This is a genomic window from Bacillus sp. AG4(2022) (assembly GCF_031844465.1).
GTDB classification, from domain to species: Bacteria; Bacillota; Bacilli; order Bacillales; family Cytobacillaceae; genus Bacillus_AB; species Bacillus_AB infantis.
This window is the reverse complement of sequence record NZ_JAUZVH010000003.1, coordinates 461,374-517,584: the sequence shown is the minus strand read 5'-3', so window position 1 is coordinate 517,584 and position 56,211 is coordinate 461,374. Positions and strand designations below refer to the sequence as shown.

Genomic DNA, 56,211 nt, shown 5'->3' with positions numbered 1-56,211 from the left:
ATTCAAAAGCGGCAGGCACCTTTATACAGGTGTCCGCCGCTTTCTTTTTTCTCATTTAAGCGTGTTATTCTGCATCAGGGTCTTTTCAAGCATGGCCAGATCCTGATCGTTCAGGTCCTGTTTGCTCCCGCCAGCCTGGTGTTCATGATGCTTCTGTTCAGAATGATCTTTCCGGCTGCCGCTTTCATTCATCATATCCTGTCCGCGGTCAAGCATGGCTGTCACCGGACAATAGCGGACAATCCCTTCTGCCACCTTCATGGCCCCAAGCATAGCCATTACCAAATAAGAATCACGCCAAGGCATTTTTACCAGCTTCGCGGTGCTCCAGGAAAGGACGGTAAGACCGATGGTGATGCGGATAAGAGCATTCAAGATGCCGATGTTCTGCTTGATCTTCATGACTTCTGCACTCCTTCACAAAATTTTCAATTTCTTTACAATTCTTTAATGCGTTAAACAGTGAAATATGTTAGTATAGATAGAACAGCTCTGAAAGGGCTTTCTTTTTTAGAATCTGATCTTTTAAGATCTTTTTAAAATATAACTAAGCCGTCTCAGCGGCATCGTAAACGGAGGGGACATTGTTGCTCGAACAGCGGTATCGGTGGAAAAACAAACAAATTAGGGAACAGGTCTCCGTTCTGGATGGAAAGCTTGCCCCGACTATGCTTTTGAAAAATGCCACATACTTAAACCAAGTACTGAATAAATGGATTACCGCCAATATCTGGATCTATGACGACCGGATTGTCTATGTCGGAGAGAAGCTTCCCGCACGGACAGACGGCTGTGAAATCAGGGACTGTCATGGCGAATGGCTTGTTCCAGGCTATATTGAGCCCCATGCCCATCCATTTCAACTTTATAATCCCCATTCTCTGGCGGCCTATGCATCACAACTCGGCACAACGACACTCATCAATGATAATATGTCGCTTGTTTTGCAGATGGATAAAAAGAAAGCGTTTTCTTTTTTGAGGGAGATGCGCAATATTCCTTCTACGATGTATTGGTGGTGCCGGTTTGATGCTCAGACAGAGATTCAAAATGAAGAACAGGCCTTCTCCCATGGAAACATCAAATCCTGGCTTGAACATGACGCCGTCCTGCAGGGCGGGGAACTCACAGGGTGGCCGCGGCTTTTGGACGGCGATGATATGATGCTTCACTGGATACAGGAAGCTAAACGGATGCGCAAGCAGATTGAAGGGCATTTCCCGGGTGCATCGGAAAAAACACTGGCGAAGATGATGCTCTTTGGCGCAGACTGCGACCATGAAGCGATGACAGGAAAAGAGGCTTATGACCGGCTCATGCATGGATATACGGTATCCCTTCGCCATTCCTCCATCAGGCCGGACCTGCCTAAGCTGCTGGAAGAAATTCATGAGCTGGGAATTAATATGTATGACCGGTTTATTTTTACGACGGATGGTTCGTCCGCTTCCTTTTACGAGCAAGGCATGATTGATCATATGATCAGGATTGCCATCGAAAAAGGGGTGCCTGTAATAGACGCTTATAATATGGGGACGATCAATCCCGCCCGCCATTATAACATCGACTATCTTCATGGCAATATCACGACAGGCAGAATTGCCAACATCAACTTCCTTGAAGATGAAAGAAACCCCACACCGGTTTCTGTCCTGGCGAAAGGCAAATGGGTCAAAAAGGACGGCAAAGAAGTGGAAGGTGCTTACGGCTGGAATACCTGGGAGGAACATGGCTTTGAAAAGCTGGACATTGACTGGAGCCTGACGGGTGATGATATGCAATTCTCCATGCCGTTTGGGATCAAAATGGAAAACGCAGTGATTACAAAACCGTATTCCATCTCCATTGATGTTTCCTATGAAGAGCTGTCAGAAGATCATGATGAATGCTTCTTCATGCTTGTTGACAGGAAGGGCAAATGGCGGATCAACACCATGCTGAAGGGCTTTGCCAGCAGGATTGGGGGCATGGCGAGCTCGTTCTCCAATACCGGGGATATCATCCTGATCGGGAAGAACAAACAGGATATGCTGACAGCCTTTGAACGGATCAAAATGCTCGGCGGAGGGATTGCGATTGCCGGAAATGGAACGATTGAATGCGAGGTCGAGCTTCCGCTGAATGGAGGGATGTCCGCAAAGGCCGTTCCAGACTTGATAGAGGATGAAAAGAAGCTGCTGAGGCTGCTCGAAGAAAAAGGGTACAGATTCGAGGACCCGATCTATTCGCTCCTCTTTTTCTCATCAACCCATCTTCCGTACATCCGGATCACTCAGCATGGAATGTATGATGTCATGAATAAAACGGTACTCTTTCCAACGATAATGCGTTAAAATATAAAAGAATAGACTATAAAGATAGATAGGGATCAACAGGGGTGAAAAAGATAAAGAAGTGGATGATGCTTTCAGCAGCAGTGCTGATGCTTATTTCAGGGTGCAGCAAGTCAAATGATGAGGCAGAGCCTGGAAAAGGGAATAATCATGCTCCGGTTGAACAACCTTCCAAGGAAGACGAAGGACAGGAAACAGTGGCAGAATCGCCGTATGCCTTTCCGCTGACAGGGGTTGGCACAGAGAAGGAAGCCGCTGGCCGTGCCGTCGCAGTGATGATCAATAACCATCCGGCTGCAAGACCGCAATCCGGACTTCCGGAAGCTGATATTGTTTATGAGCTTTTAGCGGAAGGGGATGTGACCAGGTTCCTGGCCATATACCAAAGTGAACAGCCGGAGAAGATCGGTCCGGTCAGGAGTGCCCGTGATTATTACATCGAGCTTGCCAAAGCATATGATGGGCTTTATGTCTGCCACGGAAACAGCCCGGACGCGAAGGAGCTTATGGACAACGGCTATATCGACCATCTGAATGGTCTTTATTATGACGGGACCCTTTTTCAAAGGGCCGGTTTCCGCAAGGCGCCGCATAACTCGTATACCTCTTATGAAAATATTCTGAAGGGGGCAGCGGAAAAGGACTATGAAATGGAAGAAGCCCCCGGTCCCCTCAGCTTCATGACAGCTGAAGAAGCAGGGCAGCTCACAGGCGAAGAAGCAGAGAGTGCAAAAGTTTCGTACCTTTCAAACGAAACATTCTCGAGCACCTATGAATACGACAGGAATCTAGATAAATACAAAAGATATTCCAATGGCGAACTGACCGCTGATTATGACAGCGGCGCCCCCGTCCTGATTGACAATATATTCATCATAGAAGCCTCCCACAAAATTGTTGACAGTGCAGGCAGGCGTGAGATTAACTTAACATCTGGGGGAAGAGGCTATCTTCTTCAGAAAGGCCTCCTCAGGGAAGTTGAGTGGAAAAATGAAAAAGGAAGGCTGCTTCCTTATATTGATGGAAAGGAAGCACCGCTGGTCCGCGGAAAGACATGGATCAATGTTGTTCCATCAGACCCTGGCCTCGGCCAGGCAGTCAGCTTGAATGAATCTAATTAAATCTTAAAAAATATGGTTTAAATAAAGGAGACCCCATATGCAAATTGAAAAACTTAGAGGCAAAGAACTGGATCAATTGTTCAAATCGGTCCTGTCCCTAAAAGACCTGGAAGAATGCTATCGATTCTTCGACGATCTTTGCACGGTAAATGAAATCCAATCTCTTGCCCAGCGCCTTGAGGTTGCCCGGATGCTGCGCGAAGGAAAGACCTATCATAAGATCGAAACAGAAACAGGAGCAAGCACGGCAACGATTTCCCGTGTAAAACGCTGCCTGAATTATGGCAATGACGCCTATGAAATGGCCCTTGAGCGCATCAAGGACGAAGAAGCACAGGCCGCAGCAGAATAATTGATGTAAAGCCGCAGGATGAAGATCCCGCGGCTTTTTCTTTAGGAAAAGCCAGCATTCCGGTCTGCGCTTTTTGTTTTCGCTGCCGCCCCGCATCCTGCAGGCATGACTTGCCTTCTTCCATCAATATGCAGGAAAAGTCCTCCCTGCTTTCCTTTTTGATTCCAGTGTCTAATGCTATAATGTTGTAATGGAATGATAGAATGGAGGCAAGTATGCATGTATGATGTTCGCGAGTGGCGCCACGCCTTTAAACTCGATCCCAATAAAGAAATTTCTGACCGGGACCTGGAGCGGATCTGCGAATCAGGGACGGATGCTGTAATAGTCGGAGGAACAGACGGCATTACACTTGAAAAGGTGCTGGACCTCATGGCAAGAATACGCCGCTATACGGTGCCCTGCGTGCTCGAAGTTTCGACGATTGAGTCAGTTACTCCGGGCTTTGATTTGTATTTTATCCCGTCTGTCCTGAACAGCGGGGACAGCAAATGGATCACCGGGCTTCATCATCAGGCGGTCAAGGAATACGGCGAGATCATGAGCTGGGAGGAAATCCTTGTCCAGGGCTATTGCATCCTGAACAGCGAATGCAAGGCGGCAAAGCTGACAGAGGCGAAGACGGATCTGGATGCAGAGGATGTTGTTGCATACGCCATGATGGCAGAGAAGATGTTCCATCTCCCAATCTTCTATCTCGAATACAGCGGGACATATGGCGATCCCGGGCTTGCGGCTGAAGTCAAGCGCACACTGGAGGAAACAACCTTTTTCTACGGCGGAGGAATCTCGTCTGAAGCACAGGCAAGGGAAATGGCTGAAGCAGCGGACGTCATTGTTGTCGGCAATATAATATATGAAAATCTAGATGAAGCTCTAAAGACAGTTTTGCCTAAATAAAGTTGCTTGCAGAGGGACTTAAGGATACACTAACTATAAAGAACATATGTTTGTTTGGCGGTGAATAAAAAGATGCAATATTTAACGGATAAACTATTAAACGGATTGAATGCCCAGCAGCAGAATGCTGTAAAGGCAACGGACGGGCCGCTGCTTATCATGGCCGGTGCGGGAAGCGGAAAGACGAGGGTGCTGACCCACAGGATTGGATACCTGATGGTTGAAAAAGGGGTAAACCCGTATAACATCCTTGCCATCACCTTCACTAACAAGGCGGCAAGGGAAATGCGCGAGAGGATCCAGAACATGATGGGGGGAGCAGCCGATGATATTTGGATTTCAACGTTCCACTCAATGTGTGTGCGGATTCTCAGGAGAGATATAGACAGAATCGGCTTTAACCGTAATTTCACGATCCTTGATACAACAGACCAGCAGTCTGTCATCAAGGCGATCCTCAAGGAAAAGAATCTGGATCCCAAAAAATACGACCCGCGTGCGATTCTGGGCAGCATCAGCTCGGCGAAGAACGAACTGATCGACCCGGAGGCATATGCAAAGGCGGCCGGCGGCTACTTCGAGCAGATCGCAAGCGATGTATACACAGAATATCAAAGACGCCTCCGCAAAAATCAGGCGCTGGACTTTGATGACCTGATCATGACAACGATCCAGCTATTCCAGCGGGTGCCTGAGGTGCTGGAATATTATCAGCGCAAATTCCAATATATCCATGTTGATGAGTATCAGGATACAAACAGAGCACAATATATGCTTGTAAAGCTGATGGCAGACAGATTCAAGAATCTTTGCGTGGTCGGGGACTCCGACCAGTCAATCTATCGCTGGCGCGGAGCTGACATTGCCAATATCCTGTCATTTGAAAAAGATTACCAAAATGCCCGCACGATCCTCCTGGAGCAGAATTACCGTTCAACAAAGCGGATCCTGCTGGCTGCCAATGAGGTGATTGCCAAGAACCTCAACAGGAAGGCCAAGAATCTCTGGACAGAAAATGCAGAAGGCAATAAACTGTTCCATTACCGCGCCGACAGCGAGCAGGGTGAAGGCCAGTTTGTCGCTGGGAAAATCAAAGAAATGGTCGACAGCGGCAAACGGAAGTATTCCGAGATCGCCATCCTTTACCGGACCAATGCCCAGTCACGTGTAATGGAGGAAGTGCTGCTTAAATCAAACATCGAGTACTCCATTGTCGGCGGCATCAAGTTCTATGACAGAAAAGAAATCAAGGATATCCTTGCCTATCTGAGGCTGATTGCCAATCCTGATGATGACATCAGCCTGCAGCGCGTGATCAATGTGCCAAAACGCGGCATAGGCTCAGGGTCCGTGGACAAAATCGCCAATTTTGCGCAGATGCATGATATGACGATGTACCAGGCACTCGATGCCCTTGACCTGATTGGCCTGAGCCCGAAAATCACGAAGGCGGCAACCGAGTTCCGCGATCTGATCAGAAGCTACGAACAGATGCAGGAATATTTGTCTGTAACTGAGCTTGTAGAGGAAGTGCTGGAGAAGTCCGGCTACAGGGACATGCTGAAGGCAGAGAAGTCAATTGAAGCCCAAAGCCGCCTGGAGAACATCGACGAGTTCCTGTCTGTAACGAAAAACTTCGAGGACGGCAGCGAAGATAAAACACTCGTCGCTTTCCTGACAGACCTGGCCCTTGTTGCAGACATTGACAAGCTTGAAGACGATGGCACAAAGACCGATAGTGTCGTCCTTATGACGCTTCACTCCGCAAAGGGGCTGGAATTCCCCGTTGTATTCCTGATCGGGCTTGAGGAAGGCGTCTTCCCTCACAGCCGCTCCCTCATGGAAGAGGCGGAAATGGAAGAAGAACGCCGCCTCGCCTATGTGGGAATCACCCGTGCAGAGGAAGAATTATTTATAACCAATGCCCAGATGAGGACATTATTCGGACGGACGAATATGAATCCTCCATCACGCTTCATCCAGGAAATCCCGGCAGACCTTATCGAAGGGATCGAGCCGAAGAAGGCATCACCTTCTCCATTTGGCAGCCCGGCAGCAGGAGGACGGCAACTATCATCCTCAGCACCGCGGCAGGCTATGCGCAAGGCCGTGGTCAAGCCGGCTGTTGCCTCGACCGGCGGGGATGCCCTTGGCTGGCAGGTCGGAGACAAAGCCGTCCATGGAAAATGGGGCACCGGAACAGTTGTCAGCGTAAAAGGCCAGGGAGAAGGAACAGAGCTCGATATCGCCTTCCCGAGCCCGACCGGCATCAAACGCCTGCTTGCAAAATTCGCTCCGATTACAAAAGGATGATACAGTACAGAAATATAGGAAAAAAAGCATAATTGCTGCGGAGCTGCCAGGCCTAATTGGAGGCGGGCAGCGGCCGAGTTTTTCTAAAGGTAAGAAAGTTTATTTTTTATCTTCGATTACTGTCTAGCTCCAGCGCCTACCCCCTCGAGGTCACAAGCCAATCCTCCCAAAAAGGCAAAGAACGCCTTTTAGGGAGGATCGTCTTGAGGCCCCCAGGATGGGGGTCATGCAGACGTTGCCACAGGACGTGGCGTTCTTAGTCTGCGTTCCTTTAGGGAGCAAGGCGCTTGCGCTTTTCTAATGAAAGGGCTGGAAAATATGGACCTTCAAAATGCCGAAGCAAGAGTAAAAGAACTGCATAATCTGCTGAATCAATATGGCTATGAATATTATGTCCTTGATAAGCCGTCAGTGCCGGATTCTGAGTATGACCGGCTTCTGAAAGAGCTGATGGAGCTTGAAAATGAACATCCTCAGCTGAAAACCGCTGATTCCCCTACCCAGCGGGTCGGCGGCGAAATACTCGATATGTTCGAAAAGGTCGAGCACCAAACACCTATGCTGAGCCTTGGCAATGCCTTCAACGAAGAAGATCTGCGCAGCTTTGACCGCCGGGTGCGGCAGACTGCAGGAGAAAATCTTTCTTATGTGTGCGAGCTGAAAATTGATGGCCTGGCCGTCGCCCTGAAATATGAGGATGGGCTGTTCATCCAGGGTACGACAAGGGGGGACGGGACGATCGGAGAGGATATCACCGTAAACCTGCGGACAATCCGCTCCATTCCCCTCCGCCTTTCAGAGCCTGTATCCATTGAGGTGCGCGGGGAAGCATTCATGCCTGGCCGTTCCTTTGAAGCATTGAATAAAGGGAAAGAAGAGCGGGGCGAGGAGCCGTTTGCAAATCCGCGCAATGCGGCTGCAGGCTCCCTTCGCCAGCTCGATCCCCGCATCGCCGCTTCCCGAAATCTTGATATCTTTTTATACGGGATATCAAACACTGGCGATACAGGTGTAGAATCACACAGTGCCGGACTGGATTATCTGGAAACACTCGGATTCAAGACGAACAAAGAGCGCAGAAAATGCGCCAGCATAGAAGAAGTTATTGAATATGTCAGCAGCTGGACCGAGAAGCGGCCTAACCTGGATTACGATATAGACGGAATCGTCATCAAGGTTGACTCGCTTGCACTTCAGGAAGAGCTGGGTGCAACAGCGAAAAGCCCGCGCTGGGCGATTGCTTATAAATTCCCTGCTGAAGAAGTGGTCACCACTTTAAGGGATATTGAGCTGAGCGTCGGACGTACCGGCGTTGTCACTCCTACAGCCCTGCTTGAACCGGTCCGTGTCGCCGGGACAACTGTCCAGCGTGCATCACTTCATAATGAAGACCTGATCCGTGAAAAAGACATCAAGATCGGTGACAAGGTCGTCGTCAAGAAAGCCGGAGATATCATCCCGGAGGTTGTCAATGTGCTGGCTGAGCAGAGGACAGGAGAAGAGCGAGAATTTATAATGCCGACACATTGTCCTGAGTGCGGAAGCGAGCTGGTCCGCCTTGAGGGTGAAGTGGCCCTGCGCTGCATCAATCCGAAATGCCCGGCCCAGATCCGTGAGGGGCTGATCCATTTTGTCTCCCGGAATGCGATGAATATTGACGGACTTGGCGAAAAAGTGGTCAGCCAGCTGTTTGCAAAAGAGCTGATCAAGGATGTCGCTGACCTTTATAAGCTCACTCATGAAGCTTTGATCGGAATGGAGCGCATGGGCGAAAAATCAGTCAATAATCTGGTGCAGGCCATTGAGGCATCAAAGCAGAACTCCCTTGAAAAGCTGCTGTTTGGATTAGGAATCAGGCATGTAGGCGCCAAGGCAGCCAAAACGCTTGCCCAGCATTTCAGCAGCATGGATAACCTGATGGCCGCCTCTGAAGATGATCTGACGGCGATCAATGAAATCGGCGGTAAAATGGCTGGCGCAATTGTCGCATTCTTTGAGCAGGAAGAAGCGAAGGAGCTTATCCGCGAATTAAAAGAATCAGGCGTCAACATGGAATACAAAGGGCCGAAGCCGGTTGCGGCAGAGGACTCCGACTCGTTTTTTGCAGGAAAGACGATCGTGCTGACAGGCAAGCTTTCCATATTGAGCCGAAATGAAGCAAAAGAAAAGATCGAAGCACTGGGCGGAAATGTTTCCGGAAGCGTCAGCAAGAAAACGGACCTCCTGATTGCAGGCGAGGATGCCGGCTCCAAGCTGGCGAAAGCCCAGGACCTGGGAATTGATATTTGGAATGAGGAGCAGCTGGTTGAAGAATTAAATAATTAAGAGGTGTAAAAGCAGTGAGAAGAACATCAATAATCGCCTTGTCCCTTGTCCTTTTGCTGACAGGCTGCGCCCCAAACTTCCAGAAGCAGGAGGAAGTGGTGCAGGAGCAGGATGACTCAAAGGAAAATGCGATTATTCCAAACTATAAGATCTCGGATCAGTACTATCGTACGATCCTGCCTTTTAAGCCCGGGGAAGCACGCGGATTGGTCGTCAATAATATCAATACGAGATATGACCTGAATGAATTTGAGACAGGCCTCATGAGAGTGGCCCAAAACTCATTCGATCCTGATAAGTTCTTTTTCCAGGAAGGCCAGTATCTGAAAAGAGATATGGTCAGCAAATGGCTGAGCCGCAAATATACGGCCGCGCAGCTGAAGGAAAAGAACCTCGAGGAAGAAGACAATCTTGGCCTGAATCCGGTTGATGATGAGAAAGGCGACATCAAATCGAGGGAAGAAAGAAACCCGATTTACCTTGCCCATATCCTTGAGCATAACTACCTCCTGAAAAATGAAGATGGCAAAGCCTATCTCGGGGGAGTCGTCATCGGTCTCGCCATGAACTCTGTACACTATTACAGAACAGTGGAGTATGGAGACGTTTTTGAGAAAAAAATCGATCACGCCACCCTTGAAAAAGAAGGAAAGCAGATTGCCGATCAGGTATTAAGCAGACTCCGCAGCATGGACGAGCTTAAAAATGTACCGATCACCATCGCCCTTTTCGAGCAGGAAAGCAATAAATCAGTCGTGCCTGGCACTTTCTTTGCCTATGCCCAGGCGGACAAAGGAAGCAGCAAGCTAGGCGGCTGGGAAAACGTAGATGAAGAATATGTGCTATTCCCATCCCCTGGAGCCACCGAAGATCACAGGGAAGACGTCACCTCATTCCTTAACTTCAAGCAGGACGTCGAAAAATACTTCCCGAACTTCAACGGGGTCATCGGGAAAGCCTTCTATGCTCAGGATCAGCTCCAGGAGCTGAACATTGAAATCCCGATTCAATTCTACGGGAAAGCAGAAGGCATAGGCTTTACCCAATATGTGACCGGACTCGTCATGAAGCATTTCCCTGACTATATATCCGTCCAGGTCAGCGTCACCTCCGTCAACGGCCCGGAAGCACTCATCGTCCGGAAAGCCGGAGACCAGGAACCATTTGTGCATATTTATCAGCAGTAGAAGAGACAAGCAGCCGGTTGGGGGGCTGCTTGTTTTTTTTGTGGGGCGGGAGCGGTAAAAACTCCTGTTCGATAATATATTTGTTAAATCGATAATAAATCCTCAATTTCGATAATATAAATGGAGTTTCGATAATATATCCACAAATTTGATAGGATACCACTCTTATTAGAATTAGCTTCCATTTTTACAGTCTAAAATAAAGGAATTTTTTACTTGCGTGGAGTATTCTTACGATACTAAGACAGAAGGGAGCTATTATGATTATAAAAAATAAAGAAATGCCAATTTCTTTGGAAAAACTGCAGGCACTTTATAAGAGAACTCCATTTACCCATCATAAATACAAGCTAATAAAAGAAAACCTTGCAAAGCAGTCTGCTGGCTATAAAGGTGAGCTTTCTCTGGCTTATCCGCTTAGCTTACTTTCTGATAAGAAATATTATATATTTCATGACATCCGATTATTGGCAGGTATTCATAATTTTCAGCTGGATGCCCTGCTGCTATCGCGTAAATTCATAGTTTTATTGGAAGTTAAGAATATAACAGGAACCCTATACTTTGATCAATATTTTCACCAGTTGATACGCACTCAGGAAGATAAAGAAGAAGCATTTCCGGATCCGCTTACCCAAATAAGCAGACACACATTTTTAATGAAAAAATGGTTGAAGTCTCAAGGGTTTCCGGATATACCAATAGAATCATTCGTTGTTATCAGCAGCCCCTATACCCTCATTAAAACTTCTCCCGAAAACCAGTTAATCTCCCGCAATATACTTCGAAGCGATTATATACCGATTAAGTTTATCCAAATGGATTTACATTATAAGACAGATGCTTTAAGCCAAAAGGAGCTTGAAAAATTATCCGGAATAATATTAAAGAATGATAATCCCGGAACTATCGACATCCTGAAACAATATGGAGTGGCAAGAGGAGAATTGATCAAAGGGGTAGAATGTCCATTATGCAAAAGGATGCCTATGGACAGGACACATGGCAATTGGCAGTGTCCAGCATGCGGGATAAAAAAACCCGACCTTCATCTATCTGCATTAAAGGATTATAGTCTCCTTATTTCATCGTCTATCACAAGCCGTGAAGCCAGGGATTTCCTGCTTTTCAGTTCAAAACCGCTTGCTACAAGACTATTGCGCCCTTTTTCCAGTTCTGGCAGCAACAAAGGAAAGATATATCATCTTGACATTAAAACACACTGAAAGAAAGAACTTTTGGAAAAATAAACATTTCTCAGAATGTTGGAGATAAATAGAAAGTCATGTTAAAATGGAACCTGGATGTAAACGTTTTAGTACATAGGAGGCGTTATAAATGGTACAACCTTACAAGCATGAACCTTTTACTAATTTTTCTGTTGAAGAAGAGCGCGAGGGCTACCTGCAGGGATTAAAGACTGTTGAGGGCTATCTTGGCCAGGATTATGATCTGCTGATTGGCGGAGAGCGCGTGTCGACTGAAGATAAAATAGTTTCCTATAATCCTTCTAATAAAGAAGAAGTGATCGGCCGTGTATCAAAGGCGACGCAGGAGCATGCCGAGCAGGCAATGCAGGCCGCTGTTGAAGCTTTTAAGACTTGGAGAAAAGTGAAGCCTGAGACGCGTGCTGATGTGCTTTTTAAGGCAGCAGCGATTATCCGCCGCCGCAAGCATGAGTTCTCTGCTTTGCTGACAAAGGAAGCGGGCAAGCCTTGGAATGAGGCTGATGCAGATACAGCGGAAGCAATTGACTTCCTTGAGTACTATGCACGTCAAGCTCTGAAAGTGAAAGACGGCATGCCAGTGAACAGCCGTCCGAATGAATATAACCGCTATGATTATATTCCATTGGGCGTGGGCATCGTTATTTCACCTTGGAACTTCCCGCTTGCCATCATGGCTGGTACGACTGTGGCTGCGATTGTTGCCGGAAACACTGTACTGCTGAAGCCGGCTTCAACTACTCCTGTGGTTGCAGCGAAATTCGTTGAAGTCATGGAACAGGCAGGCCTTCCGAAGGGCGTCCTGAACTTTGTACCTGGAAGCGGTGCAGAAGTGGGCGACTATCTGGTTGACCATAAGGACACTCGCTTTATTTCATTCACAGGATCACGTGATGTTGGTCTGCGCATCAATGAACGTGCTTCTAAGTTGAATGATGGCCAGATCTGGCTGAAGCGCGTGATTGCGGAAATGGGCGGAAAAGATACAATTGTTGTTGACAAAGAGGCAGATCTTGAGCTTGCTGCACAGTCAATCGTTGCTTCCGCATTCGGTTTCTCCGGTCAGAAATGCTCAGCCTGCTCACGCGCAGTGGTGGTAGAGGATGTGTACGATCAAGTGCTTAACCGCGTGGTTGAGCTGACAAATGATCTGACACAGGGCAACCCGGAAGACAAGAGCAATTTCATGGGTCCTGTTATCGACCAGAATGCATTTGACAAGATTATGAGCTATGTTGAAATCGGCAAAGAAGAAGGCAAGCTGATGACAGGCGGAGAAGGGGACAGCTCTAAAGGCTACTTCATCAAACCGACTGTGTTCGCTGACCTTGCTCCTGATGCACGTTTGATGCAGGAAGAAATCTTTGGCCCGGTTGTAGGCTTTACAAAGGCTAAAGACTTTGACCATGCATTGGAAATTGCCAATAATACAGAGTACGGCTTAACAGGTGCGGTCATCACTACGAACCGTGAAAACATCCAGAAAGCGCGCGAAGATTTCCATGTCGGGAATCTGTATTTCAACCGCGGCTGTACAGGAGCAATCGTTGGATACCAGCCATTCGGCGGTTTCAACATGTCTGGTACAGATTCAAAAGCTGGAGGACCTGATTATATCCTTCTGCATATGCAGGCGAAGACAACTTCTGAAATGTACTAATCCGGACTGCCGGACATGCCCGCATCCCAATATGGGATGCGGGCTTTTTGCTTGTTAAGGAATTTATAAATTGTGGATGATTAGTATTTCTTGATCAACGTCCAGCTCCAGCGCCTACCCCCTCGAGGTCACAAGACGAACCTCCCAAGAAGGCAACAAACACCTTTCCGGGAGGTTCGTCTTGAGGCCCCAGGATGCGGGTCATGCAGACGTTGCAGCAGGACGTGGCGTTCTTAGTCTGCGTTCCTTAGGGTGATCAAGGCGCTTGCGCTCTTCTAGTAGGATAGTCATGTTTTTATCTTAATATTTATACTATTAAATTAATTGTGTATAATTTTATTAGTTTTACCCTCTTAAAGCCGCTTGGTAGGAGGGTGGAACAGGAATTAATCAATCGTTTGATGAAGAGGCTTTTACTAAAAAAATGGAGGTGACGGGAGATGGGCTTGAGCGGGATGACGATTTTCTGGCTGTTTGTGCCGATGCCGGCATTGATTTTGCTTTCTATCGTTACGTATTTTACGGAGAGGAGAATGGAAAGATGATGTCTACGGCTACATTGGTTACTTTTATTGTCTATTTGGCCGGGATGCTGGCAATTGGCCTGTTTTTTTACCGGATGACCAGCAATCTGTCTGATTACGTTTTAGGCGGGAGGAGCCTGGGGCCGGGTGTAGCAGCGCTAAGCGCCGGGGCCTCTGACATGAGCGGCTGGCTTCTCCTGGGATTGCCGGGCGCGGCCTATGTTTCAGGATTTTCTGCTGTCTGGATCTGCATCGGCCTATCTGCAGGCGCTTATTTGAACTGGCAGTTTGTCGCAAGAAGGCTGAGGGCCTATACAGAGGTTTCACGAAATTCCATTACGATTCCTGATTATCTTGAGAATCGCTTCAGGGACCATTCAAAAGTGCTGAGGGTGATTTCTGCATTTGTTATTTTATTATTTTTTACCTTTTATGCTTCATCAGGAATGGTGGCAGGAGGCAAGCTGTTTGAAAATTCCTTTGGGCTCCAGTATGAAGCGGCCTTGTGGATCGGAGCCATTGTCATCATTTCCTATACTTTCCTTGGCGGCTTTCTCGCAGTAAGCTGGACTGACTTTGTGCAGGGAATCCTGATGTTCATTGCTCTTCTCATTGTCCCGATAGCGGCCATCAGCGAAGTCGGCGGATGGAGTGAGGCTGTTGATAAGGTGGGAAGCATTAAGCCGGACGGCCTTGATGTTTTTGCCGGCACTACTGCAATCGGGATCATATCTTCTATGGCCTGGGGCCTCGGTTACTTTGGGCAGCCGCATATCATCACCCGTTTTATGGCATTGAGATCAACCAGGGATGTTCCGATGGCAAGGCTGATCGGGATGGTATGGATGATTGCAGGGCTGTTTGGTGCTATATTTACTGGTTTTGCAGGCATTGCTTATTTTGCGGATACGCCGTTAAAGGATTCGGAAACCGTCTTTATGGATTTTAGCTCTCTGCTTTTCAATCCTTGGATCTCTGGCATTCTTCTTGCTGCGATCCTTTCAGCGATTATGAGTACAATTGATTCCCAGCTGCTTGTGTCCTCAAGTGCTGTGGCCGAAGATTTCTATAAGGCAGTCTTCAGGAAGGGAGCCGGAGAAAAGGAGCTTGTATGGGTCGGCAGGATCTCGGTCATTGTGATTGCCCTGATTGCCATCATTCTTGCCATGAACCCGGAAAGCTCTGTCCTTGATCTTGTGAGCTATGCGTGGGGCGGATTTGGCGCAGCATTCGGTCCAGTGATTATCCTGTCGCTTTTCTGGAAGCGAATGACAAGGAATGGGGCACTCGCAGGGCTTATTTCCGGAGCTGCCACTGTTGTCATTTGGGAAAAATTGAAGGGCGGCATCTTTGATTTATATGAAATTGTTCCTGGCTTTCTGGTATGTACTGCAGCCATTATTATTTTCAGTCTGGCATCTTCTTCACCGTATAAGGAAATTGAAGAGGAGTTTGAAAAGGCAAAGGCATCCTCTTTTGATTGAAAAAATTCATCTATTGAATGGCAGGCTATTATGGCCTGCTTTTTTATATTCCAGAGAAAATGATGACTTAATTTTATAAATTTAGATGAATAGATACTCGTGTATAACCGTTTTCTTAATTATATATGCAGATTTAGTGAATAAATATAAAAGGTATTACGGAAAACTGAATTTTCTCCCTGTTCTGATTATGTATCTGTGTTACGCTTATTAACGGCTGTTAAACGGCGGGAGTGAGGATTGTTTTCTTTCAGTATTTTTTCAAATGATGATCCCTGCATAAGGTTGCAGAAATACTGCATAGAAAATGATGCTCGTATTTAAATATCTTAGTTATGGAAAGGAGAATGCTTTAAAACAATGGAAACGGCTACGTTAATTACTTTTATTGTGTATTTAATTGGAATGCTTGCAATTGGACTTATTTCTTATAAACTGACAAGCAATCTGTCTGACTATGTTCTCGGAGGTAGAAGCCTTGGGCCTGGAGTGACAGCCCTTAGTGCTGGTGCTTCTGATATGAGCTCCTGGCTGCTGCTTGGACTCCCGGGCCTTGCTTATGCAACAGGACTTGATTCTATTTGGATGTGTGTAGGCTTAATTATTGGTGCTTATCTCAACTGGAAATTTGTTGCTTCCAGGCTGCGTGCCTATACGGAGGTTGCGAATGACTCCATCACAGTCCCCGACTTTTTCGAAAACCGCTTTAAGGATGGATCACGGCTTCTCCGTGTTATATCCGCTCTCGTCATATTAATCTTTTTCACCTTTTATGCTTCATCGGGTCTGGTAGGAGGAGCCCTGCTTTTCCAGGAGACCTTTGGGATGACGTATAATACAGCTCTGCTGATTGGGGCGATTGTCATCATTTCCTATACTTTCCTTGGCGGCTTCCTGGCTGTCAGCTGGACTGACTTTTTCCAGGGCCTTCTGATGTTCCTGGCACTTGTGATTGTACCGATTGTGGCTTTCGCAAAGCTTGGCGGGTGGGGAGAAACGATTGATACAGTCCGGTCCATCGATCCGTCTTATCTGGATCCAATTGATACGATGTCAGGCCTGGGAATCGTTTCTCTGATGGCTTGGGGGCTTGGCTATTTCGGTCAGCCGCATATCATTACCCGATTTATGGCCATCAGATCTACAAAGGAAATTCCTAAAGCACGTTTTTATGGGATGTCCTGGATGACCATTTCCATTATCGGCGCCATTTTGGTCGGTCTTGTAGGAATTCCGTCATTTGCGGAAAACCCCCTGATCCAGGGAGACGTGGATAATAGCGAAAAGGTATTCATTTTCTTCGCCGATATCCTGTTTAATCCATGGGTATCAGGCATCCTGCTGGCTGCAATCCTGTCAGCCATCATGAGTACGATTGATTCCCAGCTGCTTGTATCATCGAGTGCTTTGGCGGAGGACTTTTATAAAGGCATCATCCGCAAAAATGCGAGTGATAAAGAGCTTGTCTGGGTCGGGCGCATCGGTGTCATCGTCATTGCATTGATTGCGATTCTTCTGGCTTATACCGGCAATCCGAAAAACGGAGGGGCTTCGATCCTCGATCTGGTCAGCTATGCATGGGGCGGATTCGGCGCTGCATTCGGTCCGGTTGTTCTTTTGTCCCTGTATTGGAAACGGATGACACGCAACGGCGCGCTTGCAGGTATGCTTACCGGTGCCATCACGGTGGTCGTCTGGAAACAGCTGACTGATAAAGAAATCATCCCGTTTGAGCTGTATGAAATTGTCCCTGGCTTCTTCCTCGCTCTTCTGGCCATTATAATCTTCAGCCTTATCGGCAATCAGCCGGACAAGGTGATCAGGGAAGAATTTGAAGAAGCAGTAGAGAGCGATCGGGATTAAACGGGAAAAAAGCTGATGAGATCTCTCATCAGCTTTTTTTTTTGCGGAAAGTTTCAGAAAATTTAACAAAAACTCTTTTCAATCTCTCGACAGCTGTTATATAATACAAAATGTAAATAATTATCTGTATTATAACATAAAGGAGGAGTTGGAGTGGTTACTAACACAGCTGCAGCAATTCAGGAGAAGTGGGAAATGGAGGATCGGTGGAAGGGAATTGAGCGTCCTTATTCTGCGGAGGATGTATTAAGGCTCCGAGGGACGGTTCAAATTGAACACACATTGGCAAGAAGGGGCGCCGATAAGCTGTGGAATCTGGTTCATGAGGAAGATTTTGTGAATGCACTGGGAGCACTGACAGGCAATCAGGCGGTCCAGCAGGTAAAAGCGGGTCTGAAGGCGATTTATTTGAGCGGATGGCAGGTGGCGGCAGATGCCAATCTTTCAGGCCATATGTACCCTGATCAAAGCCTTTATCCTGCCAACAGTGTTCCGCAGGTGGTCAAACGGATCAATCAGGCGCTGCAGCGGGCTGATCAGATTACACACAGCGAAGGTGACCATTCTATTGACTGGTTTGCCCCGATTGTTGCCGATGCAGAAGCCGGCTTTGGGGGGCAGCTGAATGTATTTGAGCTGATGAAAGGGATGATTGAGGCAGGAGCGGCTGGTGTCCATTTTGAAGACCAGCTTTCCTCAGAAAAGAAATGCGGCCATCTTGGCGGAAAGGTGCTCCTGCCGACACAGACAGCTGTAAAAAATCTGATCGCTGCCAGGCTGGCGGCAGATGTAATGGATGTCCCGACTGTGCTGGTGGCACGGACAGATGCCAATGCGGCTGATTTGATCACAAGTGATGTTGATCCATATGATCACGCGTTCATCATGGGTGAGAGGACACCGGAAGGCTTTTTCCGGACCAGGGCAGGGCTTGATCAGGCCATCGCCCGCGGGCTTGCCTATGCCCCTTACGCGGATTTGATTTGGTGTGAGACATCCGAACCGGATCTGGAGGAGGCGAGAAGGTTTGCAGAAGCCATCCATGAAAGGTTCCCGGGAAAATTGCTTGCCTACAACTGCTCACCTTCATTCAACTGGAAGAAAAAGCTGGATGATGAAACAATAGCGAAATTCCAAAAAGAGCTCGGCAGCATGGGCTATAAATTCCAATTTGTCACACTGGCAGGATTCCATGCTTTGAACCACAGCATGTTTGAACTGGCACGGGGCTATAAAGACAGGGGGATGGCTGCCTATTCCGAGCTGCAGCAAAGAGAATTCGCCAGCGAGGAATTCGGCTATACGGCCACCCGCCATCAGCGCGAGGTGGGCACAGGCTATTTTGACCAGGTTTCCATGGTTGTTTCCGGAGGCACATCCTCAACAACTGCGCTAAAGGGTTCGACTGAGGAAGATCAGTTTACGGTGTCCCAATAGCATTTTGATTTCCCTCCTTGGGCAAAGGAGGGTTTTTTTTATCCGGGAAAAGGAATAGTAAAAAGAGGAGCATCACAATCTTAGACAAATTTACATACATAATAGTAGGCTCATACTAGAGGAGGTGTGGAGATGCCCCAAAATGTGGATGATTATGTGAAGCAGGGAATGTATGGGCAGAAGCAGACAAAACCGGATGAACGAAGAAAATTCCTCGGAACGATCAGGGAGCGGATTGTGATTGCACTCACCCAGCCCCAAGTCAGAAGGGAAGGGACGCACCGTGAGGTTGAAGCTGCGCTGAAGGAGAACCCGTCTGCCCATCTATACTTAAACGGGAACATGAATTACTCTTATCTGTCCAAGTATATTAAACTCGCGTCAAAATTCGGAGTCGAATATACCATTGTTACAAACAAAGAGCACAATACGGAAATCGGTCTTGTCCTTGCTTATGATCATGCGATAGATAAGGAAGAGATTTATATCAGCAGTGACAAGGCTGGAAAGGAAGCTCCTGAGAAAAAGGCAAAAAAGGGAGTGGCTGGTTTTTTGAAGAAATTTTTCAAAGGTAATTAAAGAATGCTGAGGCCGATGGTCCTCAGCATTTTATGTTAAAATTAAGAAGTATTTTCCAAAACTATTTCTTCAGTCAATTGACATCCCCCATATAAACAGGCAGCCCTGTTTCACCATCTGCATGCCTGATGATCAGCTCCCTGATGGGGGCAGGAAATAAAGGGCAGTCTGCCAATTCTTTTAGGGGAAGCCATTCAATTCCAACCTGATTTTTATCCGGGATGCTTCCTGATGCCGGAGAGCCTCCGTCCTGGATGCAGCAGGCAAAAAAGAATTCTACTTGATGCTGTCCTGCGTGAGGTTCATAACCATGATTGCTGCCGATATAATCACGTACAAACAGCAGGCTGCCGATCTCGACAGGTACGCCGATTTCTTCCAGGCATTCGCGCTGCAGATTGGCATGCAGATTTTCACCGTTTTCCTGGCCGCCCCCCGGAAGGACATAGAAATCCTCCCCGCTGTCATGCATCTTGATGGCAAGCAGGCAGCCATTCTGTATAATGATTGCTTTTGAAGCTGTTCTGATCATTTTTATATCCTCCTTGGGAATACATCCTTGAGTCTTTCATGGAATGGAGACATTCATACTCTATTTTTGGTTAAGAAAGTAATAGTTTAGGAGCCTCTGTTTATTGGAGTGGAAGGCACGTAGACTCCTGTGGGAAAGCAGCGGCAATGCTGAGACCCCGCAGCGCGCAGCGTGAGGAGGCTCAGCGTCGCCCCGCGGAAAGCGAAGTGCCTGGAACGGAAATGAACAGACCCCATATGAATGCTATCCCTTTTGTTTTATTTTTAAGCGAGGTGTCATGGATGAATATTGCCGAATTGCGCCCCAAAAAACGTTCAGACTTAAGAATTAGAGCCGGCACGTGGTTTTACACCTGGAAAAGATATGGCCGCTGGCTGGCTGCAGCCCGTACATACAGCAGCAAAAAAGAAGCAGCCGCTCTGCCATATCCGGTATTCAGGCACCAGACCCCCCTTCTCAGAAAGCTGAAGGACGTAGACATGGCCTATCAATATAATAAAATCAAAAACCTGAAAATTGCGGTTGAGCGTCTGAACTCGATCGTCATTTATCCCGGGGAAACATTCAGCTACTGGAAGCTTATAGGCAGGCCGACTGCCAGAAAAGGATACCAGCCCGGCATGATTCTTCATTGCGGCAGCTTTAAGATGGGAACGGGGGGAGGTCTCTGCCAGCTTTCCAATCTGATTTATTGGATGACACTGCATACTCCGCTGACAGTGACAGAAAGGCACCGCCACAGCTATGATGTATTCCCGGACTCAAACCGCACCCAGCCGTTTGGGAGCGGCGCTACATGTGCCTATAATTATCTGGACCTGCAAATTACCAATCATACTGAAGAGCCTTATCAGCTGATCCTGTATCTGACGGATGAGTATTTATGCGGCGAGTGGCGGACATTTTCAGAGCCTTTATACACGTATATGGTGTATGAACGGAGCCATGCCATCACGCCTGCATACTGGGGCGGATATGTCCGCCATAATGAAATCTTCCGCAGGTCCTATAACCGGCAGGGAAAGCTTTATGAAGACGAATATGTAACAGAGAACCATGCCATTATGATGTACGAGCCTCTTCTGGAAGGAACAGCCCGCCCGGATTAACAGAGCGGGCTTCCTTATTGTGCAGGAAATTTAAAAATTGTAAGTCTTGTGGAATATTATCAATCCTTGATCCACGTCCAGCAGCTGCGCCAAGTTCACAAGCTAAACATCCCAAAAAGGCAAAGAACGCCTTTCCGGGATGTTCGTCTTAAGGCCCCCAGGAAGCTGGCCATGCAGACGTTGCCACAGGATGCGGCGTTCCTAGTCTGCGTTCCTTAAGGGTGATCAAGGCGCTTGCGCTTTTGTTCTTCAGAGAGGCTGAAGCTGCGAAGAAGGCTCAAGTCCGGGGCCTTCAATAATAACGGCGGTCATGCCAAGAGCAGAGCCGGATTCATGTTCTTCCCCATCTTCCCAGAAAACAGCCGTTCCAGGACCTACAGCTATTCGCTCTCCATCGGCAATCCTTACCCAGCCCTCCCCCGAAACAATCAGGAAAAGCTGCGGGCAGGCCGCAGGATGCATGCCAAGGACGCTGTCCTCCTTCAGATGCATGCAGCCTACCGTAACCGTGATTTCTCTGGATAATAGAGTATAATAGCTGTTCAGGCTGCCAAATTTTGAAACCTCTTTGCCGGCTGAATCAAATCGAAATAGCTTCATCTAAAACCTCTCCTTGAATGGATTCACCTTCTATTATAACTAAAAAAAATGAATAGATGGAATTGTAAAAAAACGGGTGTGACTTATTGGATTCAGCCCGTATAATAGTTTTATCAGGCAGCAAATGCCAGCATACAAGGAGGAGTTCAATATGACAATCAAGGTGCTTGTTTCCTAGTCTGGGACGGGGAGCTTGTCACGAGATCTCCGTTTCAGACTTTCTTAGTTTTTATTAAGAAGGAGAAGCGGAGGAAGGGCAATGGAGGCAAAAAAAGTATATTATAGGCTGACGGGAATTCGGGCATTTTTATTTCAAGTCATTTTTACCGTAAATGCGATTTATTTTGTTGTGGAGGCTGGGCTTAATCCGCTCCAGCTTGTCCTGATCGGGACGATTATGGAATTGTCCATTGTGCTGTTTGAAGTGCCGACAGGAGTCATAGCTGATCATGTCAGCAGAAAGAAATCCGTTATCATAGGAACGATCCTGCTCGGACTGGCCCATCTTCTGGAGGGGGCAGTGCCTGCATTTTGGGGAATCGCATCAGCTTATGCTGTCTGGGGCCTGGGATACACATTTCTCAGCGGTGCGGAAGAAGCATGGATTGCCGACGAAGTGGAAGGAAAAGGTCTTGATAAGGTTTTTCTAAAAGGATCGCAGATTGCCTCTATTGGCAAAATTGCCGGTATCATAGCAAGCATGATTATATCCATGCTCTTTTCAGTTCAGGCAGCGATTCTGATTGCGGGCGGTTCTTTCATTATATTGGCTGTCTGGCTCTGGTTTCGGATGCCTGAAGAACGATTTGAAAAGCTGGAGCGTGAAGAATCATCCCAGCTCCGGCAGCTTGCCGGAGCCATACACAAAGGATACAGGACAGTGAAGGGCCATCCGGTTCTTGCCGGCATGGCTGGCATTGCCCTTATGTGGGGGCTCGCAAGCGAAGGTTTCGACAGGCTGTGGGCTGCCCATTTTCTGGAGGATATTCAGCTTGCCGGGAGCTCTGCAGTTCTCTGGTTCGGATTGATCAATGGGATTGCATTGCTTCTGAATATCGGGGTGGTCGAGTGGATCAGCAGGAGGCTGAATGGGGAAGGGGAGCAGACATATGTCCGCCTGCTGCTCCTCGTGAACGGAGCTCTCGCGGCCAGCACACTGATTTTTGCGCTTAGCGGGGAGCTTTGGCTTGCCCTTGCCTCTTATTGGGCCAGTTTTACACTGAGAGGCCTTAACAGCCCGCTTTACAGCATCTGGCTTAATCAAATGCTTGAGCCAAAGGGAAGGGCCACCATGCTTTCACTGTTTGGACAGCTTGATGCAATCGGACAGATTGCAGGGGGGCCGTTTGTTGGCTGGATCGCGTTTTCGATTTCCATCCAGGCCGGATTATTTGCAACAGGTCTGCTTACTGTACCGGTCCTGATTTTTCTTTGCATCGCCGGCCGCTATGCGAGCAGCCGCGGAGTGTCCAAGTCATCCGGACAGGAAGGTGCAGGATGAAACCGGATGAATGCAATATTTAGAACAAGGGTAAAGGCGTCTGGGATATCCAGGCGCCTTAGCTTTTCACTGCGGCCGCCATATATTCCACTACTTTCGGCAATTGCTTTAAAGCGCTGGAGTCTGATATGATTCTATCTATACTTATAGCATTTTTAAAATATTTGGAGGTGACAGAGATGTCTAGAATATCAGAAGATCAGGTCAGGCATGTAGCCCACCTGGCACGTTTGGAGATTTCGGATGAGGAAGCAGCGCGGATGCAAAAAGAGCTGGAAAAAATGCTTTCTTTTGCAGAGCAGCTTAGTGAACTTGATACAGAGAAGGTTGAGCCAACTTCCCATGTACTGGATATCAAGAATGTATTCCGGGAAGATATCGCGAAAAAAGGGCTGCCGCAGGAGGAAGTGCTGAAAAACGCGCCGGACCACCAGGATGGGCAAATTAAGGTGCCATCCATACTGGAATAGGGGGAAGACAAATGAGTTTGTTTGATCATAAAGTTTCAGAGCTCCATGAACTTTTACATAAAAAAGAAATTTCCGTATCTGATCTGGTTGAGCAGTCTTTTAATCGGATTGGGGAAGTAGACAGCCAGGTGGGGGCATTCCTGACCTTGAATGAGGAAGAAGCACGGCGGCAGGCAAAGCGCTTAGACGAAAAGCTGGGCACGGAAGAATCGAAGGGCCTCCTTTTTGGCATGCCGATCGGCATTAAAGATAATATTGTCACGAAGGGACTGAGAACCACCAGTGCCAGCAAGATCCTCGAAGATTTCGACCCGATCTATAATGCGACTGTTATGGATCATTTACATAATGCCGAAACCATCACGATTGGAAAACTGAATATGGATGAATTCGCGATGGGTTCCTCAAACGAGAATTCAGGATTCGGAAATGTCCGCAATCCATGGAATCTTGAGAAAGTGCCAGGCGGCTCTTCAGGCGGCTCGGCTGCAGCGGTCGCAGCAGGGGAAGTGCCTTTTGCCCTTGGGTCAGATACAGGGGGATCCATCAGACAGCCTGCTTCCTATTGCGGAGTGGTTGGATTAAAGCCTACCTATGGGCGTGTTTCCCGGTTCGGTCTTGTTGCGTTTGCCTCATCCCTTGATCAGATCGGCCCAATAACCAGGAATGTTGAAGATAATGCTTACCTTCTTCAGGCGATTTCCGGTCTGGACCCGAATGACTCTACCTCAGCAGATGTTCCTGTCGATCATTACGCCGGCGCCCTGACCGGAGATGTGAAGGGTCTGCGAATCGCTGTGCCAAAAGAGTACCTTGCTGAAGGTGTGGATGAAGAAGTCCGCCAGTCTGTCCTCGATGCGCTTAAGGTGCTGGAGAATCTGGGAGCTGTATGGGAAGAAGTATCCCTCCCGCATTCCAAGTATGCTCTGGCTGCCTATTATCTGCTTTCATCATCAGAAGCGTCCGCCAACCTTGCCCGCTTTGACGGTGTCAGGTACGGCTACCGCTCTCCGGATGCTGAAACTTTGATGGAGCTTTACAAAAAGTCGCGCGCCCAGGGCTTCGGCGATGAGGTGAAAAGAAGGATCATGCTCGGAACCTTCGCCTTAAGCTCAGGCTATTATGACGCTTATTATAAAAAAGCACAAAAGGTCCGCACTTTGATTAAAAAGGATTTTGAAGAGGTATTTCAATCTTATGATGTCATCATCGGGCCTACAGCGCCGACTCCGGCATTCAATATCGGGGAGAATATAGACGATCCGCTGACTATGTATGCCAATGATATATTAACTATCCCTGTTAACCTGGCAGGTGCGCCTGCCATTTCGGTTCCGTGCGGATATTCGAATGGCATGCCGCTCGGACTGCAGATCATCGGCAAGTATTTTGACGAGAGCACGATCTACAGAACAGCCCATGCCTTTGAGCAGGCAACTGACTTCCATAAGCAAAAGCCGGGACTGTAAGGGGGAAACAGACATGAACTATGAAACGGTTATTGGACTTGAGGTCCATGTTGAATTAAAAACAGATTCGAAAATCTTCTCCGCGAGCCCGAACCATTTCGGGGCGGAACCCAATACAAACACAAGCGTTGTGGAACTCGGCTATCCCGGCGTGCTGCCGGTGCTTAACCGGAAAGTGGTCGATTACGGGATGAAAGCGAGCATGGCGCTGAACTGCCAAATTGCTGATGTAACGAAATTTGACCGCAAAAACTATTTTTATCCGGATAATCCAAAGGCCTATCAGATCTCACAGTTTGATAAGCCGATTGGTGAGCATGGCTGGATTGAAATAGAAGTGGACGGATATAAGAAAAAAATCGGAATCACCCGGATCCATCTGGAAGAGGATGCCGGCAAGCTGAATCATGAAAAAGGCTATTCCCTCTGCGATTACAACCGCCAGGGAACCCCGCTGATTGAAATCGTGTCAGAGCCTGATATCAGGACAGCCAATGAAGCCTATGCTTATCTCGAAAAACTGAAAAGCATTATTCAATATACGGGTGTTTCTGATTGTAAAATGGAAGAAGGATCGCTCAGATGTGATGCGAATATTTCCATCAGGCCAGTTGGCCAGGAGGAATTCGGCACCAAGACCGAGCTGAAAAATCTGAACTCTTTCAACTTTGTCAGAAAAGGGATTGAGTATGAAGCAAAGCGCCAGGAGGAGGTGCTTCTTGCCGGAGGTACGATCCAGCAGGAAACCCGCCGCTATGACGAGTCTACTAATACGACCCTGCTTATGCGTGTAAAAGAGGGTTCTGATGATTACCGCTATTTCCCTGAACCTGATCTGACGGATATTTACATTGACCAGGAGTGGAAGGACCGGATCCGTGCCGGGATTCCGGAGCTGCCGGACGCGAGGCAAAAGCGTTATGTAGAAGAGCTTGGCCTCCCTGCTTATGATGCTGCAGTCCTGACGGTAACAAAGGAGACAGCTGACTTCTTCGAGGCAGCGGTCGAAGCAGGAGCGGACGCCAAGCAGGCATCAAATTGGCTGATGGGTGAAGTGTCTGCCTACTTGAATGCGGAGCAGAAAGAGCTGGCTGATGTAAAGCTGACACCGGAGAACCTGGCCGGGATGATCAAGCTGATTGAAAACGGGACAATCTCCAGCAAAATCGCTAAAAAGGTCTTCAAGGAGCTCATCGAAAATGGCGGGACCGCGGAAGCCATCGTCAAGGAGAAGGGCCTCGTCCAGATTTCTGACGAAGGAGCGCTCCTTCAATATGTGACAGATGCACTTGATGCAAATCCGCAATCGATCGATGACTTTAAGGCAGGCAAACAAAAAGCAACCGGGTTCCTGGTCGGGCAGATCATGAAAGCCTCCAAGGGACAGGCTAATCCCCAAATGATCAACAAGCTGCTGATGCAGGAAATAACAAAACGATAGAGAATAAGCCGCTGGGGAAATCCAGCGGTTTCTATTTATTATGGGGAAATTTGCTGGTCTGTTTAGACAAACTTCCTCTTTATTTCCCAGGAAAGGATGAAATGCGGCAAAGTCCGGCAAAAAAAGGATTGTACTGTATTCGCAGAGAATAAATAAGAGATGCAATAGCCAATTAATCAATATTGATAGGAAAGGAAGTGCTTGTATGGAATTGAAAGACTGGTTTGCGAAGGGACTGACCTTCTCTGAATATGTGGAAGGTATGAGTGTTAATAAGCAGGAGATGGAAAGCATAGAAAATAAGTTTTCTCTTACAGAAGAGGAAAAGGCCAAGCTGGGGAATGTGAAGGGAAAAGGATTAAAAGTGATTGTCCTGACAGAGGACTGGTGCGGGGATGCGATGCTTAATATTCCGATCCTTATGCATATAGCAAGAGAGACGGATATGGAGACAAGGTTCATTCTGCGGGATGAAAATCTTGAGCTGATGGATCAGTATTTAACCAATGGAACGGCACGTTCAATTCCTATTTTTATCTTCATCGATGGAGACGGACAGGAAAAGGCTGTATGGGGCCCGCGGGCAGAGACCGTTCAGGCCTTTGTCGACAATGAACGGGCGCAGCTTCCATCAGCCGACAGTGAAGACTTCAAAGAAAAGCAAGGCATCATGTTTAAAAAGATGAAAGCGGCATACCAGGAAGATGAACAGGTCTGGCATGATGTGGCAGCAAGCATTATAGCTAAACTTCAATAAAGGCAGCAAAGAATAGCCGCCCATATTAAAAGTATAGCAGGCAGCCCGGCTGGCTTCTCAATTACAAATAAAGCTTCCGCATCTCAGCGGCAGCTTTATTTGTATTCTGTTCAAGAGAACAAAAAAGAAAATCCAAGGGAAGCAGCGAGCATAAGCAGGGAGGATGCGAGCAGGGGATTGACTCTGATGTGGAACATTTCTCTGGCTTCCCTGTGCCCTGTATCCCGGTGGTTCATGAATGAACTGGCGATGACTCTGTTGGTCCAAGCATCGCCTGTGCTGGAAAAAAACAAGACGAAAGCAAACCACAGAGCGGAAAATAAGAATGAGAAATCAATCAGGCCATAGCCGGAAAAGAAGAAATGCCAGATGGAGAAAAGCAGCAGGGCCTGGATGGTCAAGGAAGCAGCAAGGATGATGGCAAAACGTTTCATGAATTCATCTCCTTTCCATTATTAGAGGAAGCGGCGTATGGAAGGATGTGTGTTTCAAAGTTGGCCGGCTTGCCCCCATGCTTCTTTTTTTACGATTAAAGAAAGAAAAAGTTCCAAAAAAAGTAAAAATTAAGAGATGGTATGAAAGAAAGAGAGAGGGATATAACTTTGTTTCAGTATAGAGCGGGCTATTTGCTTGATTACACCGGGCTCCCGCAGCCCGTTATCGTCCATGCTGAGAATTTCCTGAGCTGTCATCCATTTATATTCTGTCATCCCATTTTCTAATTTAATAGTGCCGCCGGCAAATTCAGCAAGAAATTGAAAAAGGAGAATAGGGTGGCCTGTCCTGCTGGTAAACTGGAAGATTCCTGCCGATTCCGCAATTTTAATATCCAGCCCTGTTTCTTCTTTTGTTTCCCGCCGGGCGGCCGCAATTATATCTTCCCCGGGCTCCACATGGCCGGAGGGGAAATTCCAGGTGGGACCAGCCGCATTTTTATGTTCCTTAATCATGAGCAGCCGGCCATCCATCAGGACGGCAGTGCTTGCAATCAAGATAGAATTCATTGAGTACCTCCTGTATACTTTTTGGTTCATTATAACATGAGAAATGCCCCCTTCATTCAGGGGGCATGGTGTTAAATGATAGCTTCCTCTTCTTTTTCAAAGTGTTTATCCATCCAGTCTTTCCCTTCCAGCTGTTTAGTTACAAGCATGCTGGAAACGGTATCTCCGGTGACATTGACGGCAGTGGCTGGCGGATCGACCACTACGCCGATTGCTGAAATGATCGGAAGCGCCTCGATTGGCAGGCCGTAAAGTGTGATGATCATCATCTCGCCAATAAAGCCTCCTCCTGGCACACCGCTCATGACTGTCCCTGCAAGCAGCGAGATGCCAATTGCTGTTAAAAAGGTATCCAGGCCAGTGAAATCCATATTGAAAATGCCGAATACAAAAGAAATCTTCAATATGGCCGCCAGGCAGGAGCCATCCATATGAATGGTTGCGCCGAGCGGAAGAACGGTTTCCCTAATATCTTTAGGCACGCCGATTCGTTTGGCGGCCTGCAGGTTAACAGGCAATGAGCCAACGCTGCTTCCAGTGGCAAGAGCGGTGGCAGCAGGGGAAAAGATATTTTTCCAAAAGCGGGCCACTCCTCTCCGTCCCCCGGCAATAAAGGCATAAAGCGTAAAGCCGATCAGGAAATAAAGAATGGCAGCAGGGTAATAGACGATTACGGCACGGGCATAATCTCCGAGAAGTTCAGGACCGAATACGCCTATCAGTGACGCAAAGTAAGCGCCAAGTCCAATGGGTGCATAATACATGACAAGATTGATCAGCCTCATAAAGACTTCTGAACCGCTGACCAGAAACTTTGTGAAAGGGCGTCCTTTTTCACCAGAAAGGCCTGAAGCCACCCCAACCAGGACTGAAAAGACTATTAAAGCGAGCATATTCTTGCGGGAGAAGATTTCAATAAAGTCAGGCACAGTAAAGGTTTTGACCAACTGATCGGGCAGGCTCAGCTCTTCTGTATTTTCCGGCTGTGTCAGAGGGATGTCAGTCCCCTGGGCCGGCGGGAAGGCTGTTACCGCAACCAGCATTACAATAGAGGCAATAATGCCTGTAGCAATGAATACAACCATCATGCTGCCCATGATTTTTCCGAGCCGCTTCATGCTGTTCATATTGGCGATAGCCGATGAGATTGTGAAAAAGACGAGCGGTACTACTAACATAAATAAGAGATTTAAGAATAAGTCCCCAAGCGGCTTGATTACTTCCGCTTTTTCTCCGAAAACGAACCCGATAATGCTTCCAATGATAATTGAAGCAAACAGGATAATGGGAAAGCGGTATGCTTTTAATTTTTCCTTCATTTAGGTAACTCCTTTTGCAAAAAAAATTGAGATGATGCCCATAGGATATGGGTGAACCTCTACCATTCTACCCGAAATGGAATGGATATGACAGATTGGGAAATGAACAGGTATTTTTTTCATTCAAAGGATCTGCCATTCAGAAGGCGGACCGGGCTTGTTTATACAACAAAAAAAAGAGAGCCATCACAGCTCTCAAGCCTGCTTCGGCCCTTTTTTCGCAGGTATCCTGTCATTCTTTAAGTTTTTGTCATTGATCTTTGGCTCTTTATTTTGGCGGAAGTTTGAGATATTTGAACGGTGCAGGATGATCAGAAAGATTGTAAAAAAGAAAAATATAAGTTCATGGGTCCAACCGGGCTGAAATAAAGAAAAAATGAAAAGGGCAATTCCGACAGAGATTGAACCGAAAAATACATATTTTGTTGCATAAATGACTCCGACAAACGCTGCATAGGCCGCCAGAAACATCCAGGCATTGGCAACCAGCAGCACCCCTGCGGTTGTTGCAATGGCTTTGCCCCCGCGGAAGCCAGCGAAAATAGGGAAGCAGTGGCCCGCAACCGCAATCAGTCCGGTGTAGAGCGGATCCAGGTCAGTATGAAGAAGGAGAGGCAGACCTGCGGCAAGTGCCCCCTTGCCTGCATCAATGAGAAGAACGGCAATCCCGGCCCGCTTTCCAAGGACCCGGACGGTGTTGGTTGCCCCGGGATTATTGCTGCCATGCTCGCGTATGTCGATTTGGAACAGCCACCTGCCAATCAGAAGGGCGGTTGGAATCGAGCCGATCAAATAGGCGGCTGCAAGAATAGCAAAATTCATAAATCCTCCTTTCTGCCAGCCTTACAGCAGAAATAAAGTGAGAGAAATTGTAATTGCTTTCATTCTACCATATAATGAGCATACCCCGATTTAAATTCCTAATATTTTGAAAAAGGATGTGGCGGAATGGGTATTGTTGATTTTGGAAACAGGGCAAGTGAATATGCACGTTCCCGGAACGATGTTCCAAATAGTCTGTTTGATAGCCTTCATCTAAGAAATATTAATTTTACCGGCAAAAAAGTGGTTGATCTGGGCTGCGGGACAGGAGCGCTGACTAGGAGGCTGATTTTCCGCAAAGCAGACGCTGTCGGAATCGATCCCTCAGAAAAGCTTCTACAGGAAGCCGCCGGGATCAGCCGGGACAAGTATCTTGAAATCCCTTATAAAAAAGGAACTGCAGAAAATACAGGCCTTGACGGGGCTGAGTATGATATGGCGACGGTGCTCCGTGCCTGGCACTGGTTTGACAGGGAAGAAGCCCTCAGGGAAATCACCAGGATTCTTAAGCCGAAGGGTCACCTGATTGTGGCAGATACAGGATTCAAGACAGACCAAAGGCTTGTGGAAATCACTTTTGATTTTTTGAAGAAAGAAGGAGCAGAGCTTAAACCTGCCGGAAGCAAGGCAGAGTCAAGCCAAAGAATCAATGGATTTCCTGTAGAGTGGTTCCGTGAGTGGGAAGAGGCAGGGTTCGGGCTGAAGGATTTGTATGCGCTTCCATATGATGTCCATTTCACCAATGAAGAATGGCTGGACAGAGTTGCTTCTTTATCCTATTTGGCGGACCTCTCAAAAGAGGAAGGAGATGGATTGCTGCAGCGCCTGAAAGAAGAGCTGGAGGCACACTATGGGGCCAGTGCCTCACATGAGATTGCGCATTTCTGCACTATAGCTATTCTTCAGGAGGGAATCCGGTAAAGTGACTGATGGAGGACATTCAGTACAGAGCGCTTTTTCAAACCGAAATGTGCATATGCCATTCTTTTCGCTTATAATAGATTCATATAGTGTTTGAGAGGAGAATGACCATGGCAGGGAACAGCAAAAAGTCTGAATGGATTTCATGGGCCAAATCGATTGCCCTCGCGCTCGTCATTGCGTTTATTTGCCGCCAGTTTATATTTGCGCCGGTGACTGTCCAGGGCGATTCCATGATGCCGACCTTCCAGAATCAGAATAAAGTGATCGTGACCAAGCTCAGCAAGATTGAGCGTTTGGATGTCGTTGTATTTCATTCGCCTGATTCCGAGGATGATTATATAAAAAGGGTGATCGGTCTGCCAGGGGATGAAATTTCTGTGAAGGACGACCAGCTTTTTGTGAATGGGAAAAAAGTGGATGAACCATATCTGGCTGAAAACCGCAAGGAAGCGGCAGAGTTCGGCATTGAGCATCTGACAGAAAATTTTGGACCGCTTGTCGTGCCGGAGCATCAATATTTTGTGATGGGCGATAACCGTTTGAACAGCAATGACAGCAGAAGCTTTGGATTCATTTCTGATGAGTCTGTCGTTGGGGAAGCCAAGTTCCGCTACTTCCCGCTCAATCGGATAGGAAATCCTGAGAAACCATAAAAGAAGGAGCCCGGCTGCTAATTACCGGGCTCTTTTCCTGTCACTCGCTTTTTTGATCCTTTAAAGCTCCTTGAACGTGATAAGGATTGAGATCAATGTCCGTATCATGCCCCAATGCCAGCTTTGCAAGCTGCTGTCCAAGAAACGGCCCCATCGTCAGGCCGGAGGCGCCAAGACCGTTGGCAGTGAGCAGGCCTCCCCACCCAGGGACAGCTCCGATGACCGGAAGGAAGCCGGGAGTAAAGGGGCGGAAACCGACCCTGGCTTCTATCAGACTGGCATCCGCCAGGCCGGGAGCTGTAGAGAGGGCTTTTGCAAGGACCTCCTGCATGCCTCCGGCTGTGATTCTCGCATCAAAACCGGATACATCATTTTCATGAGTTGCCCCTGCAACAATCCGTCCGCCGGTAAAGGCAAGCAGATACTGGTCACCGGGGGGCATAAGGACAGGCCAGCTGTCAGTTGCTTCATCCGGAAGCTTTAGGTGGGCAATCTGGGCCTTCTGATAGCTGACATCCATTTCAATGCCGAGCGGCTTGAATATTTCCGCTGCCCATGCGCCGGCACAGACGATGACAGCATCTGCCTCCCATTGTTCTTCACCGGCAAGGATGCCTGTCACCCGGTTTCCTTCATAGATCAGTGAAGCATCCTTCTCGAGAAAGACTGCCCCTTCCTTTTCTGCCGCACGGATCAGGGAATCCCTCAGTGCCCGTCCGTCTACCCGGGCGGCTCCGCTGACCTGCACTGCTGCAAACTCTTTATCAGCCGGAGGGAAAGCCTCAGCTGTCTGTTCCCGGGTAAGAAGAGTGACTTCCCCGATTTCCGGTGCTTCTTCCCTCCGCTTCAATGTCCGCTCTTCCGCTTTTTCAAGCTTATCGGTTTCCTTGTGCAGGATAAGGGCACCAACCCTGCTGTAGCCTGTATCCGGCTCGCCGCGTTCCTCAAGCTCCTTCACGAGCTCCGGATAATAGCGTGCCCCCGCTTTAGCAAGCCGGTACCAATCTTTATTGCGCCTCTGCGATACCCATGGGCAGACAATGCCGGCAGCAGCGGCAGTAGCCTGTCCTTTTTCATTCCGGTCCGCCAAGATCACCCGGTTCCCCGATTTTGCCAGGTGGTAGGCAGCTGAGGCGCCCAATATCCCTGCACCTATCACAATATATTTTTTCATAGCCTGCATCCTTTATAATGGAATTTAGTTATAGTATACCGTCCTGTCGGCTTAATTGTAAAAAGTGCATAGAGCATCTTTGTGGAATCTGGCAGAATATGTATTTTTGTGTGATATAATAAAAGCATCCTTACAAGAAAGCAGTGACAATAGATGAAAAAACTCCTCATGATCGGCCTTGCCGCAAGCCTTCTTGCAGGCTGCCAGAATATGCAGAGCGGAAAACTGGATACAGATAATCTGAAAAAAGTGGAGATGGCCGACGTGGATAAAGAACAGGCCAAAAAAATTCCTGTTACATATGAAGCGCAGACTGTTGAAGAGGGACTCGATGCGCTCCCGTTTGAAATGAAGCTGCCGAAAAAGCTGCCGTTTGATGGGGAGGGGTTTCAGCCGCCGGCTATTATGGATATGAACCATACCGGAAAACAAATCAAGGCGGAATTCAAGGCCATTCCAAAAAGCAAAAAAGAGGATTACTTGCTGATGGTTTCTGCTGATTACCCGGTCGAATCCTCCGAGCAGCCCAATTCCGAACCAGTGGAGCTTGAAGGAGGGGCAGAGGGCATGTATCAGGGAAACACCTTGTCCTTTCTGCGGGATAAGGTTCAGTACACCATTATGTACAATAACAAAGCCATTCCGGAAGATCAGCACAAAAAAGAGCTGACTGAAATGGCCAATGAGATGCTGAAGTAGTTCGCTTAGCAGGCTCCTGATATGGTATGCTAATGTTCATGTGCAAGCCTTGCTGCGGACCGTGTGTTGGCAGGAAGAACGCTTCACAGTTACATGGGAGCTGATTATTGATGACCAAAGCAAAAAAAGGAAAAAGCGGCACTGGCAGCGGAACTGGAAAGAAAGGGTGGAACCGCTGGCAGGCGGGTGCCAAAAAAGCAAAAAGCGCCAAGCCATATAAAAGCAAAGGCACAAAAAATCAAGGGAAATCCGGGGATTCCGGCGGGAATGACTAAGGATGGGGATAAGAGCCAGGAAGTTCCTCTGGCTCTATTTTATTTGTTCATAAAGACCACTGCAGTTATTTGTAATCCTGCTGATCCTCTCTTCCGTCATTTCCTTCATCAACGCCCGTTGCCCGGTTGAATGCCTGGGAGATGATATTGAGCCCCTGATCCATCGCGTCCATCGACTTCATTTTTTCCCCGACCTTTTTGTCCTTCTTTTGTTCTTCCATAAAAAGCACCTCCTGTGTTTATAGGATTCGATGCTATCCATGGATTATGCGCCTATTCCAGGAAGAAGCTGTTCACAGGCACCTCCGACAGGGCAATATGGGTGACTGTTCCTGCATAAGGTGTAATTTCATTGATGAATCCTTCAATATCCTCAAGCTTTTTCAGTCTCAGCTTGACGAGATAGCAGGCCTGGCCGGCTATACGGGAGCAGAATTCCGCGTTGGGGACCTCAGCTATTTTTTCCCTAAACTTCTGATAATCTCCTTGCCGCAAGGTGACTTCTACAAAACATTCAATCCCATATCCGAGTTTTTTATAGTCAATGGAAATGGTGTATCCTTTGATGATTTCCTCACTTTCCAGGCGTCTGACGCGTTCTGTGACTGAAGGGGCTGAAAGGTTTACTTTCTTTGCCAGCTCCCTCATTGATTGCCGGCCGTTTCTCTCCAGCTCCTGCAAAATACGCTTGTCTGTCTCATCGATTATCATTTGTAAGCCTCCTTGGTAGAAACATATTTCATTTGAAACGAGTATCGGTAAAAACTGGTTTCATATTTAATTCATTATTATTTTAATTCCTTCTATTATAAAAGCAGAAGGAGGAGTTGCAAATGCCAAGAATCAAATTGAATGAAAAACAGGGGGAGACCAATTTTCAAAAAGCGCTGGCTTATGTGCCAGAAGTGGCCGCCCTGTATGATGCCCTGTATGAGCAGCTGTGGAATGAGGAAGGAATCAGCCTGGACGTAAAAGAGAAGGTGCGTTTATATCTGGCTAATAAAAATGGATGTGCGACTTGCATGAGCCTCTCGTATACCGGCGGAATGGAACAGAATGAAGCCATCGCTTATGCTGTGGAGCACAATAATTTCTCGGATTTCTCTCATTGGGACCGGAAGCTGTTTGATTTTCTGGAAACCTACAGATCCAATCCGCGGCTCTTAAAAGACTCGGATTTGGAGTGGCTGAAAAATTCCTATGACGAAAAGGAAATCATGAAGCTGCTGGCACTCATCAATCTTTTTGACGGCTATCATAAAATGATTGTCAGCCTTGATTTATACGATTTTTGTTCTTTAGGGAAGGAGGGTGCCTGATGGCTGTTCTGCTGTTGGTTGATATCCAGAAGGCCTTCGAGGATCTTTCCTGGGGTGAGCGGAATAATCCTGGTGCGGAAAAAGAAGCTGCAAGGCTTTTGAAGCATTGGAGAAACTGCAATCTGCCGGTGATTCACGTCCAGCATACCTCTCAAAGCAGGGAGTCTTTATTTTTCAAAGGAAGCATCGGCCATCAATTCAAGGAAGAGGTGAAGCCTGCAGCTGGGGAAAGCATTATCCAGAAAAGCGTCAACAGTGCGTTTATCGGCACGCCCCTTGAAGATTTGCTTAAAAATCTAAGAAGCAAAGAGCTTGTCATTGCCGGGCTTACCACACCCCATTGCGTTTCAACCACTGTCCGGATGGCAGCTAATCTCGGCTTTTCGGTCTGGCTGCCGGAGGATGCCTGTGCATCCTTTGAACGGAAAGGCCATGACGGCACCATCTTCTCTCCCGGTCATATTCATCAAACAGAGCTTGCCATCCTCCATGGGGAGTTTGCGGAAGTGTGTACTACTGAAAAAGTATTAAAGGAATTCCCGGCCTGAAGAGCCGGGATTTTTTGATTCCAGTGGGATCCGGAATGGGGGATGATAGAATGAAAAGGACTTTTAATTTTTTTTTTTTAAAACCTGTAGGGGTCTTTTATCCCGGTTTCGTCTATTACGTTGGAAGCTGCCAGAAAGGGGGAGAGAGAGATTAGCGACCAAGTTCTTATCCAGCAAGCGAAGAGCGGCAAGGAGCATGCCTTCCGGCTCCTGGTTGAAAAATACAGCAATGATTTGTTCCGGACAATCTTTGCAGTATTAAGGGACCGGAAGGAAGCGGAAGATGCCGCTCAGGAAGTGTTTATAAAAATCTATTCCTCTCTCCCCCAATATGAGGACCAGGGCTTTAAAACCTGGATCACCAGAATTGCAGTCAATCATGCTATTGATGTAAAAAGAAAGAGGGACCGGCGCAGGGAGGATTCCCTTGAGTATGCCGGATATGAGCTTCACGGCACCCAAAAAGAGGCTGTAGAGGCCGAAGTTATGAATAAGGAAAGGCGGAAGCGGGTGAGGGAAAAGCTTCACCAGCTGCCTGATAATTATCGAGATGTAATCTATGACTTTTATATAGCTGAAAAAAGCTATCAGCAAATAGCGGAAGAACAGAATGTCCAGGTGAAGACTGTGGAGACAAAGCTCTACAGAGCGCGCTTATGGATGAGGAAGCACTGGAAGGAGGATGATTTCTCATGAAGCACTTTACGTATGAAGAGTGGAAGCGGTATGCGAATAATGAACTGGCAGAGGCGGAAAGGGAAGTTTATGAAGATCATCTGTACAGCTGTGATGAGTGCCTCGACGTCTATCTGGAGGCAGTTGCGGTAACAGAGCTGCCGCAAATGGAAAGCGGCTCAGGCTTCACTGATCTGGTGATGGCGCAAATCTCAGCAGAAGCATTAGAGCCTGCCCAGCCTCCGGTTTATGAAGAAAAGAAGCGCAGGCCATTCTACCAGTCGCCGCTGTTCCACTACTCCCTTGCAGCGGCAATGACCATCCTGCTCATGACGACCGGTGTTTTCCAGTCAATCACCCAGTATGCTGGAGCTGTTCAGGATCCGGATTTCCAGGAAAAGAAAACATCTGTGACAGAAGGGCTAGTGGATAAAACCTTTGCCTGGATGGATACGATCGAGAAGAAGAATAAGGAGGCAAATAAATAATGAAGAAAAATCCGATTATCGCTTTTCTTTTAGCTTTTTTCCCTGGGGGAGGCCTGCTTTATCTGGGAAAGACCCTTAGAGGTTTATTTTATACAGCAGCTGTGTTCGGGCTGATGATCTTAACAGTGGCTTTGATCAGCATGTATGTTTACGGGGACGGGGCAATCATATTTGCACTGTTCGGCCTGCTGATCTATTTCGTCAACTTTATTGATACGGCCATCACTGCATCAAAGCTCTACCAGCAGGGCGGCACAGCCTTTACGGATGGCAGCGGGGCTGCCGGATCAGCTAAGCCGGCAGCAAGCCAGGAGTCGGAGCGCTTTTTTACCATCATCCTGTCCTTTGTGCCTGGGCTTGGACACTTTCAGCTGGGCCTGATGAACCGGGGTTTAACGCTCCTCACCGCTTTTCTTGGTCTTGGTGTGATGGTGCTGTTTGTGTCGGTGCTGACCCATCGAAGTGAGTTCCTTGTATTCTGGGCGATCCTGCCGGTTATTTGGGTATACGGCTTCTTTGATAGCATCCAGCAGCTGAACCGTAAGCATCGGGGAGAAGAGCTGGTGGACCGTACAATCATGGAGGATTTCGAGTCGAAGCGGGATGAAGGCAAGAAAAGCAAATCTATTGCCACATTCCTGTCCATTTTTCCGGGAGCAGGCCATCTGTATCTCGGACTGCAGCGGCGGGGCATTCAGCTGATGGCTGCCTTCCTGTTCTCCATTTATATCCTGGATGTGCTTAGGCTGGGGATCTTCCTGTTCCTGATTCCGATCATTTGGTTCTACAGTTTCTTCGACGGACTCCAGAAATCATCCCGATATGGAAATGAGCCTTTGGAGGATACGCCGATCATTTCGTATTTCATCAATCATCAGAAATGGGTGGGGATCGGCCTGGTCCTTGTAGGGCTGTACTATCTGACAACAAGCATCGTTCTTCCCGCCATTTCTCCAATGCTGTATAACATGATTGATATAGACATCCGCTATTGGTTTGACCGCTACTTCCAGACAGGCATTGTATGCATCCTGCTGATCGGCGGCGGGCTGCGCCTCCTTCTTGGCAGCAAATCTGTAAAAGAAAAGGCGGTTGATTAATTTGGGCATGGATGAGAAAAATGAAGGGCGGAATGAAGGAATGAGGACATGGCGTGTTGGTACATTTTCCATGGGGGCGGCACTGCTTTTCCTTGGGGTTTTCCTGCTGCTTTCGCGTATGCTTGATATGGATTTCGGCTATGCCATGATGTCATGGTGGCCGATCATCCTCGTAATCCTGGGAGCGGAAATCCTGCTTTTCCTGCTTTTTTCCAAACAGGAAAAGCCTTATTTGAAATATGATTTTCTCAGCATTCTCTTTGTCGGCATTCTCGGCACGGCCGGCATCGGATTTGCGGCAGTCAGCTCAACGGGCATTCTGGATAAATTGGATGATGTTGTGAGCAGGGAAGAACGGACTATGGATCTGCCTGAGTTCACCGAAAAGCTGGATGGAAGCATTAAGAGGGTTATTGTCCAGACCGGAAATTCCCCGATTACTATTGAAGGTGCTTCCGGGAAAGACGTTTCCATGTTTGGCACCTACAGGGCGATGACTGGCAAAAACGAAAAACTGGTTTCAAAGCCCTCAGATTATGTCAGTTCCCACCGGAACGGCGACTCGCTCTATATCACGGTCAAAGAGCTCCCGAATGAAACAGCGGGGCCGTTTGAACGATACGCCTCCACGGATGCCACGCTCCTTATTCCTAAAGGTGTAAAGCTTGAAGTGACAGGAAGCGGCAACACGGTGACCATGAAGCCGAGGGAGCTGATGAGCGACTGGAGTGTTGAACAGGTATCCCATGTCTCCCTTTATATCCAGGAAGAAAGCAGCCTGAAGGTAAATGCCTTTGATATAAAGGATCTTCAGGGCAGCGAGGGAGACTGGAAGGTGACAAAAGAAGAAAAGCCCTCTGCTGAAGAGGGATATGCAGATTCCGGCAGCGGCGGAAAGGATGCGACCTACCAGTCTGGCAGCGGAGAGCACCGGATCAGCATTTCCGGCAGCTATAGTGTGAGTTTGAATACAGCTGCAGAATAAGATGCAAGGCCGATTGGGCCCTGCATCTTTTTGTTATCCTTATACTTCTTGTGCGGAACTGCTTTTGATTGTTTCTTCTTTTTTAGCCTTTGCCCTCATGTACATGCCGATATTCAGGATAACAAGGATGCTCGAAACCATTAAAGAGCGGTCTGTCAGCCCGTCGCGGAAAATATAGCTGGACGCAGCCGCCAGAATAATGAGTGCTGCGAGTAATAAATGGTGCATGATCTTATTTCCTCCCATAATGTCTTTTTCCCAAGTATACAGGCCGGAAATTTCAGCGCTGTGAACAGAACCTTACGGGAACCTTAACAAGGCAGGAATTAACAGCAGGGTGAAAATTGGGTATACTGAAAAGACTCATACTCTTACATAACGTTGGTGAAATATGAAGACATTTATTGAAAAAGTCCTGGAGCGGTTATCTTCCGCGCAGCTGATTGTTCTGTTCTACTTATTTGCTGTTATTCTTTCGGCTGTACTGCTGGAGCTGCCGATCACCCTGAAGGAAGGCGTTGAACTGTCCTTTATAGATGCTTTTTTTACTTCAGTCAGCGCCATCAGCGTCACGGGCCTCTCCACTGTGAATGTCAGCGAGATCCTCAGTGTGCCAGGCACTTTTATCTTTGCTTTTATCCTGCAGTTCGGCGGAATCGGGATTATGACGCTTGGCACTTTTTTCTGGCTGCTTGTTGGAAAGAAAATCGGGTTAAGAAAAAGGAAGCTGATCATGACCGATCAGAATCAGTACAATCTTGCTGGACTGGTCATGCTTATCAGGCGTATTCTTGTTATCTTTATAACCATTGAATTAATTGGCGCCATCATTCTTGGCTTTCATTTCCTGAGGTATTTTCCTACCTGGCAGGAGGCGTTCCTTCAGGGATTCTTTGCCTCTGTCAGTGCAACGACCAATGCGGGTTTCGATATTACAGGGCAGTCCCTGATCCCGTTTGCTGATGATTATTTTGTGCAGCTCATTAACATCATCCTGCTGATCGTCGGGGCCATCGGCTTTCCTGTATTGATTGAGATACGAGAATTTATACGGCATCGCGGTACGATTCCGTATAAGTTCACCCTTTTTACCAAAGTTACGACCGTGACCTTCTTTCTGCTGGTTGTACTGGGTACTGCGTTTATCTGCCTTTTTGAATATAATCATTTCTTTGCTGATAAATCGTGGCATGAATCCTTCTTCTACGCGCTGTTCCAATCTGTATCAACCCGGAATGGGGGGCTCGCAACCATGAATATCAGCGATTTTTCAGAGCCAACCTTGTTCTTTATCTCTATCCTGATGTTTATCGGCGCCTCTCCCAGCAGTGTCGGCGGAGGAATCAGGACAACTACCTTCGCCATCATGGTGCTGAGCATCTACACATATGCCAAGGGCAATACGCATATCAAAGTGTTTAAAAAGGAAATCATGCAGGAGGATGTAATCAAATCTTACATTGTGTTCGCAACCGCTATCCTGATTTGCAGCCTGGCAGTCATCCTGCTCACCTTCACTGATCCGAAGTTCACCTTTCTGCAGATTGCCTTTGAGGTGGCTTCTGCATTCGGGACAACCGGCCTTTCCATGGGAATTACAGCGGATCTGACGGATGCAGGGAAAATCATCATCATCCTGCTGATGTTCATCGGGCGGATCGGCATTCTGTCCTTCCTGTTCCTGATCAGGGGAACCCCGAACAAGGAAAGATATCATTATCCGAAGGAAAAAATCATCATTGGATAACATACAGCAGCCTGCTTCGAAAGCGGGCTGCCTTTTTTTGTTCATGAATGGGATATCTTTTCAATATATAAATATATACAATGGGGGGGATTGGAATGATTATAAAAGCGATAGATCTTGGGCTGATGTCAGAGCATTTAATGGTGCATAAAGGTGTCCTTGGAAAGCTGGAGCTGTATTTTTGCCTGGCGGAGGATGAGAGGCTCAAACAAATACTGTATGAACAGGCTGTGGTGATGAAAAACCATGTACATGTGATGATCAAGCTGATGAATCCAGAGACAAATGAAGGAGTGACTGCAGCCGCCCTTCAGGAACTGAAACCATTAGAAATGGTATGTACTGATACAGAGGGCAGGTTGAGCGATCAGGAAATCGCCCTGGAAGCGAGAAACACGGCAAAGTCGATGGCCGGCACCAATTTCAGCTCGGCACTTGATATGAAAACCCCGAATGTCCGCCGCATTCACATACAGATGGCACTTCAGCAGACAGGGATACAGGAAAGATACAGTGAACTGATTAAGGAAAAGGGCTGGGAATACGCCCCCGATTCAAACAGAGGGGAGCAGGAAGAGGCTGCCCGCCGATTCAAAGAGCTGTTTAGAGAATAAGGCCTGCTGCTCTTCTAAAATCCACCATCTTACCGCATAATGGCTGTTTGGGAGGTAGGCGATCTTCAGCTTCCTTCCCTCCAGCCGTTCTTCATAATAGCTTCGGCTGATATCCATGGAATACACGTCCACCATCAAATCATCAAAAATAAGCTCCATTACAAACTCGGTGCCTGTTTCGGGATCATCGTACTCTGCCTCATCTGGAACACCTTCTACAAACAGGAACTCTTTATTTTCATAGGCATCCTTATCCTTGTAGAGCAGATGGGCTTCGTGTATGAAATATCCCCCGGATGCGAGGAAGACTATGGTAAAAAGAGAGATAATAATTCCCCCCGACCAGCTTTCTGCAGTCCATACTAAAGCCAGGAAAGCAAGGCCTGCGCAAAGGCATATAGAGACAGCAATAATTAAGCTGAGTACCTCCGACCAGAGGAAATCGTTAATCAATCCGGACACACCCCAAAGAATGAGCGAACAAATCAAAAAGAAAAGGCTTCCAATGCCAGAGATTGCAGTCAGCCATTCCAGGACAGACTGCGGCCTTTTAATTTTTTTGTTTTTGAAGTTCAGCTTCTTTTTCTTCATATAAACCTCCATCTGCCTTTTTCTTTTTATACGTTAAAAAAGGAGAGAAGTTTCGTCAAGAAAAGCAGAAGGCATTCAGGGAGATCCGGAAAGCAAAGAGCGCCAAATCAGGACTCTATGCATTTTAATCAAGTAAAAGATAAAATGTTTGAATTTTTAGATATATATCCTTATAATTAAATAAACTAATTGGTTTATTTAATGGGGAAACAGGGAAACACAATGCGGTTGTTTTAAGAAAAGCGGGTGAGAAAGATGAGCAGAAGAAGAATCTCAAGCGAGATGAAGAAAACGAGCAAGAGCATCCATATGGAAGAATGGATATGGGAGCTTTCCGGGCATATCCAGCCTTGCCGGTCAGGTGCGATTAAGGAGCTGTTCTTAGATAGAATCAGAACAGAACTGGTGAAAGAGGGGCTGATAGGTGAAGATGCTGTTATTACCAAAGAGCATGGGGAACTTTTTGCAGTGCTGATGGAGAAGCGTGCAAAAAGCTGCGGATAGAAAGGATTTTGCGTGATGGAAAACTATTTTACAGGAAACCGGGTCAGTCTGCGGCCTTTTAGAGAAGGAGACAGCACCCATATTTATCAGGCCCTCCTCGATCCTGAGTTCAGGAAGCTTACAGGGACACAGACCTTTTTTACAGAAGACAGCCTTGAAAAAGCCTATAAGAACTTTGCTGAAGACAAATCACGGATCGATCTTGTCATAACAGACAAAGAGACAGGAGCTGCGATAGGGGATCTGGCTCTGACGGAAATTGATTATATCAATAAAAATGCCAGCCTCAGAATTGCTCTTTATAAAAAAGAGCATTACGGAAAGGGGCTTGGAACGGAGGCTATTTCGCTTCTGCTTCAATATGCCTTTGAAGTGCTCAGCCTTTACCGCGTGTATCTCAATGTGTATGAGTATAACAGCCGGGCCATCAGGGCTTATGAAAAACTGGGATTTGTAAAGGAAGGGGCTTTCAGGGGAGAACTGCTTTGGAATGGAGTCCACTACGACAATCTGATCATGGGCATTCTCAGGCATGAGTTCCGTCCTATGAGCACAAACAGGGAGGGGAATTGAGTGCCTCCGATTGTATCAGAGGAGTATAAACGGAATAAGAAGAAGGAGATTTTGGCCAGTGCGCTGAGATGCTTCGCCAGGAAAGGCTTCCAGGCTGCATCCATCGACGACATCGTTGCAGAATCAGGCATCAGCAAGGGTGCCATCTACAACTATTTTAAAAGCAAGGATGATATTTATATCACACTTATGATGGAGCAGACGGAGGAAGCTAATGACCGCCTCCTGAAGGAAATCGAGTCACTTGATTCCGCCGGTGCCAGGCTTTCTTATCTTTTTGACCGCTACAGCCGCTCAAGGCCGGATAAAGACATGAAAGATTACATCGTCGTCCATTATGAATTTACACTTCATTCTTCGCGGAATGAAGAGATCAGCAGAGTGCTGAAACAGCGCGGCAATCAATTCTTCATTAACCTCATCCTCAAAATTGTGGAAGAGGGCAAGAAATCGGGAGAGTTTGCACCTGAAACAGATTCCCGCCTTATTGCCAATATGTTCTGGGTGGTGGTTGACGGAACGAATATCCAGCGCATCCTCTTTGATGATTTTCCTTCAGATAAAGTTTTTCAGACGTTTAAGCAGTTTATGATGTCGTATATTAAGAGTGGATGAGGCTGAGAATTACCTCACCGGTATATCCCTGAAAATCTGCCGCCGGCAGGTTTTTTATTTTTTCAGCAGCTGATGCAGAGAGAGGATAATTATCGCCAAAAGGGGTATAATGCCAAGGTGCATAATCGAAAAAATTAAGGGTAAAATTATGCTTTTCAAACTGTATGGTGTTAAAATTATGAAGGAAGCTTATTTCCTATATTAAGGAAAAAGTAATGGACAGTTTTGAATTGAGCGTCAATTTTATTAATAGGATGATGGGTATGAAAAGAGCAAGAATCATTTATAATCCAACCTCTGGACGGGAAATTTTCAAGAAGAATCTCCCTGAGGTGCTGCAGAAGCTGGAGGAAGCGGGCTATGAAACCTCGTGCCATGCTACAACCTGTGAGGGTGATGCCACTAAGGCGGCACGTGTAGCTGTGGAACGGAAATATGATTTGGTCATAGCAGCCGGGGGAGACGGAACGATCAATGAAGTGGTCAATGGGATGGCCGAGCAGGAGTACCGGCCGAAGCTTGGCATCATTCCGTGCGGCACAACCAATGACTTTGCCCGTGCGGTCCATATTCCCCGCGATGTACAGGCTGCAGTTGATATCATCATACAGGGCGATACGATTCCTGTTGATATCGGCCGGTTCAATGATAAATATTTCATTAATATAGCCGGGGGCGGAAGGCTGACCGAGCTTACGTATGAAGTGCCGAGCAAGCTGAAAACCATGCTGGGGCAGCTGGCCTATTATCTGAAGGGCATTGAAATGCTTCCTTCGATCAAATCCACGGAAGTCAGCATTGAATACGATGGGAAGCTGTATGAAGGTGAAGCCATGCTCTTTTTGGTCGGGCTTACCAACTCGGTTGGGGGCTTTGAACGCCTGGCCCCGGATGCGTCGATCAATGACGGGCTGTTTTCCTTGCTGATCCTGAAAAAGACGAATCTCGCCGATTTCATCCGGATTGCCTCCATGGCAGTAAGAGGAGAGCATATCCATGATCCCCATGTCATCTATACACAGGCCAACCGGATAAAAGTTACCTCCAAAGAAAAAGTCCAGCTGAACCTGGACGGAGAATTCGGCGGATTGCTTCCTGCTGAATTCGTCAATCTTTACCGCCATCTTGAAGTATTCGTGCCAATCGATAAAATCCGCAAGGAAGACCGGCCGTACGAAACTGTGGAGGAATAAGAAACAGGGAAGAGAGCTGGTGTCTCTTCCCTGTTTTTTTTGTTTTACAAAAGGCGCGGAAAAGCTCCCGCGCCTTGTCTCATCTTATTTATGCTTTATGCTTTATGCTTAATCAAATCAGTAATTGCGTGGTAAATCTCCATTCCCTGGTAAAGAAACAGAGTAGACGCCGTTAATGAAAAAGCGCCGATCATTAAGAATCGAATCCACATAATATTGTCCTCCTTATTGTTTGTTTAGCTTTAGCTGAACAATGCAGGAGAACGGTCCACATAGTTGGACTGATAAAAGACGCTTTTCAGGAAAAAATGATGAAGTGCGAAAGCAAGATGGCGGACAGCCAGGAATACCATGATAGCTGCCAGCAGGATAACAGTGGAACTGCCGGGTAATGCGGAAGGTTCGTGCTTTTCATCCGCAGTCAGCTGGAATGATTCCCCGGTTTCTCCGAGAAGGGCTGCCTTGCTTTCATGGACGGGCTGGTGATCCTGATGGATTGGCTGATAATGAACGAACAAAAATGACAGGATTGTCATTAAAAGCAGTGCTGAAACAGCTCTCGCCTTTCTCATCTTCTCACACCCCTTCGCCAAATAGAATATTACCATCATATCGCCTTTGTTCATGTTTTAAAACAAAAAAGTTTTGACAAAATCCCCAGTTTTGACGCGATTTGGGGATGAAAAGGTTTACTTTGCTGCTGTATCAGGGGTGGGGAAACTTTGTGTGTTTTTTATGTGCTTGCATTTGGTTTTTACTGGAGGAGAATGTGAGTTAGGAGGCGGTTATTTGCGGGATTTAGGATATATTTGCGGGATTTGAATTTTATTTGCGACTTTTTGGATATAATTGCGACTTTTAAGATATATTTGCGACTGTCCTCAGATCGGGGGACTCTGCAAGCAGGCCGCACATTCCGGTTATTAGCAACTTTTCAAGTTTATTAGCAAGTTTCCTGTTTTATTAGCAACTTTTCCCATATACTAGCAACTTTTCGATTTTATTAGCAACTTCTTCAATATATTAGCAACTCCACTCCGCCCAACCTCCAAACCCAGCTCCCCAGCCAACCCCTCATCCCCAAAAATCTCCCTGCCTTCGCTTTCCCCCACCCTTTGTGGTACAATCTTGCTAGTCAATAGAGCCACGGAAATTAACACAGCAAAGGACGAACGTGATGAAGGGTACTGTTCCAGTTCAGAAGAATGATTATATAGATGTAATGTTTGAAGATTTGACGCATGATGGGGCGGGAGTCGCGAAGGTGGATGGCTATCCGCTGTTTGTGCCGAATGGCCTGCCGGGCGAGAGGGCCCAGGTGAAGGTGACGAAGGTGAATAAAGGGTACGGGTTTGGGCGTTTGATGGAGATTTATGAAGAGAGCCCGCACCGTGTCGTTGCTCCCTGCCCGATTTATAAGGAGTGCGGCGGCTGCCAGCTGCAGCATCTCAGCTATCAGGGCCAGATGCTGGCAAAGGAAAAGCAGGTGCGTGATGTGCTTACAAGGATCGGAAAGCTTGAGGACGTGAAGGTTCATCCGGTTCTCGGGATGAGTGAGCCGTGGAGATACCGGAATAAGGCACAGGTGCCGATAGGCGAGCATGAAGGCGGTCTGATCGGCGGCTTCTACCAGCAGCGATCCCACCAGATCATCGATATGAAAGAGTGTCTGATCCAGCAGGAAAAAAATGATGAAGTCGTCCAGACAGTCAAAGAGATCTGCGCCAAGTATGGAGTCAGGGCTTATGATGAAGGGCGCCATAAAGGTGAGCTCCGCCACATCATGGCGCGGCATGGACTTGTAACCGGAGAAGTGATGGTCGTGCTGATTACAAGGACCAATGAGCTTCCGAACCGGAAAAAGATCACCGAGGAAATTGCAGCGAGCATAAAAGGAATCAAGTCGATCGTCCATAATGTGAACCCGAAGAAAACGAATGTGATCTTTGGAGACGTCACCCGTGTCATCTGGGGCGAAGAAGTGATCTACGATTATATTGGCGATATCAAGTTCGCCATCTCAGCCCGCTCTTTTTACCAGGTCAATCCGGAGCAGACGAAGGTGCTTTACGAGAAGGCGCTTGAATATGCAGATCTGTCAGGCGAAGAAAGCGTCATAGATGCTTATTGCGGAATCGGCACCATTTCTCTTTTTCTCGCTCAAAAGGCAAAGAAGGTCTTTGGAGTGGAAATCGTGCCTGAGGCAATTGAGGATGCCAAACGCAATGCGGCTCTTAACGGGATAACAAATGCGGAGTTTGCGGTTGGGGAAGCGGAAAAGGTCATCCCTGATTGGTATAAGGAAGGAAACCAGGCGGATGTCCTGGTTGTCGATCCGCCGCGCAAAGGCTGTGATGAAGCCTTGCTGCAGACGATTCTAAGCATGAAGCCGAAAAAAGTGGTCTATGTTTCCTGCAATCCTGCCACGCTTGCCCGCGATTTGCGGATCCTTGAAGACGGCGGGTATAAGACAGAGGAAGTCCAGCCGGTTGATATGTTCCCGCAGACGATGCATTGTGAAGCAGTGGCAAAAATCACCCTAAAAGATCAATAATCCATAAAACTGAGGCAGCCCCAACCAGGCTGCCTTTTCACATACTTCCAAACACTCTGACCAATACTAAAACGGGTGATGAAAATGGCATGCCGTTCTAGTGATGAATTAAAAAAACTGGTTGAGGAAGCGCGGAAGGAGACGGTGCACGGAAGGGTGGCCGATTATATCCCTGCGCTTGGTAAGGCGGATCCGGGGGATTTATCCATTGCGATCCAATATCCTGGCGGCGAATGCGTCTCTGCCGGTGATGTTGAGGAAAAGATTACGCTTCAAAGTGTGTCAAAAGTAATCAGCCTGGCCTATGTTTTAATGGAAAGGGGCCCTGGTTATGTGTTCGACCGTGTGGGGATGGAGCCGACGGGCGATCCGTTCAACTCGATTGCCAAGCTTGAGACCATGGCGCCTGCCAAACCCCTGAATCCCATGATTAATGCAGGGGCGCTTGTCGTTACACACATGGTGGAAGGAAGTTCTCCTGATGAACGTTTCGAAAAGCTTCTTGGTTTCGTCCGGCGGCTCGCAGATGATGAAACGATCGGCTACTGCCGGGAAGTAGCAGAGTCCGAATTGAGGACAGCCGACCTGAACAGGGCGCTTTGCTATTTCCTGAAGCAGCATGATGTTATCCAGGAAGATGTAGAAGATCTGCTCGACTTATATACGAGGCAGTGTGCTATTGAAATGAACTGCCTGAACCTGGCGAGGATTGGCCTTGTTTTTGCACTGGATGGAAAAGACCCGCGGACAGGCGGGGAAATCATGCCTAGGGACATCGCGCGGATCTGCAAGACCTTTATGGTAACCTGCGGCATGTACAATGCTTCAGGCGAATTTGCGATCAAAATCGGGATCCCGGCGAAAAGCGGTGTTTCAGGAGGGATCATGGGTGCGGTCCCTGGCCGTTTTGGCATTGGCATCTTCGGGCCGGCCCTTGATGAGAGGGGAAACAGCATTGCAGGGATCCGGCTTTTGGAACTGCTGTCGAAGAATTACAGTTTAAGCATGTTTTAATCCAATCATAAAACCCGCTGCAATTACAGCGGGTTTCTGGCTTATGCCGGTTCCTTGATCTGGTCAAAAAATGCCGAAATAAGCTGTTCAAGTTTGTCGGTATCCATCAGTTTGAATAAGCCACTTGCCTTAATGGTTGCCAATGTGCTCTCAATCAAAAACCTTCTCGGATTCTTGGATCTTAGAAGCTCTTCCTGTATAAAATCAAGAAGCTCCACATATTTAGGCTCTTCTTTGTTGATTGCTTTTTTCAGCGTTAGGACCGTGTGGTGGAGATCCTTTTGGAAGCCGGGATTTGGATGTCTGCAGTCTGGAGCCCATTTATCCAGAAGCTCAGGCTGAAACAGCTGGTCTTCTGTACTGGATACCTCCTCAACCATTTTCACAATTCTCTTTACACTGTACTGTACCACCTGGTGGATGCTGGCATTCACTTCATTCGCAATTGTGTGATATTTCAAGTTCTGGTTAAGGATCCCGAGAAATATGATCGAGCAGTCAAGAAGATAGTATTTCTTGCTTTCGCCGAACAGATCGATGAACCGCTGATACAGCCAGCGCAGCATGCGGAGCTGTCCGCGTTTGATGAATTCCTTCAGGTCTTCATCATTTAAGATGTAGACTTCTTCGAAAAGGGCGATCAGCTTATTCGCTCGGTTCGTTATCAGCTGAAGCTCGATCTGCTGGATGAATATATCTATATCGGCAGGATCCTGGCCGATGAGCAGTTCATTGCGTTCTTTTTCCAGCTGGGAATAGATGCTTCTGACCATTTCAATCAGGAGTTCATTCTTAGATGGAAAATAATTATAGAAGGTTCCTTTGGAGATGCCGCTGTACTCCAGGATATCCTGAATGCTGGTGGCCTGGAAGCCTTTATCGATAAACAGCTGGTGTGCCATTTTGATCACATGCTGTTTCCTGTCATTCATAAAATCACCTTTTTTAAGTAGTATACTGCCTGTATAAATTTTATAGTACACCATTTATTATGCCAAAACAAATCCAGTTATTTCAACGGAATTTAATGATTGCAATCTTTGTACCGATGGTATATGATATGTTTTGTGAAACAGGAGTCCAATATATTGGACTTAAAGTATAGGAGGAAAAAATGGAACAAAAAATAAATAATACAGGCAGGCCGCCGTACGGTATGATCGCGGTTCTGATGATTGGCGCCTTTATTGCTTTCTTGAATAATACGCTCTTGAATATCGCGCTGCCTTCTATCATGAAGGAGCTTGAAATCGGCGCATCAACCGTTCAATGGCTGACAACCGGCTTCATGCTCGTCAACGGAATTCTAATCCCGACAACTGCTTTCCTTATTCAAAAATATTCTGTACGCAGGCTGTTCCTTGCAGCCATGCTTTTATTTACAGCGGGGACTGTGCTGGCCGGAACTGCGCATATTTTCCCGGTATTGCTGGCTGGAAGGATGCTTCAGGCATCAGGTTCGGCTATTCTTATGCCGCTTTTGATGAATGTTATGCTGATCAGCTTCCCTGTTGAAAAAAGGGGAACGGCGATGGGTGTATTTGGACTGATCCTCATGTTTGCACCTGCAATCGGCCCTACGCTGTCAGGATGGATCATTGAGCACTATGATTGGAGAATGCTGTTCCACTTCATTACTCCGATTGCGGCTGTAGTTCTGCTTGTCGGATTCTTCCTGCTGAAGGATAAGAAGGAAAAAGTGAACATCCGCCTGGATATGCTGTCTCTTATCCTGTCCAGCATCGGTTTCGGCGGAATCCTTTACGGGTTCAGCTCCGCGGGGGACAAAGGCTGGGACAGCCCGCATGTGTATGTAACCATTACAGTGGGTGTTATCTCGCTGATTATTTTCATCCTGCGCCAGACAAAGCAGGAGCGCCCGATGCTGAATTTCGGGGTTTATAAATATCCGATGTTTGCTTTATCATCAGCCATTACAATGGTAGTCAATATGGCACTGTTCTCAGGGATGATCCTTCTGCCGATCTATGTGCAGACCCTTCGCGGAATCTCGCCTATGGATGCAGGGCTTCTGCTTCTGCCTGGAGCCATCATCATGGCATTCATGTCGCCTATTACCGGCCGTTTGTTCGATAAATTCGGAGGCCGCGTGCTTGCGATCATCGGACTTGCGATCACTGTAGTAACGACTTACCTGTTCTCAAAGCTTACTCTTGATACAACTTATACAAATTTGATCATTCTTTACTCTGTCCGTATGCTTGGGATGTCCATGGTTATGATGCCGGTATCAACTAATGGCCTTAACCAGCTGCCAGCCCAGTACTATCCGCACGGGACAGCGATGAATAACACTTTGAACCAGGTATCTGGCGCGATTGGAACAGCGTTGCTTGTGACAATCATGTCAACGCGGACCAAAACCCATGCTGAAGAGATTGCTGCTGATGCATTGCAGCAGTCGGCAGGGTCAAATGCCGGCGTCCAGCCGACAGAAGCTGCGCTTGCCCAAATGGAGCAGCAGATCGGCATGCAGGCTATGCTTGAAGGCATCAATGATGCTTTCCTTGTGGCAACCTTCATTGCTGGTGTTGCCCTTGTGCTTGCCTTCTTCATCAAGCGTGCCAAGCCGGCTGAAGAACCATCTGAAGCAAAATCTTCACAGGAAAAGACTGCACCAAAGCTGGCTGAAAACTAATAGAGAAAAGGAGAATGTCCATGGGGCATTCTCCTTTTTACATTAAAAAAAGGAAGAGCAGAATCTTCCTTTTCCCTTTTAATATGTTTTTACCACATCATCGAAAGCCCTTCTTGATTTCGGACGCGGATCTTTTGTACGGTAGCCGAATGCAACCATGACGGATATGCCGAAGTGGCCGTCCTCGAGGATGCCTTCCTCCTGGAGCAGTTCATTCATTTTTTCAATATTAAAGCCTTCGATCGGACAGGAATCGATGCCAATCTGGGCAGCAGCTGTCATCATATTAGCAAGGGCGATGTAGGTCTGCTTGGAAGCCCAGTCATACAGCGGACGGTCTCCTTCAAGAAGCTTGAAATCATCTTTCTGGAATTCCTCAACCCGGCCAAGGTATTTTTCGAGTATATCAGAAGGCATATTCAGAACATTGGTGAATTGGTCTTTTAAATAATCCGAATCATACTTAGTATCCATTTTGGTCCGCGCCAGAATGACGACGAAATGGCTCGCATCAGGCAGCTTGCTGTAAGCACCCCAGGAAGCGTTTTTAATTTTTTCCCGAAGTTCCGGGCTTTCAATGACAGCAAAGCGCCAAGGCTCAAATCCGAATGAGCTTGGAGAGAGACGGCCGGTTTCCATGATGAAGCGGAAGTCATCCTCCGGGATTTTTTTATCTGGATCAAATTCCTTTGTTGCGTGGCGGAAATGGTAAGCGTCCAGAATCTCCTGCTTTAATTCTTCTTTATTGCGCATCTCGTCAACTCCTTCTATTTTTTACTCTCATTAAAATTACCATAATCCATTTTTTAATTCATGAAATCGGCTCGGCGGGAAATGGTAATGGAAAAATCTGTTTGATATTCCTCTATTTCCATAAATTATTTGACAGGCAGTGCGGGTACATAACAACTACACCTGAATAATAGAACATCTTGGAAAGGCTGGATGAGGCAGAACATTTTTTGTATGTTTCCAGCAGAGTCCATCGGGTAATTAAAAAGCATATTAAAATCTAAAATTTACAGGAGGTAATCATGATGAATGACAACAAAAAGTTCATTGGAGTATTCGATACACAGGAAGAAGCAATCAAGAAGATTGACGACTTAAAACTCCAGGGCTACGGAGAATCGGATATTTATGCGGTTGCGAAGGATGCCGATGATATCTCTATGGTAAGAGGGCGAACCGGTGCAGAAGTGGAAGGAACGGATGCAGACGGCGGTTCATGGCTGGACAAGTTTATGTCATTCCTGACCGGTGAGGATGAGGTCCGCGGAGGAATGCAGAATATGGGACTGACAGATGCAGAGGCTGACCGCTATTACAGTGATATTCAGGCGGGAAAAATTCTGCTGTACGTTGATAAGGATTATGATCAATACTATGGAGAACGGACACTTGCTAATGAAGCAAACCCTACGAGCCCTGCTGCTCCGACCCTTGATGCCACAGGCTATGGGGCAGTAACCGGTCCGAATAATACAGCAGGTACAGCCGGCATGGCAAACACTGCAGGAATGCGTACAGGCAGACTGACCGACGAGCCGGACGGCTATGTAGAGGGTGTCAAGGCAGATGAATTGACCGGCTCTGCTGATGTAGAGGGTGTCAATTCAGATAAATTGAATGGCTATGCTGATGAAGATGACTTGACTGACGAACAGCGCCTGCGCCTGCGTGAGGAGCGCCTGCAGGTTGACAAAGAGCGCGTCCAGACCGGTGAGGTTCACGTTGAAAAAGACGTTGTAGAAGAAGAGCGTTCAGTTGATGTGAATGTCAGCCATGATGAAGTATATGTAGAACGGCGCAAAGTTGACGGGCAGGCCGTTGATGGAGATGCCGGACCGATTGTCGATGACAATGACGATATAAGAATTCCCATTACTGAAGAACGTCTGGAAGTTACGAAGAAACCTGTCGTGACTGAGGAGCTTGTTGTCGGCAAGCGGAAGGTTGAGGATACAGAGACTGTCAGGGATACAGTCAAGCGTGAAAAAGCCCATGTGGATGGTGCGGATGATTACGATGAAGATGACCGTGATTCCGGCACAGCCTATCTGGGCAGCGATCAGGACGACAGCCTGGCAGACCGTATGGACGATCGCGGCCGCTTCTAATCTGAATAAAGACGAAACAGCCAGCATCATGCTGGCTGTTTTTTCTGTGCAGAATTTTATTTACATTCACATATCGGTGGTATAAATTGGTATATAAAAAGAAAGCGGGTAAGCGTATGGTGAACTTCTATTTATTTGCTTTGATGTGCATTTTTCTGATCATCCTGCCAGGGCCTGATACAGCGGTTGCTACAAGAAATACACTCTCTGCAGGCAGGATGGGCGGACTCAAAACGGCGGCAGGCACATGCTCTGCGCTGGCAATCCATACACTTGCTGCGGTTGCCGGGCTTTCCGCCCTGATTGTCAAGTCGGCTATGCTTTTTTCTGTATTGAAATATGCCGGTGCTGCTTATTTGGTCTATCTTGGAATCAAAAGCCTACTATCAATCAGGAATGGCGGACAGGAACTTGATAAGAACAGCGAGCAGGTGATTAAAGGGAAAACGTTCTTCAGGCAGGGCTTTTTGACGAATCTGCTGAATCCGAAGGTCGCTGTATTTTTCCTGACCTTTCTGCCGCAGTTTGTTGAAGAGGGGACCGCGCCATTTTTCCCATTTCTCCTTATGGGAGCGGTCTATACCATTTTGACTGCTGTCTGGTTTTTCTTATATGTACTCTTAATCCAGCAGATTAGTTCTTTTATGAAAAAACCGAAAACTCAGAAGGCAATCGAAGGGCTGACCGGGACCATTCTCATTGGATTCGGTGTTAAGCTTGCTCTGGAGAAGGCGCTGTAGGCTCCTCATTTTCATTAAAACATGCTATTCTGTAAATAAGATCAGAACAGAAGGGCTGAGTCCATGTATTTAACCATTGAAGAAACGGCAGAATATCTGTCAATGCCAGCTGCTGCTGTCGAAAAGCTTGTGCAGCAGAAAAAAATTCGCGCCATTTTTGACGGCGAGCAGTATCTCATCTATAAAGAGCAATTCAAGACTCATTTGGAACAGATGGAGAAGTATAAAAGGCTGGTCGAGGAAGTACTGAATGAACCAATTCCGGAAGATCGGGATATAAAGGATGAAGACTAAAACAAAGCGCCTGGGATGCCGGGTGCTTTTCTATTTTTAAAAAGCTCTGTTAAAATCTGTTGTTGATAATTTGATCACATGGAAATATAAAAACAGGAAGTCGCCTTATGGAGTGGCCAGCAAGCTTTAAAATAAGCGGAAATTTTCCGGTTAAGCGGAGCAAAGTTGCCCATTTTCCTGTTTTTTGAGTTGATAGGCGGAATTTCTCCGTCTATTTGAGCTGTTTTTAGAGGTTTTAAGAAATTAGGGGGAATTTCTCCGCTTATTTTTCAGCCGGTCACTGATTCCCTCATATCAGGTCAAGGAAGGTTCACTCTTTTATGGCTGGAAGGGAAGAAAAAAATTGCTCTTATGTAGTTTTCCTTTAATGCCGCTCCAATTAGATTATGCACAAACGGTGCAGGTTAGTGTTAGAGGATAAGCCGATATAGAAACAATGAAACTTTTGTTTTATATAAGCGTATTAGTGTGTAAGAGGAACACATTAGGTATTGTCAATGGCATTATTGAAGGAAATTGAGAAATAAGGGGATATTATATGTCACCATTTTCGTTAGGATTAATACTAGGTGCCTTTTTAGTTATAGGGGTACAACAAATTATTTACACTTTAATATGGGTATATACAGGGGAAAATATGGGGATGTTGCGAAACATTAGAACAGCTATAAAGATTCTAAAGAATAAGGAAAAAGAGAAAAGTGGAGAAAGTTATTAAGAAATTGTTGAATGACAACAAAGTCGGGAAAGACTTGAATTTGTCAATCAACTACCGTGTAAAAAAACGTTCAATAAAGACTCGTTACAAATTTAGGATTGAGTCTTATTTAATGAGAATTTGGAACAAAAATTGTAGATATTGTATTATTAAAATTCAATAGTTATTTATGTTAAGATAAACAATTGTGAAAATGCACTTAAACAAACGGGTGCTTTAGTCTACCAAGCAATTATTACAAAATGGAACTTCCACAAATCAGGAAGTTCCATTTTTATTTTTAATCTCACTCAACATTGAACTTTAACAGCCCTATCAATTATGCACCAGCCTGGTGAGACAGAAAAAAGAGAAACTGTGACATTTCGGATAAGTTTATTGTTGTGCTGGAGGGTAAAAAGGAGTATATTTAAATGAGAATGATAATCAATTCTATTGGTTATGAGGAGTGAGCGGAATGAATCAGCAGGAGATTTTTGATGTCACCATTATCGGCGGGGGGCCAGCAGGCCTATATTCAGCCTTTTACAGCGGCCTCAGGGAAATGAAAACAAAACTGATTGAATTTCAGCCGCAGCTTGGCGGAAAAATACATGTTTATCCTGAAAAGATGATTTGGGACGTCGGCGGCCTGACGCCAACTCCAGGTGCAAAGCTGATTACACAGCTGGTAGAGCAGGGGCTGACCTTTGATCCGGAGGTTGTGCTTAATGAAAAGGTGGAAGCGATCTCCCGCGGGGAGGATGGAATTTTTGTCCTTTCCGGATCTTCGGGAAGGCTGCATTACTCAAGGACAATCATTGTCGCTGTAGGCAGCGGAATTCTGAATCCTCAGAAGCTGAACATAGAGGGCGCTGAACGGTTTGAGGTTTCCAATCTGAATTATACGGTAAAATCACTGCAGCATTTCAAGGATAAAAGGGTCATCATTTCAGGCGGCGGCAATTCTGCGATTGATTGGGCGAATGAGCTGGAGCCGGTCGCACGCCAGGTGTATATCGCTTTCCGGAAGGAGAACCTTTCCGGACATGAGGCGCAGGTGTCCCAGCTTCTCGGGAGCTCAGCCATCTGCCTTGGCTGCACGTCTATCACAAAGCTGATTGCCGG

General features: G+C 47.1%; 58 protein-coding genes (1 of these 58 only partly in view). 43 read left to right on the top strand and 15 right to left on the bottom strand.

Going from position 1 to position 56,211, the window contains the following annotated elements:
* Positions 1–51: 51 nt before the first annotated feature.
* Positions 52–402, bottom strand: a complete 351-nt coding sequence (locus tag Q9R36_RS11515; protein ID WP_009792556.1) for a YgaP family membrane protein — start codon at positions 400–402, stop codon at positions 52–54.
* Between the two features lie 185 nt (positions 403–587).
* Here Q9R36_RS11515 and Q9R36_RS11510 point away from each other — a divergent pair, with 185 nt between their 5' ends.
* The 13 genes from Q9R36_RS11510 (at position 588) to Q9R36_RS11450 (ending at position 19,304) form a co-directional block, all read left to right on the top strand.
* A complete protein-coding gene (locus tag Q9R36_RS11510) occupies positions 588–2,333 on the top strand; it encodes an adenine deaminase C-terminal domain-containing protein (RefSeq protein ID WP_311225132.1) in 1,746 nt (581 codons plus the stop codon).
* 53 nt (positions 2,334–2,386) lie between these two features.
* Positions 2,387–3,454: a DUF3048 domain-containing protein gene (locus tag Q9R36_RS11505; RefSeq protein WP_483861649.1), complete on the top strand. Its 1,068-nt coding sequence runs from the start codon at positions 2,387–2,389 to the stop codon at positions 3,452–3,454.
* Between the two features lie 37 nt (positions 3,455–3,491).
* On the top strand, positions 3,492–3,806 hold the full coding sequence (locus Q9R36_RS11500; RefSeq protein ID WP_009792553.1) for a YerC/YecD family TrpR-related protein: 315 nt from the start codon (positions 3,492–3,494) through the stop codon (positions 3,804–3,806).
* Between the two features lie 219 nt (positions 3,807–4,025).
* Complete coding sequence (gene pcrB, locus Q9R36_RS11495) at positions 4,026–4,706, top strand: heptaprenylglyceryl phosphate synthase (protein ID WP_311225131.1); 681 nt, start codon at positions 4,026–4,028, stop codon at positions 4,704–4,706.
* 72 nt (positions 4,707–4,778) lie between these two features.
* Positions 4,779–7,019, top strand: coding sequence for a DNA helicase PcrA (gene pcrA, locus Q9R36_RS11490; RefSeq protein ID WP_311225130.1), 2,241 nt, complete (start codon positions 4,779–4,781; stop codon positions 7,017–7,019).
* 318 nt (positions 7,020–7,337) lie between these two features.
* Positions 7,338–9,344 carry an NAD-dependent DNA ligase LigA gene (gene ligA / locus Q9R36_RS11485; RefSeq protein ID WP_311225129.1) on the top strand — a complete coding sequence of 669 codons (2,007 nt, stop codon included), beginning with the start codon at positions 7,338–7,340 and terminating at the stop codon, positions 9,342–9,344.
* A 14-nt stretch (positions 9,345–9,358) separates the two neighbouring features.
* On the top strand, positions 9,359–10,531 hold the full coding sequence (locus tag Q9R36_RS11480) for a CamS family sex pheromone protein (RefSeq protein WP_022543261.1): 1,173 nt from the start codon (positions 9,359–9,361) through the stop codon (positions 10,529–10,531).
* Between the two features lie 260 nt (positions 10,532–10,791).
* Entirely contained in the window at positions 10,792–11,757 is a 966-nt protein-coding gene (locus Q9R36_RS11475) for a nuclease-related domain-containing protein (protein ID WP_311225128.1), read from the top strand.
* A gap of 112 nt (positions 11,758–11,869) precedes the next feature.
* Complete coding sequence (pruA, locus tag Q9R36_RS11470) at positions 11,870–13,417, top strand: L-glutamate gamma-semialdehyde dehydrogenase (protein ID WP_009792546.1); 1,548 nt, start codon at positions 11,870–11,872, stop codon at positions 13,415–13,417.
* Between the two features lie 544 nt (positions 13,418–13,961).
* Entirely contained in the window at positions 13,962–15,425 is a 1,464-nt protein-coding gene (gene putP / locus Q9R36_RS11465) for a sodium/proline symporter PutP (RefSeq protein WP_311225151.1), read from the top strand.
* A 360-nt stretch (positions 15,426–15,785) separates the two neighbouring features.
* On the top strand, positions 15,786–17,288 hold the full coding sequence (gene putP, locus Q9R36_RS11460) for a sodium/proline symporter PutP (protein ID WP_148950657.1): 1,503 nt from the start codon (positions 15,786–15,788) through the stop codon (positions 17,286–17,288).
* A 153-nt stretch (positions 17,289–17,441) separates the two neighbouring features.
* Positions 17,442–18,725, top strand: coding sequence for an isocitrate lyase (gene aceA, locus Q9R36_RS11455; protein ID WP_101552116.1), 1,284 nt, complete (start codon positions 17,442–17,444; stop codon positions 18,723–18,725).
* A 132-nt stretch (positions 18,726–18,857) separates the two neighbouring features.
* Positions 18,858–19,304 (top strand): YueI family protein, encoded by a 447-nt coding sequence (locus Q9R36_RS11450; RefSeq protein ID WP_009792542.1) that lies wholly within the window; start codon positions 18,858–18,860, stop codon positions 19,302–19,304.
* 73 nt (positions 19,305–19,377) lie between these two features.
* On the opposite strand, the gene Q9R36_RS11445 is transcribed toward Q9R36_RS11450, so the two are convergent.
* The gene (locus Q9R36_RS11445) at positions 19,378–19,836 is read right to left on the bottom strand and encodes an NUDIX domain-containing protein (RefSeq protein ID WP_009792541.1); all 459 of its coding nucleotides are present in this window, start codon (positions 19,834–19,836) and stop codon (positions 19,378–19,380) included.
* A 281-nt stretch (positions 19,837–20,117) separates the two neighbouring features.
* Here Q9R36_RS11445 and Q9R36_RS11440 point away from each other — a divergent pair, with 281 nt between their 5' ends.
* Positions 20,118–20,945, top strand: a complete 828-nt coding sequence (locus Q9R36_RS11440) for a VanW family protein (RefSeq protein WP_148950678.1) — start codon at positions 20,118–20,120, stop codon at positions 20,943–20,945.
* Between the two features lie 249 nt (positions 20,946–21,194).
* On the opposite strand, the gene Q9R36_RS11435 is transcribed toward Q9R36_RS11440, so the two are convergent.
* Positions 21,195–21,545, bottom strand: coding sequence for a cupin domain-containing protein (locus Q9R36_RS11435; RefSeq protein ID WP_094769550.1), 351 nt, complete (start codon positions 21,543–21,545; stop codon positions 21,195–21,197).
* Between the two features lie 259 nt (positions 21,546–21,804).
* Here Q9R36_RS11435 and Q9R36_RS11430 point away from each other — a divergent pair, with 259 nt between their 5' ends.
* The 5 genes from Q9R36_RS11430 to Q9R36_RS11410 all read left to right on the top strand — a co-directional run bounded on the left by Q9R36_RS11430 (position 21,805) and on the right by Q9R36_RS11410 (position 27,183).
* The gene (locus Q9R36_RS11430) at positions 21,805–23,046 is read left to right on the top strand and encodes an MFS transporter (protein WP_101552114.1); all 1,242 of its coding nucleotides are present in this window, start codon (positions 21,805–21,807) and stop codon (positions 23,044–23,046) included.
* A 179-nt stretch (positions 23,047–23,225) separates the two neighbouring features.
* Complete coding sequence (gatC, locus tag Q9R36_RS11425) at positions 23,226–23,516, top strand: Asp-tRNA(Asn)/Glu-tRNA(Gln) amidotransferase subunit GatC (protein ID WP_094769552.1); 291 nt, start codon at positions 23,226–23,228, stop codon at positions 23,514–23,516.
* Positions 23,517–23,527: 11 nt separating this feature from the next.
* The gene (gene gatA / locus Q9R36_RS11420) at positions 23,528–24,985 is read left to right on the top strand and encodes an Asp-tRNA(Asn)/Glu-tRNA(Gln) amidotransferase subunit GatA (protein WP_101552112.1); all 1,458 of its coding nucleotides are present in this window, start codon (positions 23,528–23,530) and stop codon (positions 24,983–24,985) included.
* Between the two features lie 13 nt (positions 24,986–24,998).
* Entirely contained in the window at positions 24,999–26,426 is a 1,428-nt protein-coding gene (gatB, locus tag Q9R36_RS11415) for an Asp-tRNA(Asn)/Glu-tRNA(Gln) amidotransferase subunit GatB (RefSeq protein ID WP_129613837.1), read from the top strand.
* A gap of 205 nt (positions 26,427–26,631) precedes the next feature.
* Entirely contained in the window at positions 26,632–27,183 is a 552-nt protein-coding gene (locus Q9R36_RS11410; protein ID WP_129613838.1) for a thioredoxin family protein, read from the top strand.
* A 110-nt stretch (positions 27,184–27,293) separates the two neighbouring features.
* Here Q9R36_RS11410 and Q9R36_RS11405 read toward each other — a convergent pair whose 3' ends face one another.
* The 4 genes from Q9R36_RS11405 to plsY all read right to left on the bottom strand — a co-directional run bounded on the left by Q9R36_RS11405 (position 27,294) and on the right by plsY (position 30,328).
* Positions 27,294–27,617, bottom strand: coding sequence for a hypothetical protein (locus Q9R36_RS11405; RefSeq protein ID WP_311225127.1), 324 nt, complete (start codon positions 27,615–27,617; stop codon positions 27,294–27,296).
* 129 nt (positions 27,618–27,746) lie between these two features.
* On the bottom strand, positions 27,747–28,187 hold the full coding sequence (locus tag Q9R36_RS11400) for an NUDIX hydrolase (RefSeq protein WP_165352688.1): 441 nt from the start codon (positions 28,185–28,187) through the stop codon (positions 27,747–27,749).
* A gap of 71 nt (positions 28,188–28,258) precedes the next feature.
* Positions 28,259–29,506: a dicarboxylate/amino acid:cation symporter gene (locus Q9R36_RS11395; RefSeq protein WP_009792530.1), complete on the bottom strand. Its 1,248-nt coding sequence runs from the start codon at positions 29,504–29,506 to the stop codon at positions 28,259–28,261.
* Between the two features lie 195 nt (positions 29,507–29,701).
* The gene (gene plsY, locus Q9R36_RS11390) at positions 29,702–30,328 is read right to left on the bottom strand and encodes a glycerol-3-phosphate 1-O-acyltransferase PlsY (RefSeq protein ID WP_022543262.1); all 627 of its coding nucleotides are present in this window, start codon (positions 30,326–30,328) and stop codon (positions 29,702–29,704) included.
* A 126-nt stretch (positions 30,329–30,454) separates the two neighbouring features.
* Between plsY and Q9R36_RS11385 the strand changes: the two genes are divergently transcribed.
* Positions 30,455–31,249: a class I SAM-dependent methyltransferase gene (locus Q9R36_RS11385; RefSeq protein WP_009792528.1), complete on the top strand. Its 795-nt coding sequence runs from the start codon at positions 30,455–30,457 to the stop codon at positions 31,247–31,249.
* A 104-nt stretch (positions 31,250–31,353) separates the two neighbouring features.
* Entirely contained in the window at positions 31,354–31,905 is a 552-nt protein-coding gene (lepB, locus tag Q9R36_RS11380) for a signal peptidase I (protein ID WP_009792527.1), read from the top strand.
* 40 nt (positions 31,906–31,945) lie between these two features.
* Here lepB and Q9R36_RS11375 read toward each other — a convergent pair whose 3' ends face one another.
* Positions 31,946–33,079, bottom strand: a complete 1,134-nt coding sequence (locus tag Q9R36_RS11375; RefSeq protein WP_311225126.1) for an NAD(P)/FAD-dependent oxidoreductase — start codon at positions 33,077–33,079, stop codon at positions 31,946–31,948.
* Positions 33,080–33,232: 153 nt separating this feature from the next.
* Between Q9R36_RS11375 and Q9R36_RS11370 the strand changes: the two genes are divergently transcribed.
* Both Q9R36_RS11370 and Q9R36_RS11365 read left to right on the top strand, forming a co-directional pair.
* Positions 33,233–33,778 carry a putative periplasmic lipoprotein gene (locus Q9R36_RS11370; protein WP_311225125.1) on the top strand — a complete coding sequence of 182 codons (546 nt, stop codon included), beginning with the start codon at positions 33,233–33,235 and terminating at the stop codon, positions 33,776–33,778.
* A gap of 110 nt (positions 33,779–33,888) precedes the next feature.
* A complete protein-coding gene (locus Q9R36_RS11365) occupies positions 33,889–34,053 on the top strand; it encodes a DUF3934 family protein (protein WP_009792524.1) in 165 nt (54 codons plus the stop codon).
* 65 nt (positions 34,054–34,118) lie between these two features.
* Here Q9R36_RS11365 and Q9R36_RS11360 read toward each other — a convergent pair whose 3' ends face one another.
* Complete coding sequence (locus Q9R36_RS11360; protein ID WP_009792523.1) at positions 34,119–34,274, bottom strand: hypothetical protein; 156 nt, start codon at positions 34,272–34,274, stop codon at positions 34,119–34,121.
* 52 nt (positions 34,275–34,326) lie between these two features.
* Complete coding sequence (locus Q9R36_RS11355) at positions 34,327–34,764, bottom strand: Lrp/AsnC family transcriptional regulator (protein ID WP_009792522.1); 438 nt, start codon at positions 34,762–34,764, stop codon at positions 34,327–34,329.
* A 122-nt stretch (positions 34,765–34,886) separates the two neighbouring features.
* Here Q9R36_RS11355 and Q9R36_RS11350 point away from each other — a divergent pair, with 122 nt between their 5' ends.
* The 6 genes from Q9R36_RS11350 to Q9R36_RS11325 all read left to right on the top strand — a co-directional run bounded on the left by Q9R36_RS11350 (position 34,887) and on the right by Q9R36_RS11325 (position 39,168).
* Positions 34,887–35,372 (top strand): carboxymuconolactone decarboxylase family protein, encoded by a 486-nt coding sequence (locus Q9R36_RS11350; RefSeq protein ID WP_009792521.1) that lies wholly within the window; start codon positions 34,887–34,889, stop codon positions 35,370–35,372.
* Positions 35,372–35,920, top strand: a complete 549-nt coding sequence (locus tag Q9R36_RS11345; RefSeq protein WP_094769560.1) for a cysteine hydrolase family protein — start codon at positions 35,372–35,374, stop codon at positions 35,918–35,920. Before Q9R36_RS11350 ends, Q9R36_RS11345 begins: the two co-directional genes overlap by 1 nt.
* A 120-nt stretch (positions 35,921–36,040) precedes the next feature.
* Positions 36,041–36,616, top strand: a complete 576-nt coding sequence (locus Q9R36_RS11340; protein ID WP_009792519.1) for an RNA polymerase sigma factor — start codon at positions 36,041–36,043, stop codon at positions 36,614–36,616.
* A complete protein-coding gene (locus Q9R36_RS11335; RefSeq protein ID WP_009792518.1) occupies positions 36,613–37,083 on the top strand; it encodes a hypothetical protein in 471 nt (156 codons plus the stop codon). Before Q9R36_RS11340 ends, Q9R36_RS11335 begins: the two co-directional genes overlap by 4 nt.
* On the top strand, positions 37,083–38,183 hold the full coding sequence (locus Q9R36_RS11330) for a hypothetical protein (RefSeq protein WP_009792517.1): 1,101 nt from the start codon (positions 37,083–37,085) through the stop codon (positions 38,181–38,183). Before Q9R36_RS11335 ends, Q9R36_RS11330 begins: the two co-directional genes overlap by 1 nt.
* Positions 38,184–38,223: 40 nt before the next feature.
* The gene (locus tag Q9R36_RS11325) at positions 38,224–39,168 is read left to right on the top strand and encodes a LiaI-LiaF-like domain-containing protein (protein WP_101552163.1); all 945 of its coding nucleotides are present in this window, start codon (positions 38,224–38,226) and stop codon (positions 39,166–39,168) included.
* Between the two features lie 39 nt (positions 39,169–39,207).
* Here Q9R36_RS11325 and Q9R36_RS11320 read toward each other — a convergent pair whose 3' ends face one another.
* On the bottom strand, positions 39,208–39,396 hold the full coding sequence (locus Q9R36_RS11320; protein WP_156916983.1) for a hypothetical protein: 189 nt from the start codon (positions 39,394–39,396) through the stop codon (positions 39,208–39,210).
* Positions 39,397–39,559: 163 nt separating this feature from the next.
* On the opposite strand from Q9R36_RS11320, the gene Q9R36_RS11315 reads away from it, so the two are divergent.
* Positions 39,560–40,915: a TrkH family potassium uptake protein gene (locus Q9R36_RS11315; RefSeq protein ID WP_094769563.1), complete on the top strand. Its 1,356-nt coding sequence runs from the start codon at positions 39,560–39,562 to the stop codon at positions 40,913–40,915.
* A gap of 95 nt (positions 40,916–41,010) precedes the next feature.
* A complete protein-coding gene (locus tag Q9R36_RS11310; RefSeq protein ID WP_165352690.1) occupies positions 41,011–41,529 on the top strand; it encodes a spore coat protein in 519 nt (172 codons plus the stop codon).
* Here Q9R36_RS11310 and Q9R36_RS11305 read toward each other — a convergent pair.
* Positions 41,470–42,120, bottom strand: coding sequence for a hypothetical protein (locus tag Q9R36_RS11305; protein WP_101552092.1), 651 nt, complete (start codon positions 42,118–42,120; stop codon positions 41,470–41,472). The two genes, Q9R36_RS11310 and Q9R36_RS11305, sit on opposite strands and share 60 nt — an antisense overlap.
* 255 nt (positions 42,121–42,375) lie before the next feature.
* Between Q9R36_RS11305 and Q9R36_RS11300 the strand changes: the two genes are divergently transcribed.
* From Q9R36_RS11300 to Q9R36_RS11285, 4 genes are all read left to right on the top strand, one after another.
* The gene (locus Q9R36_RS11300) at positions 42,376–42,624 is read left to right on the top strand and encodes a hypothetical protein (RefSeq protein ID WP_009792511.1); all 249 of its coding nucleotides are present in this window, start codon (positions 42,376–42,378) and stop codon (positions 42,622–42,624) included.
* A 15-nt stretch (positions 42,625–42,639) separates the two neighbouring features.
* Positions 42,640–43,197 (top strand): GNAT family N-acetyltransferase, encoded by a 558-nt coding sequence (locus tag Q9R36_RS11295; protein ID WP_009792510.1) that lies wholly within the window; start codon positions 42,640–42,642, stop codon positions 43,195–43,197.
* Complete coding sequence (locus Q9R36_RS11290; protein WP_224952079.1) at positions 43,198–43,812, top strand: TetR/AcrR family transcriptional regulator; 615 nt, start codon at positions 43,198–43,200, stop codon at positions 43,810–43,812.
* A 263-nt stretch (positions 43,813–44,075) separates the two neighbouring features.
* The gene (locus tag Q9R36_RS11285) at positions 44,076–45,005 is read left to right on the top strand and encodes a diacylglycerol kinase (RefSeq protein WP_224905552.1); all 930 of its coding nucleotides are present in this window, start codon (positions 44,076–44,078) and stop codon (positions 45,003–45,005) included.
* A gap of 242 nt (positions 45,006–45,247) precedes the next feature.
* Here the strand turns inward: Q9R36_RS11285 and Q9R36_RS11280 are convergent, their stop codons facing one another.
* Positions 45,248–45,577 carry a hypothetical protein gene (locus Q9R36_RS11280; protein ID WP_022543270.1) on the bottom strand — a complete coding sequence of 110 codons (330 nt, stop codon included), beginning with the start codon at positions 45,575–45,577 and terminating at the stop codon, positions 45,248–45,250.
* Positions 45,578–46,182: 605 nt separating this feature from the next.
* On the opposite strand from Q9R36_RS11280, the gene rlmD reads away from it, so the two are divergent.
* Together rlmD and glsA are read left to right on the top strand one after the other, a co-directional pair.
* Positions 46,183–47,559, top strand: coding sequence for a 23S rRNA (uracil(1939)-C(5))-methyltransferase RlmD (rlmD, locus tag Q9R36_RS11275; RefSeq protein WP_009792505.1), 1,377 nt, complete (start codon positions 46,183–46,185; stop codon positions 47,557–47,559).
* Positions 47,560–47,643: 84 nt separating this feature from the next.
* The gene (glsA, locus tag Q9R36_RS11270; protein ID WP_009792504.1) at positions 47,644–48,573 is read left to right on the top strand and encodes a glutaminase A; all 930 of its coding nucleotides are present in this window, start codon (positions 47,644–47,646) and stop codon (positions 48,571–48,573) included.
* A gap of 41 nt (positions 48,574–48,614) precedes the next feature.
* Here the strand turns inward: glsA and Q9R36_RS11265 are convergent, their stop codons facing one another.
* Entirely contained in the window at positions 48,615–49,505 is an 891-nt protein-coding gene (locus tag Q9R36_RS11265; RefSeq protein WP_101552087.1) for a TetR/AcrR family transcriptional regulator, read from the bottom strand.
* 182 nt (positions 49,506–49,687) lie between these two features.
* Between Q9R36_RS11265 and Q9R36_RS11260 the strand changes: the two genes are divergently transcribed.
* Positions 49,688–51,232 (top strand): DHA2 family efflux MFS transporter permease subunit, encoded by a 1,545-nt coding sequence (locus Q9R36_RS11260; RefSeq protein ID WP_009792502.1) that lies wholly within the window; start codon positions 49,688–49,690, stop codon positions 51,230–51,232.
* A gap of 78 nt (positions 51,233–51,310) precedes the next feature.
* On the opposite strand, the gene Q9R36_RS11255 is transcribed toward Q9R36_RS11260, so the two are convergent.
* On the bottom strand, positions 51,311–51,985 hold the full coding sequence (locus Q9R36_RS11255) for an NAD(P)H-dependent oxidoreductase (RefSeq protein ID WP_009792501.1): 675 nt from the start codon (positions 51,983–51,985) through the stop codon (positions 51,311–51,313).
* A gap of 281 nt (positions 51,986–52,266) precedes the next feature.
* On the opposite strand from Q9R36_RS11255, the gene Q9R36_RS11250 reads away from it, so the two are divergent.
* From Q9R36_RS11250 to Q9R36_RS11230, 5 genes are all read left to right on the top strand, one after another.
* A complete protein-coding gene (locus Q9R36_RS11250) occupies positions 52,267–53,352 on the top strand; it encodes a YsnF/AvaK domain-containing protein (protein ID WP_311225124.1) in 1,086 nt (361 codons plus the stop codon).
* 116 nt (positions 53,353–53,468) lie between these two features.
* Positions 53,469–54,092: a LysE family translocator gene (locus tag Q9R36_RS11245; RefSeq protein ID WP_311225123.1), complete on the top strand. Its 624-nt coding sequence runs from the start codon at positions 53,469–53,471 to the stop codon at positions 54,090–54,092.
* Between the two features lie 63 nt (positions 54,093–54,155).
* Positions 54,156–54,386 (top strand): excisionase family DNA-binding protein, encoded by a 231-nt coding sequence (locus Q9R36_RS11240; RefSeq protein WP_009792498.1) that lies wholly within the window; start codon positions 54,156–54,158, stop codon positions 54,384–54,386.
* 538 nt (positions 54,387–54,924) lie between these two features.
* Positions 54,925–55,104: a hypothetical protein gene (locus tag Q9R36_RS11235; protein WP_009792495.1), complete on the top strand. Its 180-nt coding sequence runs from the start codon at positions 54,925–54,927 to the stop codon at positions 55,102–55,104.
* Between the two features lie 457 nt (positions 55,105–55,561).
* On the top strand, positions 55,562–56,211 hold the 5' portion of the coding sequence (locus Q9R36_RS11230) for an NAD(P)/FAD-dependent oxidoreductase (protein ID WP_129613857.1). The gene runs 400 nt beyond the window's last position; only the first 650 of its 1,050 coding nucleotides appear in the window; the start codon lies at positions 55,562–55,564; its stop codon lies off the right edge, out of view.

What these genes read in the sequence shown, in the direction of transcription:
- Q9R36_RS11400 (WP_165352688.1), bottom strand. Translation starts at nt 28,187, where the DNA reads ATGAATTCTATCTTGATTGCAAGCACTGCCGTCCTGATGGATGGCCGG.
- gatB (WP_129613837.1), top strand. Translation starts at nt 24,999, where the DNA reads ATGAACTATGAAACGGTTATTGGACTTGAGGTCCATGTTGAATTAAAA.
- Q9R36_RS11255 (WP_009792501.1), bottom strand. Translation starts at nt 51,985, where the DNA reads ATGCGCAATAAAGAAGAATTAAAGCAGGAGATTCTGGACGCTTACCAT.
- Q9R36_RS11315 (WP_094769563.1), top strand. Translation starts at nt 39,560, where the DNA reads ATGAAGACATTTATTGAAAAAGTCCTGGAGCGGTTATCTTCCGCGCAG.
- Q9R36_RS11355 (WP_009792522.1), bottom strand. Translation starts at nt 34,764, where the DNA reads ATGATAATCGATGAGACAGACAAGCGTATTTTGCAGGAGCTGGAGAGA.
- Q9R36_RS11370 (WP_311225125.1), top strand. Translation starts at nt 33,233, where the DNA reads ATGAAAAAACTCCTCATGATCGGCCTTGCCGCAAGCCTTCTTGCAGGC.
- Q9R36_RS11280 (WP_022543270.1), bottom strand. Translation starts at nt 45,577, where the DNA reads ATGAGAAAGGCGAGAGCTGTTTCAGCACTGCTTTTAATGACAATCCTG.
- Q9R36_RS11385 (WP_009792528.1), top strand. Translation starts at nt 30,455, where the DNA reads ATGGGTATTGTTGATTTTGGAAACAGGGCAAGTGAATATGCACGTTCC.
- putP (WP_311225151.1), top strand. Translation starts at nt 13,962, where the DNA reads ATGTCTACGGCTACATTGGTTACTTTTATTGTCTATTTGGCCGGGATG.
- glsA (WP_009792504.1), top strand. Translation starts at nt 47,644, where the DNA reads ATGGCATGCCGTTCTAGTGATGAATTAAAAAAACTGGTTGAGGAAGCG.
- Q9R36_RS11450 (WP_009792542.1), top strand. Translation starts at nt 18,858, where the DNA reads ATGCCCCAAAATGTGGATGATTATGTGAAGCAGGGAATGTATGGGCAG.
- Q9R36_RS11320 (WP_156916983.1), bottom strand. Translation starts at nt 39,396, where the DNA reads ATGCACCATTTATTACTCGCAGCACTCATTATTCTGGCGGCTGCGTCC.
- Q9R36_RS11285 (WP_224905552.1), top strand. Translation starts at nt 44,076, where the DNA reads ATGAAAAGAGCAAGAATCATTTATAATCCAACCTCTGGACGGGAAATT.
- Q9R36_RS11350 (WP_009792521.1), top strand. Translation starts at nt 34,887, where the DNA reads ATGCCAAGAATCAAATTGAATGAAAAACAGGGGGAGACCAATTTTCAA.
- Q9R36_RS11410 (WP_129613838.1), top strand. Translation starts at nt 26,632, where the DNA reads ATGGAATTGAAAGACTGGTTTGCGAAGGGACTGACCTTCTCTGAATAT.
- Q9R36_RS11395 (WP_009792530.1), bottom strand. Translation starts at nt 29,506, where the DNA reads ATGAAGGAAAAATTAAAAGCATACCGCTTTCCCATTATCCTGTTTGCT.
- Q9R36_RS11305 (WP_101552092.1), bottom strand. Translation starts at nt 42,120, where the DNA reads ATGAAGAAAAAGAAGCTGAACTTCAAAAACAAAAAAATTAAAAGGCCG.
- Q9R36_RS11330 (WP_009792517.1), top strand. Translation starts at nt 37,083, where the DNA reads ATGAAGAAAAATCCGATTATCGCTTTTCTTTTAGCTTTTTTCCCTGGG.
- Q9R36_RS11235 (WP_009792495.1), top strand. Translation starts at nt 54,925, where the DNA reads ATGTCACCATTTTCGTTAGGATTAATACTAGGTGCCTTTTTAGTTATA.
- Q9R36_RS11265 (WP_101552087.1), bottom strand. Translation starts at nt 49,505, where the DNA reads ATGAATGACAGGAAACAGCATGTGATCAAAATGGCACACCAGCTGTTT.
- Q9R36_RS11475 (WP_311225128.1), top strand. Translation starts at nt 10,792, where the DNA reads ATGATTATAAAAAATAAAGAAATGCCAATTTCTTTGGAAAAACTGCAG.
- Q9R36_RS11500 (WP_009792553.1), top strand. Translation starts at nt 3,492, where the DNA reads ATGCAAATTGAAAAACTTAGAGGCAAAGAACTGGATCAATTGTTCAAA.
- Q9R36_RS11260 (WP_009792502.1), top strand. Translation starts at nt 49,688, where the DNA reads ATGGAACAAAAAATAAATAATACAGGCAGGCCGCCGTACGGTATGATC.
- Q9R36_RS11335 (WP_009792518.1), top strand. Translation starts at nt 36,613, where the DNA reads ATGAAGCACTTTACGTATGAAGAGTGGAAGCGGTATGCGAATAATGAA.
- rlmD (WP_009792505.1), top strand. Translation starts at nt 46,183, where the DNA reads ATGAAGGGTACTGTTCCAGTTCAGAAGAATGATTATATAGATGTAATG.
- ligA (WP_311225129.1), top strand. Translation starts at nt 7,338, where the DNA reads ATGGACCTTCAAAATGCCGAAGCAAGAGTAAAAGAACTGCATAATCTG.
- Q9R36_RS11375 (WP_311225126.1), bottom strand. Translation starts at nt 33,079, where the DNA reads ATGAAAAAATATATTGTGATAGGTGCAGGGATATTGGGCGCCTCAGCT.
- Q9R36_RS11245 (WP_311225123.1), top strand. Translation starts at nt 53,469, where the DNA reads ATGGTGAACTTCTATTTATTTGCTTTGATGTGCATTTTTCTGATCATC.
- Q9R36_RS11360 (WP_009792523.1), bottom strand. Translation starts at nt 34,274, where the DNA reads ATGGAAGAACAAAAGAAGGACAAAAAGGTCGGGGAAAAAATGAAGTCG.
- pruA (WP_009792546.1), top strand. Translation starts at nt 11,870, where the DNA reads ATGGTACAACCTTACAAGCATGAACCTTTTACTAATTTTTCTGTTGAA.
- Q9R36_RS11295 (WP_009792510.1), top strand. Translation starts at nt 42,640, where the DNA reads ATGGAAAACTATTTTACAGGAAACCGGGTCAGTCTGCGGCCTTTTAGA.
- Q9R36_RS11440 (WP_148950678.1), top strand. Translation starts at nt 20,118, where the DNA reads ATGAATATTGCCGAATTGCGCCCCAAAAAACGTTCAGACTTAAGAATT.
- plsY (WP_022543262.1), bottom strand. Translation starts at nt 30,328, where the DNA reads ATGAATTTTGCTATTCTTGCAGCCGCCTATTTGATCGGCTCGATTCCA.
- Q9R36_RS11365 (WP_009792524.1), top strand. Translation starts at nt 33,889, where the DNA reads ATGACCAAAGCAAAAAAAGGAAAAAGCGGCACTGGCAGCGGAACTGGA.
- Q9R36_RS11405 (WP_311225127.1), bottom strand. Translation starts at nt 27,617, where the DNA reads ATGAAACGTTTTGCCATCATCCTTGCTGCTTCCTTGACCATCCAGGCC.
- Q9R36_RS11300 (WP_009792511.1), top strand. Translation starts at nt 42,376, where the DNA reads ATGAGCAGAAGAAGAATCTCAAGCGAGATGAAGAAAACGAGCAAGAGC.
- pcrA (WP_311225130.1), top strand. Translation starts at nt 4,779, where the DNA reads ATGCAATATTTAACGGATAAACTATTAAACGGATTGAATGCCCAGCAG.
- Q9R36_RS11515 (WP_009792556.1), bottom strand. Translation starts at nt 402, where the DNA reads ATGAAGATCAAGCAGAACATCGGCATCTTGAATGCTCTTATCCGCATC.
- lepB (WP_009792527.1), top strand. Translation starts at nt 31,354, where the DNA reads ATGACCATGGCAGGGAACAGCAAAAAGTCTGAATGGATTTCATGGGCC.
- gatC (WP_094769552.1), top strand. Translation starts at nt 23,226, where the DNA reads ATGTCTAGAATATCAGAAGATCAGGTCAGGCATGTAGCCCACCTGGCA.
- Q9R36_RS11435 (WP_094769550.1), bottom strand. Translation starts at nt 21,545, where the DNA reads ATGAAGCTATTTCGATTTGATTCAGCCGGCAAAGAGGTTTCAAAATTT.
- Q9R36_RS11310 (WP_165352690.1), top strand. Translation starts at nt 41,011, where the DNA reads ATGATTATAAAAGCGATAGATCTTGGGCTGATGTCAGAGCATTTAATG.
- Q9R36_RS11240 (WP_009792498.1), top strand. Translation starts at nt 54,156, where the DNA reads ATGTATTTAACCATTGAAGAAACGGCAGAATATCTGTCAATGCCAGCT.
- Q9R36_RS11430 (WP_101552114.1), top strand. Translation starts at nt 21,805, where the DNA reads ATGGAGGCAAAAAAAGTATATTATAGGCTGACGGGAATTCGGGCATTT.
- pcrB (WP_311225131.1), top strand. Translation starts at nt 4,026, where the DNA reads ATGTATGATGTTCGCGAGTGGCGCCACGCCTTTAAACTCGATCCCAAT.
- Q9R36_RS11445 (WP_009792541.1), bottom strand. Translation starts at nt 19,836, where the DNA reads ATGATCAGAACAGCTTCAAAAGCAATCATTATACAGAATGGCTGCCTG.
- Q9R36_RS11250 (WP_311225124.1), top strand. Translation starts at nt 52,267, where the DNA reads ATGATGAATGACAACAAAAAGTTCATTGGAGTATTCGATACACAGGAA.
- gatA (WP_101552112.1), top strand. Translation starts at nt 23,528, where the DNA reads ATGAGTTTGTTTGATCATAAAGTTTCAGAGCTCCATGAACTTTTACAT.
- Q9R36_RS11325 (WP_101552163.1), top strand. Translation starts at nt 38,224, where the DNA reads ATGAGGACATGGCGTGTTGGTACATTTTCCATGGGGGCGGCACTGCTT.
- Q9R36_RS11345 (WP_094769560.1), top strand. Translation starts at nt 35,372, where the DNA reads ATGGCTGTTCTGCTGTTGGTTGATATCCAGAAGGCCTTCGAGGATCTT.
- putP (WP_148950657.1), top strand. Translation starts at nt 15,786, where the DNA reads ATGGAAACGGCTACGTTAATTACTTTTATTGTGTATTTAATTGGAATG.